Origin of the sequence: Pseudomonas sp. REST10 (assembly GCF_029542605.1) — a bacterium.
In the GTDB taxonomy this organism is placed as follows: domain Bacteria; phylum Pseudomonadota; class Gammaproteobacteria; order Pseudomonadales; family Pseudomonadaceae; genus Aquipseudomonas; species Aquipseudomonas khazarica.
In genome coordinates this window covers 3,005,397-3,060,401 of the sequence record NZ_CP035677.1, presented here as the reverse complement: position 1 = coordinate 3,060,401, position 55,005 = coordinate 3,005,397, and the positions used below count along the sequence as shown (strand labels likewise).

General features: G+C 64.2%; 56 protein-coding genes and 4 pseudogenes (2 of these 60 running past the window's edge). 33 read left to right on the top strand and 27 right to left on the bottom strand.

Annotated features, from left to right (window positions below; all coding sequences use genetic code 11):
• The 3 genes in view from EWH21_RS14510 to EWH21_RS14500 are tightly spaced (each overlapping or abutting the next) and all read right to left on the bottom strand, a layout consistent with a single transcriptional unit that may run on beyond the window.
• Positions 1-1,907, bottom strand: partial view of an efflux RND transporter permease subunit gene (locus tag EWH21_RS14510; RefSeq protein WP_277698659.1) — the 5' portion only. 1,195 nt of this gene lie to the left of the window's left edge; only the first 1,907 of its 3,102 coding nucleotides appear in the window; its start codon is at positions 1,905-1,907; the stop codon falls past the left edge of the window.
• The gene (locus EWH21_RS14505) at positions 1,904-3,028 is read right to left on the bottom strand and encodes an efflux RND transporter periplasmic adaptor subunit (protein ID WP_277698658.1); all 1,125 of its coding nucleotides are present in this window, start codon (positions 3,026-3,028) and stop codon (positions 1,904-1,906) included. The genes EWH21_RS14510 and EWH21_RS14505 overlap by 4 nt, the downstream gene beginning before the upstream one ends.
• Positions 3,018-3,866: an ABC transporter six-transmembrane domain-containing protein gene (locus tag EWH21_RS14500; protein WP_175252953.1), complete on the bottom strand. Its 849-nt coding sequence runs from the start codon at positions 3,864-3,866 to the stop codon at positions 3,018-3,020. Before EWH21_RS14500 ends, EWH21_RS14505 begins: the two co-directional genes overlap by 11 nt.
• A gap of 587 nt (positions 3,867-4,453) precedes the next feature.
• On the opposite strand from EWH21_RS14500, the gene EWH21_RS14495 reads away from it, so the two are divergent.
• Both EWH21_RS14495 and EWH21_RS14490 read left to right on the top strand, forming a co-directional pair.
• Positions 4,454-5,011: a GAF domain-containing protein gene (locus tag EWH21_RS14495; protein ID WP_134676852.1), complete on the top strand. Its 558-nt coding sequence runs from the start codon at positions 4,454-4,456 to the stop codon at positions 5,009-5,011.
• A gap of 23 nt (positions 5,012-5,034) precedes the next feature.
• A complete protein-coding gene (locus tag EWH21_RS14490) occupies positions 5,035-7,326 on the top strand; it encodes an EAL domain-containing protein (protein ID WP_277698657.1) in 2,292 nt (763 codons plus the stop codon).
• A 186-nt stretch (positions 7,327-7,512) separates the two neighbouring features.
• On the opposite strand, the gene EWH21_RS14485 is transcribed toward EWH21_RS14490, so the two are convergent.
• Positions 7,513-8,379, bottom strand: a complete 867-nt coding sequence (locus EWH21_RS14485) for a LysR family transcriptional regulator (RefSeq protein ID WP_277698656.1) — start codon at positions 8,377-8,379, stop codon at positions 7,513-7,515.
• Between the two features lie 14 nt (positions 8,380-8,393).
• Here EWH21_RS14485 and EWH21_RS14480 point away from each other — a divergent pair, with 14 nt between their 5' ends.
• Positions 8,394-9,344, top strand: coding sequence for a DMT family transporter (locus EWH21_RS14480; RefSeq protein WP_277698655.1), 951 nt, complete (start codon positions 8,394-8,396; stop codon positions 9,342-9,344).
• 61 nt (positions 9,345-9,405) lie between these two features.
• Here the strand turns inward: EWH21_RS14480 and EWH21_RS14475 are convergent, their stop codons facing one another.
• The gene (locus EWH21_RS14475) at positions 9,406-9,840 is read right to left on the bottom strand and encodes a GNAT family N-acetyltransferase (RefSeq protein WP_152488909.1); all 435 of its coding nucleotides are present in this window, start codon (positions 9,838-9,840) and stop codon (positions 9,406-9,408) included.
• Positions 9,841-9,877: 37 nt separating this feature from the next.
• A complete protein-coding gene (locus tag EWH21_RS14470; RefSeq protein WP_277698654.1) occupies positions 9,878-10,417 on the bottom strand; it encodes a cysteine hydrolase family protein in 540 nt (179 codons plus the stop codon).
• A 267-nt stretch (positions 10,418-10,684) separates the two neighbouring features.
• Here EWH21_RS14470 and EWH21_RS14465 point away from each other — a divergent pair, with 267 nt between their 5' ends.
• The 4 genes from EWH21_RS14465 (at position 10,685) to EWH21_RS14450 (ending at position 16,047) form a co-directional block, all read left to right on the top strand.
• Positions 10,685-11,209: an RNA polymerase sigma factor gene (locus tag EWH21_RS14465; RefSeq protein WP_047593023.1), complete on the top strand. Its 525-nt coding sequence runs from the start codon at positions 10,685-10,687 to the stop codon at positions 11,207-11,209.
• Complete coding sequence (locus tag EWH21_RS14460) at positions 11,206-12,027, top strand: FecR domain-containing protein (protein ID WP_277698653.1); 822 nt, start codon at positions 11,206-11,208, stop codon at positions 12,025-12,027. Before EWH21_RS14465 ends, EWH21_RS14460 begins: the two co-directional genes overlap by 4 nt.
• 79 nt (positions 12,028-12,106) lie before the next feature.
• Positions 12,107-14,533 (top strand): TonB-dependent receptor, encoded by a 2,427-nt coding sequence (locus EWH21_RS14455; RefSeq protein WP_277698652.1) that lies wholly within the window; start codon positions 12,107-12,109, stop codon positions 14,531-14,533.
• A gap of 182 nt (positions 14,534-14,715) precedes the next feature.
• A complete protein-coding gene (locus EWH21_RS14450; protein WP_277698651.1) occupies positions 14,716-16,047 on the top strand; it encodes a mechanosensitive ion channel domain-containing protein in 1,332 nt (443 codons plus the stop codon).
• Positions 16,048-16,268: 221 nt separating this feature from the next.
• On the opposite strand, the pseudogene EWH21_RS14445 reads toward EWH21_RS14450, so the two are convergent.
• Positions 16,269-16,643: pseudogene (locus EWH21_RS14445) on the bottom strand (efflux RND transporter permease subunit); the annotation flags it as partial.
• Positions 16,644-16,684: 41 nt separating this feature from the next.
• Here EWH21_RS14445 and EWH21_RS14440 point away from each other — a divergent pair.
• Positions 16,685-16,929: pseudogene (locus tag EWH21_RS14440) on the top strand (zinc-binding dehydrogenase); the annotation flags it as partial.
• 132 nt (positions 16,930-17,061) lie between these two features.
• On the opposite strand, the gene EWH21_RS14435 reads toward EWH21_RS14440, so the two are convergent.
• Positions 17,062-17,910 (bottom strand): LysR family transcriptional regulator, encoded by an 849-nt coding sequence (locus tag EWH21_RS14435; protein ID WP_037048219.1) that lies wholly within the window; start codon positions 17,908-17,910, stop codon positions 17,062-17,064.
• Positions 17,911-18,015: 105 nt separating this feature from the next.
• Here EWH21_RS14435 and EWH21_RS14430 point away from each other — a divergent pair, with 105 nt between their 5' ends.
• Together EWH21_RS14430 and EWH21_RS14425 are read left to right on the top strand one after the other, a co-directional pair.
• Entirely contained in the window at positions 18,016-18,720 is a 705-nt protein-coding gene (locus EWH21_RS14430) for a haloacid dehalogenase type II (protein ID WP_277698650.1), read from the top strand.
• Between the two features lie 17 nt (positions 18,721-18,737).
• Positions 18,738-19,529: an aldolase gene (locus tag EWH21_RS14425; protein ID WP_277698649.1), complete on the top strand. Its 792-nt coding sequence runs from the start codon at positions 18,738-18,740 to the stop codon at positions 19,527-19,529.
• 218 nt (positions 19,530-19,747) lie between these two features.
• On the opposite strand, the gene EWH21_RS14420 is transcribed toward EWH21_RS14425, so the two are convergent.
• Entirely contained in the window at positions 19,748-20,221 is a 474-nt protein-coding gene (locus EWH21_RS14420; protein WP_179554322.1) for a hypothetical protein, read from the bottom strand.
• 169 nt (positions 20,222-20,390) lie between these two features.
• Between EWH21_RS14420 and EWH21_RS14415 the strand changes: the two genes are divergently transcribed.
• Positions 20,391-21,269 carry an AraC family transcriptional regulator gene (locus EWH21_RS14415; protein WP_277698648.1) on the top strand — a complete coding sequence of 293 codons (879 nt, stop codon included), beginning with the start codon at positions 20,391-20,393 and terminating at the stop codon, positions 21,267-21,269.
• A gap of 85 nt (positions 21,270-21,354) precedes the next feature.
• Here EWH21_RS14415 and EWH21_RS14410 read toward each other — a convergent pair whose 3' ends face one another.
• A complete protein-coding gene (locus EWH21_RS14410) occupies positions 21,355-21,954 on the bottom strand; it encodes a helix-turn-helix domain-containing protein (RefSeq protein WP_037048203.1) in 600 nt (199 codons plus the stop codon).
• A 244-nt stretch (positions 21,955-22,198) separates the two neighbouring features.
• Between EWH21_RS14410 and glnT the strand changes: the two genes are divergently transcribed.
• The 4 genes from glnT to EWH21_RS14390 all read left to right on the top strand — a co-directional run bounded on the left by glnT (position 22,199) and on the right by EWH21_RS14390 (position 26,762).
• Positions 22,199-23,533 carry a type III glutamate--ammonia ligase gene (gene glnT, locus EWH21_RS14405; RefSeq protein ID WP_037048201.1) on the top strand — a complete coding sequence of 445 codons (1,335 nt, stop codon included), beginning with the start codon at positions 22,199-22,201 and terminating at the stop codon, positions 23,531-23,533.
• Between the two features lie 125 nt (positions 23,534-23,658).
• Entirely contained in the window at positions 23,659-24,561 is a 903-nt protein-coding gene (locus tag EWH21_RS14400) for a glutamine amidotransferase family protein (RefSeq protein WP_152488898.1), read from the top strand.
• Positions 24,562-24,722: 161 nt separating this feature from the next.
• On the top strand, positions 24,723-25,406 hold the full coding sequence (locus EWH21_RS14395) for a protein glxC (protein ID WP_277698647.1): 684 nt from the start codon (positions 24,723-24,725) through the stop codon (positions 25,404-25,406).
• Between the two features lie 30 nt (positions 25,407-25,436).
• Positions 25,437-26,762: an FMN-binding glutamate synthase family protein gene (locus EWH21_RS14390; RefSeq protein ID WP_037048194.1), complete on the top strand. Its 1,326-nt coding sequence runs from the start codon at positions 25,437-25,439 to the stop codon at positions 26,760-26,762.
• 70 nt (positions 26,763-26,832) lie between these two features.
• Here EWH21_RS14390 and EWH21_RS14385 read toward each other — a convergent pair whose 3' ends face one another.
• Positions 26,833-27,294, bottom strand: coding sequence for an isoprenylcysteine carboxylmethyltransferase family protein (locus EWH21_RS14385; protein WP_277698646.1), 462 nt, complete (start codon positions 27,292-27,294; stop codon positions 26,833-26,835).
• A gap of 363 nt (positions 27,295-27,657) precedes the next feature.
• Between EWH21_RS14385 and EWH21_RS14380 the strand changes: the two genes are divergently transcribed.
• From EWH21_RS14380 to EWH21_RS14355, 6 genes are all read left to right on the top strand, one after another.
• On the top strand, positions 27,658-28,215 hold the full coding sequence (locus EWH21_RS14380; RefSeq protein WP_152488896.1) for a dimethylamine monooxygenase subunit DmmA family protein: 558 nt from the start codon (positions 27,658-27,660) through the stop codon (positions 28,213-28,215).
• A complete protein-coding gene (locus tag EWH21_RS14375; protein WP_277698645.1) occupies positions 28,212-29,156 on the top strand; it encodes a PDR/VanB family oxidoreductase in 945 nt (314 codons plus the stop codon). The genes EWH21_RS14380 and EWH21_RS14375 overlap by 4 nt, the downstream gene beginning before the upstream one ends.
• A 10-nt stretch (positions 29,157-29,166) precedes the next feature.
• Positions 29,167-30,195 (top strand): DUF3445 domain-containing protein, encoded by a 1,029-nt coding sequence (locus tag EWH21_RS14370; RefSeq protein ID WP_277698644.1) that lies wholly within the window; start codon positions 29,167-29,169, stop codon positions 30,193-30,195.
• A gap of 51 nt (positions 30,196-30,246) precedes the next feature.
• Positions 30,247-31,377 (top strand): aminomethyltransferase family protein, encoded by a 1,131-nt coding sequence (locus tag EWH21_RS14365; RefSeq protein WP_277698643.1) that lies wholly within the window; start codon positions 30,247-30,249, stop codon positions 31,375-31,377.
• Between the two features lie 102 nt (positions 31,378-31,479).
• On the top strand, positions 31,480-31,821 hold the full coding sequence (locus EWH21_RS14360; RefSeq protein WP_037048187.1) for a multidrug efflux SMR transporter: 342 nt from the start codon (positions 31,480-31,482) through the stop codon (positions 31,819-31,821).
• A gap of 11 nt (positions 31,822-31,832) precedes the next feature.
• Entirely contained in the window at positions 31,833-32,525 is a 693-nt protein-coding gene (locus tag EWH21_RS14355; protein ID WP_277698642.1) for a type 1 glutamine amidotransferase, read from the top strand.
• On the opposite strand, the gene EWH21_RS14350 is transcribed toward EWH21_RS14355, so the two are convergent.
• From EWH21_RS14350 to EWH21_RS14320, 7 genes and pseudogenes are all read right to left on the bottom strand, one after another.
• Positions 32,522-34,009, bottom strand: a complete 1,488-nt coding sequence (locus EWH21_RS14350) for an aldehyde dehydrogenase family protein (RefSeq protein WP_277698641.1) — start codon at positions 34,007-34,009, stop codon at positions 32,522-32,524. The genes EWH21_RS14355 and EWH21_RS14350 overlap by 4 nt on opposite strands.
• A gap of 111 nt (positions 34,010-34,120) precedes the next feature.
• Positions 34,121-34,300, bottom strand: coding sequence for a hypothetical protein (locus tag EWH21_RS14345; protein ID WP_037048173.1), 180 nt, complete (start codon positions 34,298-34,300; stop codon positions 34,121-34,123).
• A 54-nt stretch (positions 34,301-34,354) separates the two neighbouring features.
• Complete coding sequence (locus EWH21_RS14340) at positions 34,355-35,725, bottom strand: ammonium transporter (protein WP_037048171.1); 1,371 nt, start codon at positions 35,723-35,725, stop codon at positions 34,355-34,357.
• Positions 35,726-35,981: 256 nt separating this feature from the next.
• Positions 35,982-36,164, bottom strand: a pseudogene (locus EWH21_RS14335) (methyl-accepting chemotaxis protein); the annotation flags it as partial.
• A gap of 60 nt (positions 36,165-36,224) precedes the next feature.
• Positions 36,225-36,557 (bottom strand): annotated as a pseudogene (locus EWH21_RS14330) (PAS domain-containing protein); the annotation flags it as partial.
• A gap of 503 nt (positions 36,558-37,060) precedes the next feature.
• Positions 37,061-39,406 carry an aminomethyltransferase family protein gene (locus EWH21_RS14325; protein WP_277698640.1) on the bottom strand — a complete coding sequence of 782 codons (2,346 nt, stop codon included), beginning with the start codon at positions 39,404-39,406 and terminating at the stop codon, positions 37,061-37,063.
• Positions 39,407-39,457: 51 nt separating this feature from the next.
• Positions 39,458-40,828, bottom strand: coding sequence for an NAD(P)/FAD-dependent oxidoreductase (locus EWH21_RS14320; RefSeq protein WP_277698639.1), 1,371 nt, complete (start codon positions 40,826-40,828; stop codon positions 39,458-39,460).
• Between the two features lie 298 nt (positions 40,829-41,126).
• On the opposite strand from EWH21_RS14320, the gene EWH21_RS14315 reads away from it, so the two are divergent.
• The 5 genes from EWH21_RS14315 (at position 41,127) to EWH21_RS14295 (ending at position 44,808) form a co-directional block, all read left to right on the top strand.
• A complete protein-coding gene (locus EWH21_RS14315; protein ID WP_277698638.1) occupies positions 41,127-42,236 on the top strand; it encodes an ATP-binding protein in 1,110 nt (369 codons plus the stop codon).
• Positions 42,233-42,892 carry a response regulator gene (locus EWH21_RS14310; protein ID WP_037048164.1) on the top strand — a complete coding sequence of 220 codons (660 nt, stop codon included), beginning with the start codon at positions 42,233-42,235 and terminating at the stop codon, positions 42,890-42,892. Before EWH21_RS14315 ends, EWH21_RS14310 begins: the two co-directional genes overlap by 4 nt.
• Positions 42,892-43,704: a PAS domain-containing protein gene (locus EWH21_RS14305; RefSeq protein ID WP_277698637.1), complete on the top strand. Its 813-nt coding sequence runs from the start codon at positions 42,892-42,894 to the stop codon at positions 43,702-43,704. Before EWH21_RS14310 ends, EWH21_RS14305 begins: the two co-directional genes overlap by 1 nt.
• A 64-nt stretch (positions 43,705-43,768) precedes the next feature.
• On the top strand, positions 43,769-44,479 hold the full coding sequence (locus EWH21_RS14300; RefSeq protein WP_037048161.1) for an AzlC family ABC transporter permease: 711 nt from the start codon (positions 43,769-43,771) through the stop codon (positions 44,477-44,479).
• Complete coding sequence (locus tag EWH21_RS14295) at positions 44,479-44,808, top strand: AzlD domain-containing protein (protein WP_047591165.1); 330 nt, start codon at positions 44,479-44,481, stop codon at positions 44,806-44,808. The genes EWH21_RS14300 and EWH21_RS14295 overlap by 1 nt, the downstream gene beginning before the upstream one ends.
• Positions 44,809-44,843: 35 nt before the next feature.
• Here EWH21_RS14295 and EWH21_RS14290 read toward each other — a convergent pair whose 3' ends face one another.
• The 7 genes from EWH21_RS14290 to EWH21_RS14260 all read right to left on the bottom strand — a co-directional run bounded on the left by EWH21_RS14290 (position 44,844) and on the right by EWH21_RS14260 (position 48,845).
• On the bottom strand, positions 44,844-45,431 hold the full coding sequence (locus tag EWH21_RS14290) for a putative glycolipid-binding domain-containing protein (RefSeq protein WP_037048154.1): 588 nt from the start codon (positions 45,429-45,431) through the stop codon (positions 44,844-44,846).
• A gap of 162 nt (positions 45,432-45,593) precedes the next feature.
• Positions 45,594-45,935, bottom strand: a complete 342-nt coding sequence (locus tag EWH21_RS14285; protein ID WP_134676780.1) for a HopJ type III effector protein — start codon at positions 45,933-45,935, stop codon at positions 45,594-45,596.
• Complete coding sequence (locus EWH21_RS14280) at positions 45,935-46,225, bottom strand: DUF1244 domain-containing protein (protein WP_277698636.1); 291 nt, start codon at positions 46,223-46,225, stop codon at positions 45,935-45,937. The genes EWH21_RS14285 and EWH21_RS14280 overlap by 1 nt, the downstream gene beginning before the upstream one ends.
• A gap of 65 nt (positions 46,226-46,290) precedes the next feature.
• Positions 46,291-46,662, bottom strand: a complete 372-nt coding sequence (gene folX / locus EWH21_RS14275) for a dihydroneopterin triphosphate 2'-epimerase (RefSeq protein ID WP_277698635.1) — start codon at positions 46,660-46,662, stop codon at positions 46,291-46,293.
• Positions 46,662-47,222, bottom strand: a complete 561-nt coding sequence (gene folE, locus EWH21_RS14270; protein WP_037048146.1) for a GTP cyclohydrolase I FolE — start codon at positions 47,220-47,222, stop codon at positions 46,662-46,664. The genes folX and folE overlap by 1 nt, the downstream gene beginning before the upstream one ends.
• 25 nt (positions 47,223-47,247) lie before the next feature.
• Positions 47,248-47,958: a dihydromonapterin reductase gene (folM, locus tag EWH21_RS14265; protein WP_037048144.1), complete on the bottom strand. Its 711-nt coding sequence runs from the start codon at positions 47,956-47,958 to the stop codon at positions 47,248-47,250.
• A gap of 320 nt (positions 47,959-48,278) precedes the next feature.
• Positions 48,279-48,845, bottom strand: coding sequence for an antibiotic biosynthesis monooxygenase (locus tag EWH21_RS14260; RefSeq protein WP_277698634.1), 567 nt, complete (start codon positions 48,843-48,845; stop codon positions 48,279-48,281).
• A 301-nt stretch (positions 48,846-49,146) separates the two neighbouring features.
• Between EWH21_RS14260 and EWH21_RS14255 the strand changes: the two genes are divergently transcribed.
• Positions 49,147-50,100 (top strand): MerR family transcriptional regulator, encoded by a 954-nt coding sequence (locus tag EWH21_RS14255; RefSeq protein WP_047591177.1) that lies wholly within the window; start codon positions 49,147-49,149, stop codon positions 50,098-50,100.
• A 20-nt stretch (positions 50,101-50,120) separates the two neighbouring features.
• Here EWH21_RS14255 and EWH21_RS14250 read toward each other — a convergent pair whose 3' ends face one another.
• Both EWH21_RS14250 and EWH21_RS14245 read right to left on the bottom strand, forming a co-directional pair.
• Positions 50,121-50,729: a PilZ domain-containing protein gene (locus EWH21_RS14250; RefSeq protein ID WP_047591154.1), complete on the bottom strand. Its 609-nt coding sequence runs from the start codon at positions 50,727-50,729 to the stop codon at positions 50,121-50,123.
• 66 nt (positions 50,730-50,795) lie between these two features.
• On the bottom strand, positions 50,796-51,242 hold the full coding sequence (locus EWH21_RS14245; protein WP_037048127.1) for a PAS sensor domain-containing protein: 447 nt from the start codon (positions 51,240-51,242) through the stop codon (positions 50,796-50,798).
• Between the two features lie 102 nt (positions 51,243-51,344).
• Here EWH21_RS14245 and EWH21_RS14240 point away from each other — a divergent pair, with 102 nt between their 5' ends.
• From EWH21_RS14240 to EWH21_RS14215, 6 genes are all read left to right on the top strand, one after another.
• Complete coding sequence (locus EWH21_RS14240; protein ID WP_037048125.1) at positions 51,345-51,794, top strand: flavodoxin; 450 nt, start codon at positions 51,345-51,347, stop codon at positions 51,792-51,794.
• Between the two features lies 1 nt (position 51,795).
• Positions 51,796-52,263, top strand: a complete 468-nt coding sequence (locus EWH21_RS14235; RefSeq protein WP_277698633.1) for a cupin domain-containing protein — start codon at positions 51,796-51,798, stop codon at positions 52,261-52,263.
• A gap of 151 nt (positions 52,264-52,414) precedes the next feature.
• Positions 52,415-53,200, top strand: coding sequence for a class II aldolase/adducin family protein (locus EWH21_RS14230; RefSeq protein WP_134676777.1), 786 nt, complete (start codon positions 52,415-52,417; stop codon positions 53,198-53,200).
• A complete protein-coding gene (locus EWH21_RS14225; RefSeq protein ID WP_277698632.1) occupies positions 53,197-54,108 on the top strand; it encodes an alpha/beta hydrolase in 912 nt (303 codons plus the stop codon). Before EWH21_RS14230 ends, EWH21_RS14225 begins: the two co-directional genes overlap by 4 nt.
• Positions 54,087-54,617: a DUF1569 domain-containing protein gene (locus EWH21_RS14220; RefSeq protein ID WP_134676775.1), complete on the top strand. Its 531-nt coding sequence runs from the start codon at positions 54,087-54,089 to the stop codon at positions 54,615-54,617. The genes EWH21_RS14225 and EWH21_RS14220 overlap by 22 nt, the downstream gene beginning before the upstream one ends.
• 101 nt (positions 54,618-54,718) lie before the next feature.
• On the top strand, positions 54,719-55,005 hold the beginning of the coding sequence (locus tag EWH21_RS14215; RefSeq protein ID WP_037048115.1) for an SDR family oxidoreductase. It continues 625 nt past the right edge of the window; only the first 287 of its 912 coding nucleotides appear in the window; it begins with the start codon at positions 54,719-54,721; its stop codon lies beyond the right edge, outside the window.

Below are 55,005 nucleotides of genomic sequence, written 5' to 3'. Positions count from 1 at the left end.
TTAAGCAGGGTATTGCTGGGGAGTTGACGCAGGGCTTCTTGGCTGAGTTCGGCGGTTACCTCGATCTCGCCATAGCCATCAGAGTGGCTCAGCAGGTTGATCAGCAGTGGCTGTTTCAGCGCATATTCTCGCATCAACGTGCTGGAAGTCTGTTCGGCACTCTGGGTTAGCTGTTCCAGTACTCTGGCTTGCAACGCCAAAGGGGCTCCGTCCTGTAGGTCGACTTTTGCGGTGATGTAGCGCCCGGGGATTTCGGGGAAAATCGCGCTGCGGATTGCGCCGCTGCTCCAGAGTCCGTACGCAAGCAGGATAAAAGCGGCGAAACCGAGCAGGGTGGCGGCGCTGTGCTCGAGCGCCGCACTCAGAAGTGGTCGATACACTTTGTTGATGAACCACTGCAGGCCGCTTTGGGCACCATGCTGCAGGCGACTCAGACCCAGGGGCATTCGTATCTCGTTGCCGCACAAATGTGCCGGCAGGATCAGTTTGCTTTCCAGCAGGGAGAACATCAGTGCGAAGATCACAACGGTGGAGAAACCTGCCAGCACTTTGGCCAGCTCATTGTTGATCCACAGCATGGGTGAGAATGCGGCAATGCTGGTCAGCACCCCAAAGACGGTTGCGACGGAAACCCTATTTACGCCTTGCAAGGCAGCTTCGGCCGGAGGGCGCCCAGCGCGCCGCTGAGCATAGATGCTCTCGCCGACGACGACGGCGTCATCGACCAGAATGCCCAGCACGAGTATGAAACCGAACAAGGTAATATCGTTCACGCTGTACTCGAAAACCTGCATCGCGGCGAGGGTGCCGGCCAGGGCCAGGGGGATACCCGCGGCGACCCAGAATGCCAGTTTCAGCTCGAGGAACAGCCCCAGCAGCACGATAACAATCAACAGCCCCTGCCATGCGCTGTTACCCAACAGTCCAAGCTGTTCGCGGATATACGGCGCCATGTCCGCCATAGTTGTCAGGGTGATATCCGCTGGTAGCAAACGTTGCTGGCGGGCCAGAGTTTCTGCGATGGCTTCGCTGACCAGCAGCAGGTTGTCTTCCCTGGCGGTGCTGACTAATAGGGCGATGGCAGTCTGGCCGTTGTTTCGGACGATCGCTCCGTCGTCTTGGAACTCGCGTTTGATGCTAGCGACATCGCCCAGAGTCACTGTGCCTTGAGCGTTATTGAGCAGGGCAATGCTGCTGAGCGGCTGCAGACCATCGGCGTAGCCGTCGCCACGCAGTAGCAGGCGCCCAGCGGCGTTTTTCATCTCGCCGCTGCGGGTTTCCAGAGAGTTGCGTGCCACCGCGTCGGCAACCTGCTCCAGGTTCATGCCGGTGCTTTGCAGCTTGTCGAGGTCAGGTTCGATGACCAGTAGCGCTCGACGACTGCCCAGGTTGGCTACCTTGGCGATACGTGGGTGCTGTTTGAGGGCCAGCTCGACCTGCCTGGCAATGGGTTGCAGCATGCTGTTGTCATGCGGGCCAGATACGATGACAAAGGCGGCCAGGTTGGTGAACTCCTCGCGGGTTATCTGCGGTTTCTCCGCTTGTTGTGGCATTCCCTCTATCGCGTTGACCTGATTGCGTACCTCTTCGACCAGCTTGTCCAAGTCGGCCGCTGCTGTCTTGCGTACTCTTACGCTGGACATGCCGGCACTGGACTGACTGAGGATCTGCTTGATCCCACCGATACCGCTGATCGCCGATTCGACGCGTTGGGTTACGCTCTGATCGATCTGCGCCGCAGTGCCGCCTGGGTAGGCAATGTTGACCACCAGGCTGCTAGGGGCAATCTGCGGGAACGACTCAATCCGCAGTTGCGTCAGCGACAACAAGCCAGCAGCCAGGATCGTTATCATCAGCAGATTGGCCGCGACGGGGTTAGCAATGAACCAGCGGTTCAGGTAGTTCATAACTCTGCCTCAATCGGCGTCACTACTTGCCCAGGCAGCATGGAGTGCAGTGGATAAAGCACCACTTGGCGCGGCTCGCTTGGTGATTCGTTGAAGATTACCCAGACGCTGGCTTCTGTATGCTGCAGCCGCCGAACATGCTCTTTGACCAGTCGAGCCTCTTGCACCGTCCAGACTTCGTCGTCGCGGGTGAGCGCGCTCAGGGGCAGTTGCATGGCATCTTGCTGTTCGGTCAGACGCAGATGCACCTTAACGTGCTGGTTGGGCAGCAGGCGCGGTATGCGCTGGTAGGGGGTATCGACCCGCAGCACGATTTCTCTTTGGCGGGTAACCTCATTGGCCAGTGGCGCGAGGTAGCGCAAGCTGGCTGGCCAGCGTTGCTGCTGACGGTCCTCCAAGCTGATTTTGGCCTTGCCCAACTCGCCAGATAAGCGTTGCCATTGGTTGTCGCTGATCGGCAGTTTGACGTCCAGGCTATCGCTGGCGGCAATCTCGAACAGTACCTGGCCCTGTTCAACATGTTGCGCAGGGCTGACCTGCCGCTGAAAAATCACTGCGTCGTACGGCGCTCGGATCTGTGTATCCGTCAGCATTTTTTCGACACTTGTGACAGTGGCGCGGGCCTTGCTAAGCGCGAGTCGCGCCGCAGCAACTTGCGGCTCGCGGCGACCGAAGGCAGTGTTTTGCTCGCCGCGTAGCATTTTCAGCGCAACGGCTTGTTCAAGCTGGGTGCGTGTCAGTTGCAGTTTGGCTTCAGCCACATCACTTTTGGCTTGCGCCAGTTGGGCCTCCAGCACGGTGGTGTCGAGGCTGGCCAGCAACTGATCCTTGTGCACAATGGTGCCCGGCTCCAGGCTGTCGTCGAGCCAGTGCAGCTGCGCGCCGCTGCGAGCCTTGAGTTCAGCCTGCCAGCGTGCTGATGTTGTGCCCAGCACGGTAAGTGTCGGAGCGAAAGCTTGCGCGTATACCGTCACTACTGTCACCGGCGCAGGATCAGCAGCGAGCGGTTTGGTCTTAACCGGCGCAGGTTCGGTAATGATCACCAGAGTAATGGCCACAAGCAGCAGGCCAATGCCGCCAACTATGGGCAGGGTGCGTCGCATCCTTGAATTACGCTGCATTGAGTCGCCCGTGGATATCGCGCAGACGCGAGAGGGTTTGCAATGTGATCGGTAAGAGCAATGCCGCTTCTACGAACTCCAGTGAATAGGTCACCACTGCAAACAGTTGGCCTGCACTCGGTGTGTTTAGCTGAGTGGTCAACAGCAGGTTGGTCAGCACAAAGGCGAACAGCACCATGAACACGATGCCGTAGAGCGCGGCCTCGGTATCGGAGAGCTTAACTTCACGCGCCTTTAGCTTTCTCAGATGCGTATACAGGCCGCTAGGAGGGAGGGAACTGAGTACGTTGACCTGACGCTCAACCTGACTGTTCAGGCGTGCATTCAGCCTTACGAAGGACTGGTGAAACAGGGCATAGATCGTGAGCATCAGTAGCCCAGCACCTCCAGCGCTCATCGCAAGCCAAGGGCTGAAACTGGCAAGCACGATCAATGTAACCAGCAACTGAATGATGGCGGTGAGCAGTGGCGGCAGGTCGTGCTCGAGGAAGTCGACGAGCTCGCGGGACATACTCAAACGAGCACTGCGCGTACTCACCGGGCGGCTGCGCAGGCGACTATCGGTATCCAAACCCACTTTTACGCGAATGTCGCCATAGATACGGGTGTCGTAAATGCGCCGTGCCACTGCCACGATGACCAAGGCAGTCAACACGCCGGCCAGTATCAGTACATCCTGATACTGATTGTTCATCAGACTGTCGATCGAATAGCCGATAAAGAGCGGCAGCAAAGCCATAAGGAGATTTTCAGCTATTACCAATAGCCAGGTAACACTGATCTTGTGCTTGTGCCCGACAACAATCTTCGCCAGGGAAATCGTTTGCAAAGCGCTCACGCTATGGCCTCTGAATTGGATCAGAGGCGATTGTCGCGCTGCTCGTACTTGAAAAAGTGTCTCAGCTTGCTGTCTCTGCACTGGGGGGGCTGAGTCGGTCTCCCTGTCGCACGCCTGTCAGGCCGGAGTTGCAGGCATGATGGCGAGCAGGATTAGTGGCTGGTGAGCTGGCAGCAGGCACTGAAGCGCGCAGGATGAAAGCCTTCGCCAGAGAGCCGAAGCTATGGCAGGGCCTTCAGTTCACCCAGCGCCCGCTTTTGGCCGATAGCGTGACAGGCCACTTCCGGCCAATAGACGGCACTCATCGTCTGCGCACCAGGCTCATCGTGTCTGGCTCCCCTGGCCACCGTCACACAAGAACCGGAAACCTACCCGGTCCGGCGTCGTCTTTCCGGCCCTTCGCCGGGCGTTTCGGGCGCTAGCCCGTTGAGCCGCTTGGCTACTGACGTGCTCATGTCCGCACGGAGGGGAGGGGTATTGAACGACGCATAAATCAGACAGATTCGGGGTATTTACTTGTTGGCGGGCAGCTACACTGAAAAAGCAGCTTGAGCTTCATATCGAACTCTTTCACGAAGGGCTTCCCCATGGTCATGACCGTCTCGTCAGTACTGCTGGATGAATGGCAGGAGCTTGCCAACCAGGCTGCAGAAGCTGCGCAAGTACCTGCTGCCTTGGTGATGCGTGTCTGGCCTGAGCAGATTGAGGTGCTGATCGCGAGCCTCGGGGATGAAAACCCCTATGAGGAACATGAGAAGGCCGATCTTGGGACGGGCCTCTATTGCGAGACCGTCATGGCTACCCATCAGCCTTTGCTGGTGCCTGATGCATTGAGCGATCCGGAATGGGCCAACAATCCTGATATCAAGCTGAACATGATCAGCTACCTGGGAGTGCCATTGGTCTGCCCTGATGACAGCATTTTCGGCACCGTCTGTGTGCTGGACCGACAGCCCAGGCATTACGACACGAAGACGCTGCGCATGCTGGAGTCGTTGAAAGCGATCATCGAGTCAGACTTCCATTCGGTGGTCGCTGGTGATCCCGTTCATGAGGGCAGCCGCAGTGGTTCGGAACGGCGGGCCTTTCAAAACTGCATTGCGGATCTTCGAGCCAGCAATGGCTCGCCATCGCCATCTGCCTGAACCGGGCGACGGTGTCCCTGAAGATGATCGCGGGCAATACCCTTGTTCCGCGTCCCTATCTCAAGAAGTGGGCCCGGTGGCTGGCCCAGCTTCAGGAGATCACGCAGGCCGATGCCATTTGGCTGATGAGTCTGCAGGGCGACCGGCTACAGACCGTACTGGATAGCGGTCAACCCTCGCTTGACCAGCGCACTGTCGCCAGTGATCTGGCCAATCGCCTGGCTGAGCAGGCCATCACTGCGCGCGCCGTCGTCGAAGAGTATTGCGCTGAGGTGGGCTGCTGCTGCGTGAGTGTCCCGCTTTGTTGGCCGGATGCATCCGTTTATGGCGCACTGGTTCTGATGGCCGGGAAGGACGGCCGCAGCCTTTTGGAATGGCTCCGGCACATGCTCGAGTCGGATTTCCGCACCCTGCATTTCGTGCGCGCCATCGATCAGCATAAAAATCTGCTGGAGACACGAATTGCCGAGCGGACGGACGATCTGCGCATGGCCAATGAGCGGCTTGCGCAGGAGTTGAGTCTGACCCGGCGCACCGCACAGCTGTTGCGTCAGATGGTCATTCATGTGCCTGGTGGTGATGAGCATGGCTATTTCCACAAGCTCGTACAGCAACTGGTTCAGATGCTGCGCGCCGAACATGCGTTTGTCGCCTTGATCGATGATCAAGACCCCAGTCGCGCAAGCACCATCTCCTGCTACAGCGGTAATGACTGGCACACGAACTTCAACTTCGAAATTGCCAGAACCCCTTGTAGCCATGTGCACAAACGCCGCGGCGTGTTCACCTCATGCGATCTGGACAGCGAATTTCCAGAAACACAGGCCCAGTTCGGATTACAGGCTGAGACCTACCTGGGAGTTCCCCTGCTCGATGAAGCGGGGTGCACGTTGGGGGTCATGGCCGCGATGGGGGGAGGGGACATGCTGGATGCCCACCTGGCCAATGAGGTCATTGAGCTGCTGGCTGCCCGAACCGGGTCTGAAATCCTCCGCATGCATACCGAGGATGAGCTGCGTCACCTGGCTCTTCACGACTCCTTGACTGGGCTGCCCAACCGTATCCATTTCAGAGGTCGGCTGGAGCAGGCCATTGCTCAGGCGGAACGTGCTCATACCCATCTGGCCGTTCTGTTTATCGATCTGGATGAGTTCAAGACCATCAACGACAGCCTGGGTCACGATGTCGGTGACAGGGTACTGGTGCAGGCGAGCAAGCTACTCGAGGCCTCCATGCGCGACATGGATAGCGTGGCCCGGTTGGGGGGGGACGAGTTCGCAGCATTGTTGCCTGGTGCCGACTCTCTTGAGGCAGATGCAGTTTTTCAGCGCATTGCCAAAGCGATGTCCACGCCTCTTCTCAGCGAGGGCATCGAGCTGTTTCTCTCCGCCAGTGTCGGTTGCAGCCTGTACCCTGACGACGGCACGGACTCTGGTAGCTTGTTGCGCTCGGCTGATACCGCGATGTACCGCGCGAAAGCACTCGGCAAGAACCAACTGCAGTTCTACGCGCAACACAGCAAGCAAACGATCCAGCGTGACCTTGTCGTCGGCAATCGTCTACGCAAGGCGATAAATGCTGGTGAGCTCTACGTGGTCTACCAGCCCAAGATCAACCTGAGGGATGGGGCGCTGGTCGGCGCTGAGGCCCTGTGCCGCTGGCATGACCAGGAGTTGGGTGAGGTTTCACCGGGTGAGTTCATACCGATCGCGGAGCGAGCCGGGATAATTTCAGACCTTGGTGCGCTGGTGATCAAGCAGGTGATCGCCGACTTGCAGGAGTGGCAGTGCCAGCAGATAGAGGTGCCCAAGGTCGCTGTAAACGTGTCTGCCAAACAGTTGCAAACCACGGAATTTACCCAGTGGCTGGCAGAGAGTGTGCGCAGTGCAGGCCTGAAGCCCCATCACCTCGTCATCGAGTTGACCGAAAGCGTTCTGATGGAGCGAAACGACATCAATCTACCGGTCCTGGCTGAGTTGGTGGCGTGTGGATTCCGGATCAGTGTGGATGACTTTGGCACGGGCTACTCATCGCTTGCCTATCTCAAGCGGATGCCGATCAGCGAGATCAAGATCGATCGCAGCTTTGTCGAGCACCTGGCCGATGACCAGGGTGATCAGGCCATCGCTGCGGCCATTCTGACGCTCGGTCACACCTTGGGGCATGTTGTTGTCGCTGAAGGGATAGAGAACGAGCAGCAATTACGCGTTCTGCGTGCTTTGCACTGCGATGTGGGCCAGGGTTTTCTTTTCCACCGCCCGCTGTCGCGTACGGCCTTTCATGAGCTGTTAATGCATGAAAGTGGTAGCAAATAGCTCCTGCTTTCATCCTTACACCCCAGTCGCAACGGTGCTTCGCAATACAAATCCGAGACTGTCTGCTCTTGGCCGATAGTTGCACCTCGTCACCGGTTTAGATAGCGCTGCCGTGCACATGGCTGCACGGGTACAACGTCGCGTCCGGTCATCGAGGCTAACCGGGTAGACCCCCTGCGCTCGGGCTCAGGGATGCATCTTCTTAGCCATATGAACAAACGCCTTCGCCGCAGGTGAAAGCCTCTCAAAGTTCAGTGCGGCGAGTGCAATTTCTCGTGATCTACGCGGCTTCAAACTTCGATACACCACGCCATCAGGCGGTTCTGGCAATGCTAATCGTGCCGCAATCGTCACTGCTGCACCTTGAGCGACAAACCCCAGCATCGAGGAAAGCTGCTCGAAGCGAAACTGTGTCTTGGGTATCGACCCTGCTGCCGCAAGGAACTGGTCGATATAGGGCCCGGAACCGGCCGCGGTACGAATAAACGGCTGATCATGAAAGTCCTTTGCCGCCACACTGGATTGACCTGCCAGTTCATGACTGGCAGGCAATACCGCTATCAGTTCGTCAGAAGCAATCGTCATCGTATCGAAGCGATCATCGGGCAAGACCACGAACCCTAGTTCAACACGTCGCTCCAGCAACCACTGAACTACCACATTGTCCACTCCCTCATCGATTTGTACCTCCACGAATGGATGCTCACGTCGATAATGGGCGATCAACTGCGGCAGCAAGTGCAGTGAAGATGTGGCTCCAAATGACGCGATTCGCAACGTACCGCGTGCGATGCCGCGCTCATGGCCGGCTTCCTGCCGCAAAGCCTCTCTTTGCTGCAGGATGTCATTGGCACGCACCAACAATCTAACTCCTACGTCAGTAGGAATAGCTGATGCAGCTTCACGGGTGAACAGGCTTACACCCAGTTCGGTTTCCAGTTGCTTAATCGCGTGGCTGACGGCGCTTTGTGTGGTGCCTAGTGCTGCCGCGGCTCGAGAAAAACTACCGATCTTTGCCAGTGCGGAGAATACTTCAAGCTGTGTGAATGTCATGAGTATTTGCTCATTTGCCTATCATTTTTAATAAGCAAATACTAAACGCCATGAAACTTTATAGATACTCCGTGCATTTGGGACTGGTGGGCATGACGGTGCTGTGGGGGGCCTCATGGCCATGGGGCCGATTGGTCGCACAATCCATGCCTCCATTAACAGCTGCCTGTTTACGCTTTCTTCTGGCGAGCCTCGTGCTGGTAATTTGGTTGCACCAAAGTGGTCGGCTGGGGGCTGTGCGTGCTCTAACTACTAAGCAGTGGCTGGGACTGGGTTGCGCGTCTGCAGTTGGAGTACTGGGCTATTCGATCTTCTTTCTGCTGGCACTTAAGGTGGTGCCAGCAGGGAAAGCAGCTATGGTCGTGGCCCTCAACCCTGTACTGACATTGTTCTTCGCCGCCCTGCTGTTTCGAGAGCCTGTGAACCTAAAGACAGGGGGCGGCGTCATCATGGCGGTTTCAGGATCTCTGTATGCGCTAAGCGGCGGCTCCCTGGCGACCTTGTTACCTGGCCAGGCAGGGATGGGGGAGTTACTACTACTGGGCTGTGCAGGTTGCTGGGTGGGCTACACGCTGATAGGTCGAATGCTGCTGACCTCGGTAGATTCGCTGGCAACGACGACTATTACTGCCGTGCTGGGAGCCGTTTTTCTGCTCGCAGCCAGTATGGCGATTGAAGGTACAAGTGCATGGGTAGGACTTGCTCATGCTCCCCAGCAAGCTTGGTTTAGCTTGGCCGCGCTGGCTTTAGGAGCAACTGCAATTGCCTACGCGTGGTACCTCAATGGCGTGAAAATCCTTGGGGCAGGGACTGCAGCGGCCTATATGGCGCTCGTCCCTTTGTTCGGAATATTGTCTTCGAGTCTATGGCTGGATGAACCTTTGACCCTGCCTCTTGCGGGAGGAGGCGCCTTGGCGATCAGCGGTATGGCGGTCATGAACTGGGGACGTAAGAGTCTTAGCTAGCGGGAAAACGCTCTCTACTCCAGGCGTCCGTTCCTGACCAATAACCGCCATTCGCCAAGCCTCACGCATCTTCCGGCGCCACGCCCTGTGGTCGCTTGTAGGCCATCCCGACAGAGCGCGGGGCGGTATGGACGAAGCCGAACTGCGCGTACAGGTCTTGCGCCTGGCCATCGGCGATCAGGCTGACATAGCCGCTTTCGGGTACCTCGGCTTCGATGTATTGCAGTATCTCCCCCATGATGCGCTTGCCCAGGCCCTTGCCCTGGTGTTCCTTGAGGACGGCGATGTCCACCACCTGAAAGAAGCAGCCGCCGTCGCCGATGACGCGGCCCATGCCCACCGGCTGCGCGTCATGCAGGATCTGTACGGCGAAGAGTGTATTGGGCAGTCCCTTCAGCGCGGCCTCGATGGTTTTCGGGCTGAGCCCCGAGGCAAGGCGCAGCGCCCGGTAGGTCTCGACGGAGGGCGTTTCCAGCACGCAGGAGTAGGTCGTCATATGTTTCGCTCGATAGGTGCAAACGGACGGCCAGGCGCTATGCCTGGATGCGGATATCGGCAGCTGGGATAACGGTGGCGCGCTTGCCGAAGCTGGTCATGTTGGCCAGCGTGACGTTGTGGTGGGCGGTGATCTGCGCAGCCGTCAGGACGCCGTTGTCCACCGTCGAGTGGGCGTCCTCGACCAGGGTCACCTCGTAGCCCAGCGCCAGGGCGCGGCGGGTCGTGGTATCGACGCAGAAGTCGCTCTGCAGACCACAGATTACCAGGTGGGAGATATCCCGTGCCTGCAGCAGCTGGGTGAGCTCGGTGCGATGGAAGGCGTCCGGCGTGGTCTTGCGAACCCGCAGATCGCTCGGTGAGGTCGTCAGTCCGTCGGCGAGCTGCCAGGGGGCGGTGTCGAAACGCAGGGGGCCGTCATTTTCTTCGTGCTGGATCAGCACAACCGGTGCGTGAGCGGCCCGTGCCTGCGCCGAGAGCGTGTTGATTCTTTCGATCACCCGGTCGCTGTCGAACGCAGCGTATTCTCCGGTACACAGTGCATGTTGAACATCGATGATCAGCAGTGCAGTCGACATGGCTTCCCTCCACGAAGTTGATGCATGGAACAGGGCTTGCCCGGCAAGGGGGCAGGGGCCCGGTTCGATGCATGGAGGGCAGATGGTAGCGCCTGCTCGGCCACTCGACCATCGCTTTGCAACTCAGGGCAGGGTGGTCGTGCCGTGCGCAATCCGATCAGTCGGGTCTCGGTTCGTTCGTGGCACTTTGCCTGGTTGGGCAGCTTCAAATGTTAGTCGTTATCATTTATATTCGCGCACTTTCCGACACCCAGTGCGCACGAACCCTTGCCTCACGCTCCGGCCAAACCGTCCCTGATTTCGACCCTAGCCCGGCACTATGACGAGCTGGTCGACTCTGTCCGCCGCCGTTTCGGCGACCGTCAGGCCGCGCATGAGGTGGTGCACGATGTCTGCGTGCAACTGCTGGAGTCGCCCGAGAAAGAGGCGGTGCGCGTACCCTTGGCGCTGCTGCGCAAGATCACCCATGATCGCGCCATCAGCCACTACCGCAGCGAGCGCCGCCGCCAGGCCTGGGTCGACGACCAGGCGGACCTGGCCGAGGTGCTCTGCAGTGCCCCGGGCGTGGAGCGTCAGCATGCCGCCGCTGACGAGCTGGAGCGCTTGAGCGCGGCCATAGCCGAGCTGCCGCCGCGCTGCCAGCAGGTATTCGTCATGCACAAGATTCACGAGCTACCGCAGCAGGAGGTCGCCGAGCGACTGGGAATTTCGCTGAAGGCGGTGGAGAAGCACATCAAGGTCGGCGTGGCCAAGTGTCTGGCCCGCCTGGGCTACCAGAAGGTGCGCGCATGAACCCGCAGACCGACGAGCAGGATGCTACCGACGATGCGCTGGCGCGCCACCGCGAGGCGCTGAAGAAGCGTTTCCCGCTGCCGCCACCCGCCAGGAAGCCGCGCCAGCGTGTCGCCACGCTGGGCGTGCTGATCGGCGCGCTGGCGCTGGGGCTGCTCTGGCTCGATCCGGCCTATCGCAGCGAGCGCTACAGCAGCGCATCGGGCCAAGTCCGCAGCATCGCACTGGCCGACGGCAGTCGCCTCATGCTCGATGGCGCCAGCCAGGTCGACGTCAGTTGGCACCTGCGCAGCCGCCGTGTCGAGTTGCTGGCAGGGCAGGCATTGTTCGATGTTGCTCAGGCCACCTACCGGCCGTTCCGCACGCTGGCCGGTTCGGCTGAAATCACGGTGGTCGGTACCCGCTACAGCGTCAGCCGTGTTGCGGAGCAGGTGCGCGTGGTCGTCGAGGAGGGCAGAGTCGGTGTGCGTGGCCTGCACGATGAGCTGCTGCTCACGCCCGGCCAGCAGGTGCTGGTGCGCAACGGCCAGCTGGGCAGCCCGGAGCGGGTGGATGCCAAGGCGCTGAACGGCTGGGTCGACGGCCGCGTGGTGTTCGATCGCACGCCGCTGGTCGAGGTGCTGGATACGCTCAGGCGTCAGCGCGCCACACGGGTGCAGCTCGACGATCCGGACCTGGCGCAGCTGCCGGTGTCCGGTACCTTCGCCAGCGCCAACCTGGACGCTCTGCTGGTCTTGTTGCCGAAGATATTGCCAGTGCAGTTGCAGCGCGCTGCGGATGGCTCGCTGAGCCTGAGCCGGCGTGCAGCGGAAAAATAATTTCATCGCGAGGTAGGGGTTGCTCGCCGCTGCGGCGGCTATCTCCAGGAACGTCCTCTATTTTCCCGGAGCCCTACCAGTGAAAACCCCGACCCGGCGCCTTACCCTGTTGGCCAGCAGCTTGCTGCTGGGCCTGTCGTCGATGGCCCAGGCCGCCAGCGAAATCGATTTCGACCTGCCCGCCGCGCCCCTCGAACAGTCCCTCAACAGCCTGGCAGCCCAGTCCGACAGCCAGATCCTGTTCTCCAGCGATGTGACCCTCGGCAAGCGTTCGCCGGCCTTGCGCGGCCGCCTGAGCACCGGCGAGGCCCTGCGGCGCCTGCTCGATGACAGTGACCTGGATGTGCAGCAGCAGGATGATCACACCTTCATCGTGGTGCCGCGCGCCGTGGCCGCCGAGCAGGCGAACGCCTCTGGCGCTGCCGTCGAGCTGGCCTCCATGGAGGTGACCGCATCCCGCACCGCCAGCGCGCTGGTGCCGCAGGTGCGTCAGGTCAACGTCATCGAGCGGGAGCAACTGGAAACGCAGCGCATGGCCTCCGCCAGCCTGGCGACGATACTGGCCAAGAGCATCCCCGGCATGTCCGATTCCAGTCGCACCGTCACCGACTACGGGCAGACGCTGCGTGGCCGTACCATGCTGGTGCTGGTCGATGGCGTGCCGCTGAACACCAACCGCGACTCCTCGCGGAACCTGGCCAACATCGACCCGGCGCTGATCGAGCGCGTCGAGGTCATCCATGGCAGCAGCGCGATCTATGGCGCCGGCGCCACGGGCGGCATCATCAACATCACCACCCGTCCGGCAGGCGGTGACATGCGCGCCGAAACCACGCTGACCGGCACGTCGTCGCTGACCCAGCTCGACCACGACGGCCTCGGTGGCCAACTGCAGCATCACCTGTCCGGCTCCCAGGGCCCGTTCGACTACGCCCTCGACGTCGGCGCCCGGCATATCGGCAGCTCGTTCGATGCAGACGGTCGGCGCATTGCCCCGGAGCCCAGCCAGGGTGACCTGTTCGACTCCAACGCCTTCAACCTCGGCGGCAAGCTCGGCCTGCGCATTGACGAGAACCAGCGCATCCAGCTCGCCCTCAGCCACTACGATGCCCAGCAGGACAGCGACTACACCTCCGACCCGTCCGTGGCCCGCTTGCCCGCCGGCACGGTGCCGGCGCAGGCGCTCAACGGCCTCAGCCTGGACGAGCAGAACCAGATCAGGAACAGCATGGCCAACCTGCAGTACAGCCATGACGACCTGCTGGGCAGCCGCATGGCGGCGCAGCTCTACTACCGCGACTACTTCACCCGCTTCACCCCGTTCGATGCCCGTGGCGTGGCGACCCGTGGTCGTTTCGTCGACCAGGTGATGCAGAACAGCGAGGTCATCGGCAGCCGCCTGACCCTGCGCACTGCACTGGGTGACAGCACTGAGCTGGTCTGGGGCGGCGATCTCAACCACGAGCGCAGCGACATGCCGCTCGACATCTTCGACCCGGCCATCTACGACGCCAGCGGTGGCACCGATTTCGACAAGATCGGCAAGATGACCTACATGCCGGAGCTGACCACCTTCAGCACCGGCGCCTTTGCCCAGTTGCAGCACCGCTTCAACGAGCAGTGGTCGATCGACGGCGGCCTGCGCTACGAATACGCCACCGCCAGGTTCGACGACTTCACGCCGCTCTCCGAGATTCACAACGCCAGCCCGGCGCGCGTGGAAGGGGGCACGGTGCGTTACGACGACCTGCTCTACAACGTCGGCGTGGTCTTCTCGCCGGTTCTGGGCCAGGAAATCTACGCGGCCTTCAGTCAGGGCTTCCAGCTGCCGGACATCGGTGTGCAGGTGCGTAACGCCCGGCGCGGTTTCGACATCGACTCCTCCGATCTGGAACCGGTGAAGACCGACAACTACGAACTGGGCTGGCGCGGTGACCTCGGCGAGCAGACGCTGGCCTCGCTGGCGCTGTTCTACACCACCTCGGACCTGGGTGACGTGCAGAGCTTCAACAACGGCCTGATCCTCAAGCGAACCCAGGAGCGCATCTACGGTATCGAGGGCAGTGCCGACTGGCTGAGCCTGGACGACGTCTGGGGCGTGGGCGCCACCTTCACCTGGATGAAGGGCCGCGAGAAGCCGGACAACGGCGACTGGCAGGACATGACGGGCTTCCGCATCCCGCCGCTGAAAGTCACGGCCTACCTGCAATACCAGCCTGACCAGGCCTGGAGCAACCGCCTGCAGGCCACCTATGTCGGCAGCGAGGACTATCGCCTGGACGGTGTCGCCAGCTTCGGTCGCCGCGAAGTGGACAGCTACTTCACCGTGGACCTGATCAGCGACTACCGCCTGAGCGAGAAGGACAAGGTCAGCCTGGGCATCGAGAACCTGTTCAACCGCGATTACTACCCGCTGTACAGCCAACTGATGCGCAGCAGCAGCAATACCAGCCACCTGCCGGCATCCGGCACCACGCTGACCCTGGCCTACAGTCACCAGTGGTAGGCCCCGGGCGCACAGGGACGTGCGCCAGGCGCTCCGGTTCTCTGCGAGGTGCAGCGAGCTGCGTCGGGTAGCTGCAGCCTTGGGGTCATGTCGGTTACCTATACTGGAACTTGCCCGCTGTCAGCCGGGGCTCGTTCCGGCAGCGAGGCAGCCAATCGGGAGTGATACAAGGATTGCCGGAAATGATTCCTGAAAGTCTCAACACGCAGTTCGAACAATCCGCCAATACCCTGCAAACGCTACTGCTCCAACCGGAGACCTATACGCAGATCGGCATCGTCCTGGCGATCTACGTCGGCGCGTGGCTGATTGCCAAACGGATCCAGAAACATACTGCGTCACTGGGGGCGGGCGCCGAACGGGCGAGCAGCCAACGGCTGCACGTCTTCATCAAGAAGCTGAGCGATCTGATCTTCCCGGTGACGGCCATCCTGATGCTGCGGGTATCGCTCGAGATCAGCGAGAACCTGCTCAGCCAGGGCTGGCTGGTGCAGGCCGCGCTGATCATTTCGGTGATCCTCATATTCCGCTCGGTCATCCGCAATTTCGTCACCCACAAGCTGCTTGCGACGATGCTCAGGTGGCTGGGCATTCCGCTGTTGTTCCTGCACATGGTCGGCCTGCTGGGCGGCCTGATCCAGATTCTCGAATCCATTTCGGTCAATCTCGGCAACATCGAGATATCGCTCTACGGCATCGCCCGTGTGGCCATCTTCGGCTCCATCCTGTTCTGGCTCGGACGCGTCAGCAGCCGGACGGGGCGCGACTTCATCGCCCACCAGGAAAACCTCGACGAACGCACCCGGGAAGTGGCGGCCAAGCTGTTCGAAGTGTCGATCTTCTTCCTGATCTTTCTCCTGCTGCTGCAGATCATGGGGATCAACCTCACCACGCTCGCGGTGTTCGGCGGGGCGCTGGGGGTCGGCCTGGGCTTCGGCCTGCAGGCGATTGCCTCCAACTTCATCTCCGGCATCATCATCCTGCTCGACCGCTCGGTATCGATCGGCGACTACGTCGAACTCGAGGATGGCCGCACGGGCATCGTGCGCGAACTGAACATGCGCTCGACCACGCTGGAAACCTACGACGGCAAGGACATCGTGGTACCGAACGAGAAGTTCATCGCCGAGATCTTCACCAACTGGACGCACAAGGACAAAAGCCAGCGCTACCGCGTCGACTTCTCGGTCGCCTACGACTCCGACATCCGCAAGCTGATCGCCATCATCAAGGACGTGGTCGCCAGCCATCCGCAGGTGTTCAGCGGCGACGACATACCCATCGAGGAACGCCCGGACTGCGAGATAGACAGCTTCGGCGACTCGGGCATCAACATGTTCGTCGAGTTCTGGATGGAGGGCGTCGACGACGGCCGCAATCGCGTCGGCGGGGACCTGCTGCTGATGATTCTGGAAGCACTGCAAGAGCACGGCTTCGAGATTCCCTTCCCGCAGCGAGAAGTGCGCATCCTGGACAGGAAGGCGTCCGCGCGAAAGGCCGCGGACAGTCCGTGAGCTTCGGCAGCGATCGAGATGCCGAGCAGGGCGAGCGGGTGGGCATCGCTCATCGGCGAGGCGTGATCGGCGCGTCGGGCTGGGCACGATGAGCGACACTGGCGCGCTGATGCTTTGCCGTACCTGCTGACCAGCCTTGGGGCAGTCATCAGAGGCACCCAGACCTGTCTGGCCTGGGTGCCTTGTGACGGCGCCACGTTGGAGGCGCTATGTGCTGGCGCTTATCCCGTTTCGACTGCTGTCGTGGCGGCGTGGCGGTCGTCGACCTTGGGCGCATGGCGTCTGCGCATCAGGGCATAGGCGGCGGGCAGGACGAACAGTGACAGCAGTGGCGCGGTGACCATGCCGCCGACCATGGGCGCCGCGATGCGACTCATGATCTCGCTGCCGGTGCCGCTGCCCCAGAGGATCGGCAACAGGCCGGCAATGATCACGGCCACGGTCATCGCTTTCGGGCGTACGCGCTGCACCGCGCCGAAGCGGATGGCATCGAGCAGCGCCGATTCGCCGAAGTGCCCAGCCGTCTGCTTTTCCTGCCAGGCGTTCTTCAGATAGAGCAGCATGATCACGCCGAACTCCGCGGCTACCCCGGCCAGAAGCGGGCGGTGGCTAGTAAATAAATATGTCCCCTTTCCCCGCACCGCTGTCCTTCAAGAGCACCACCTACTCGGCGTGTTCACGTTCACACTGTTGCTCAGTGGTCAGAGTCGCGAATATCACGGGGCGATCCTGCGCGAGGCCGCGATGCTGGCCGGCGCTGGGCAACTGACGATCCGGGTGGACAAGCAGTACTTTGCACTGGATGAGGTCAACGAGGCATTTCGCCTGGTTGCGGACGGTAGTGGCAAAGGGAAGACGGTAATTTGGTTTGTGAGTGACTAGTCTCCCAAGCGTCAGATCAGCCTGGGCTACTTGCGGTATTGGGGCTGGGCTAGTTCCGGGAGGGGCACACGCCAATACCTGGTAGAGCCGCTGAGTTGGCTCTGTCCAGGCATTTACCAACGCAGGAGTTGATTAATTGGATGACTCGCCCAGTTCTTGTCGTAGAAACTCTACCAGTCCTCGCTGCAATCCAGTCAGAGCTCCTTCGCGACTGATCAGCGCCAACTCGGTCGGCGCCAACTCAGGAAGATCCGTACACACGGTATGTTCTGGCAACACCGCCGAAGCGGGTAGCACCGAGACCCCCAGACCGGATGCCACCGCTGCTTGTATGCTGGTCAGACTATGGCTGCCAAACGCAACCCTCCATGGCCGCTGTGCCACATCTAACAAGCGGATCGCCCGTTGCCGATAGATGCAGCCCTGTGGGAATAACGCCAATGGCAGTACACCGTTGTGGAAGTTGCTCTCTACCCCCCTAACCCACACCAGCGGCTCCGGCCATGTCGCCCAACTAGGTCCGCTGTTTGGCTCACGTTTGACCAATGCGATGTCAATGACACCAGTCGCAAGGTTCTGCTTCAGATCTGTACTCATGCCACTAATGGTTTCCAGCCGCGCTTTGGGGCGGACCCGCTTGAAGCCGGCGAGGATACTCGTCATGCGTCGTGAGTCGAAGTCTTCCGGCACGCCAATGCGCAGAGTTTCCGGGTCGACATCGTTGGCAAGGGCCTCTAGCGCCTCCGAGGACATGGCCAGCATGCGCCGGGCGTACTGAATCAGCATTTCTCCGTGTTCGTTGACGCTGATGTTCTGCCCCGTCCGGTCGCGAAGCAACAATGTGTGACCGACCATTTTTTCCAGTTTTCGTACCTGCTGACTCACAGTCGATTGGGTGCGGTGCACGCGTTCGGCGGCTCGCGTGAAGCTGCCCTCATCAACCACGCACACGAAGGTCTTGAGCAATTCGAGGTCGAGCATGGCGAGTCCTTGATATTTGTTTTTCAACTGATATGCAAATAGTAATTTAATTTCCAGCTAACGGCATTCACTCGTAAGCTGAATTTCCCCATAGAGGAGAACAGCATGAAACTTGAAAACACCTGGCGTCCCGAATGGCTGACATTCGATTGCTACGGAACCTTGATTCAGTGGGACGAGGGCTTGCAGGCGGTCGCCGCGAAAATCCTCGGCACCAAGGGGCAGCACAGTGTCGATGCCAATCGCCTGATCGACGTGTACGACCGCCACGAACATCGCCTGGAACAGACGCCGCCGCACCGTTCGTTCCGTCAGTTGAGCACGCTGGGGTTGCAGCTTGCGTTGGAGGAATTGGGGTTGCCCAGTTCGGCCGAGGACAGCCAGCAGCTGGCTGGGGCGATTCCACAGATGCCGCCGTTTCCTGAGGTGGTCGACACGCTCGCGCGCCTCAAGGCCATGGGATTCAAGCTGTGCATCGTGTCCAACACCGACGATGACATCATTGCCGGCAACGTCGCGCAGCTCGGTGGGCACATTGACCGGGTCATCACTGCCCAGCAGGCCGGTGCCTACAAGCCCGATCCGCGCCTGTTCGACTACGCTCACCAGCAGTTGGGCGTGCGCCGTGATGAAGTGGTGCACATCTGTGCCAGCCCGCACCTTGACCACGCCGCCGCGCGCGACATGCAGTTCCGCTGTGTGTGGATCGACCGAGGCACCGGTCGACAGTTGCTGCCTGACTATCGACCTGATGCGACGGTGAGCACCCTCGATCGAGTCGTGCCGCTGTTCAAATCCCTTGGCTGGTAACCCCTGGAGTCATCGTCATGGCGCACACCCTTGAAGGCGGTCTGCGTACCGCCCGCTACACCGACCTGGACCTTGAAGCGCCCGCCGTCGTCACCGCGCGCTCGGAATTGGCCGCGTGCTTTCAACTCGCAGCGCTGCACGGCTTGGAGGAAGGTATCTGCAATCACTTCTCCGCCATGGTGCCGGGACGCGATGATTTATTTTTCGTGAACCCGTACGGGTATGCGTTCGAGGAAGTTACCGTCGACAATCTGCTGGTCTGCGACTTCAATGGCAATGTTGTGGCCGGCGAAGGTCAGCCTGAAGCAACTGCGTTCTATATCCACGCGCGCCTTCACAAACAACTTCCAAGGGTGAAAGTGGCGTTTCATACGCACATGCCCCACGCCACTGCACTGTGCTTGCTGCAAGGGGCGCCATTGTTGTGGTTTGGGCAGACTGCGTTGAAATTCTACGGACGGACGGCGGTAGACGAGAACTACAACGGCCTGGCACTCGATGCGTCAGAGGGGGATCGGATTGCCAGCGTTATGGGGGATGCCGATGTGCTGTTCTTGAAGAACCATGGTGTGATTGTTGCGGGCCCGACTATTGCCGAAGCCTGGGACGATCTGTATTACCTGGAGCGCGCTGCCCAGGTGCAACTGCTGGCAATGTCGACCCATCGCGAGCTCAAACCAGTACCTCATGAAATTGCACAACGCACTTACGAGCAGATGCGTCAGGGAGATGCCGAAAGTGCCAGAGCGCATTTGACTAGTGCAATGCGGCGACTGCCACATGGGCAATCGGCTCATATCAATAGATAGGCGTTCACCGGTCTCTAAGTGTTAGGGGTATTGCACTGAAACTTATATGTGAATCGCTCCTGGTTCGTCGCGGGGTATTTCAATACGGGGGGCTGATCCACCGCAGTTCAGTCCGCTTCTGGCCGCGAGTTGGCAGTCGTCTGAGTCAGCTTGCGGCCGCAGTTGGCCTCCCGGCCAGACCTGGCAGCCGACTGTCTGCAAGCCCCAGCGCCCAGCCGCTAGGCGCGGCGGCGCAGGTGCAGCACCTGCGCCGTTACGCCGATGACCAGCGCCAGCAGCAGGCCGAGCTGCGTGCCGATCAGCAGCGGTGAATGCAGGTCGGTCACCAGAGGGTGGCCGTCCGGCACGCGGCGCAGCACTTCGGATAGCGTCGGCAGCATCAGCAGGAAGGCGGTCACGCTGAGCAGGATGGTTTCCAGGTACACGGCGACTCGTCCTGGCAGGCCGATGTGGCCGACCCCGTAGCCTGCCACCAGCAGGACAAGGGTGAGCGCCGCGATGATGTTGCTCACCGGCTGCCTGGCGATCAGAAAGACCGAGCCGGCGCCCAGCAGCATGAACACCAGGTACGCCATGCCGGGCACGGAGCGGGGCAGGATGCGGCCGTGACGGGCGAACATGTATGCCGCCAGTGGAATGGCCGGCAGGCTGCTAAGCGTATGTACCCAGCCAAGGGTGGAGATTCCGAACATTGGGTGCTTCCTCCGGTTGGATGATCGGCAAAGCCTTTAGCTGCCTGGTCGATGTCTGATCGCTTCAGGTCATGCGCCGTACTGGGCTATGCTGGTGCGTCTACAGTAGTCAACGCAGCGCCATCCCGACATGACCGATTCACCGGAACACTTGACCATTCTTCCGGAAATGCAGCTGGAAGGCTTCACCAACGGAGACCTGCTGTCCCAGGTGCTCGCGCAGATACGCCTGACCGGCGACCGCGTGTATTCCGCCACGCTCGAGCCGGGCGAACGCCTGGCGCTGGAGTGCGGCAGCGCCCACGTATGCCTGCTGCAGACGGGGCAGGTGCAGATCCGGCGTGACGCGGAGGCGGCCATGCAGCTGGCGCCTGGCGATGTGTTCCTGCTGCCCCACGCGCTGGACGACCTGACGCTCACGGCCGCTGAGGGTCCCGTCACGCTCGCCATCTGCCGCTTCTGGTTCGATGCCGGCAGTTTCCGCGCCATGTTGTTCGCTCTGCCATGGCTGATTCATATCCGGCAGGCCGAGGCCGCCGCGTGGTCCGAGGGACTGTTGCATTTCATGCTGCTGGAAGCCCGCGACGTGCAGCCCGGCGGGGCGCTGATGGTCTCGCGGCTGATCGACCTCACGGTCATCCGCGTGCTGCGCACCTGGGTCCAGCAGGGCGCCGCGTCGGGGTGGCTGGGCGGTCTGTCCGACGCCCGCATCGCACGTGCGCTCAAGGCCATTCATGAACAGCCCAGGCAGCAGTGGCGGATCGAGGCGCTGGCGAAGCTGGCCGGCATGTCGCGCTCCAGTTTCTGTGAGCGTTTCAGCACACTGGTGGGGCGGGCGCCCTTGCGTTACCAGAACGAATGGCGGCTGACGCTGGCCAGGACCCTCCTGGCCACCCAGGACAGCCGTATCGGCGACGTGGGTTTTGCGGTCGGTTACGAGTCCGAGGCAGCCTTCAGTCGTGCCTACAAGGCCTTCTTTGGCCGCTCGCCACGGCAGGATCATGGCGCCCGGGCGGCGGCGAACGGAGCAGACCAGCCAGGTGGCTGAGGCATCGTGTGGAGGGCGGGCATGACCAACTGCACCTGCACCAGGCGCACTGAGGCCCGCCAGTCTTGGTGCCGGGCCTGCGCGTTCAGTCCGAGCCGTAGTTCATGATCGACAGCAGGCGGATCGGCACCTTCACCAGCTTCTCCGGGCCGTGCGGCACTTCGCCGTCGAAGGTCAGGCTGTCACCGGCCTGCATGGGGTAGAGCTGGTTGCCATGGCGGTAGACCAGTTCGCCTTCCAGCAGGTGGAGGAACTCGGTGCCGGGGTGGGCGAAGGTCGGGAACTCCTCGCTGGCGTCGTCCATGCTCACCATGTAGGCCTCGAAGCTCTTCTTCGGCCCACGGGTGTGGTTGAGCAGGCGGTAGGTATGGCCCTTGTCGGTCCCTCTGCGTACCACTTCGAGGCCTTCGCCGGCCTTGACCAGCAGGGCGCTGCCACCTTGCTGGTCGTACTGGCTGAACAGCTTGGACATGGGCATGCCCAGTACGTCGCAGAGGCGGCTGAGGGTGTCGAGGCTGGTGGAGACTTGGGCATTCTCGATCTTGCTCAGCATGCCCTGGCTGATTCCGGCGATGCGCGCCACGTCGGCGATCTTCAGTTCCTGCGCCTGGCGCTGGCGGCGGATCTGCATGCCCAGGTATTGCTCGAGCTTGAGGCGGGGCGGTTTTTCCGGAGTGGTCGTCATACAGGCTTATTTCTTCTATGAATAAAAAGTTCGCACCAGGAATGAGCGGGCTGCCTTGCTTCGGTGCGTTTTTCGTTCGTGACTTTCCTCCTATGAAAGCATTTTTCCTCGGCAGATAGAAGAAAGACGCGGGTTGCCGGGGCGCCTCGCGTGGGCATGACCAGTTGGCAAGCTGCTTGCATTTCTTTTGGGGAAATTAAAATTCCCCAGCGGAATAATGGCGACGCTACCGGAGGCCTTACCCATGTTGCCCAGCGAAACCCAGAAAATCATCGACCAGCATGGCATCAAGTATGTGCTGGCCCAGTTCGTCGATATTCACGGTGCGGCCAAGACCAAGTCGGTGCCGGTCTCGGGCCTCAAGGCGGTGGCCGAGGAGGGCGCCGGTTTCGCCGGCTTCGCCATCTGGGGCATGGGCATGGAGCCGCATGGCCCGGATTTCATGGCCCGCGGCGACCTCTCCACGCTGATGCCGGTGCCCTGGCAGCCGGGTTACGGCCGCGTGGTGTGCATCGGTCATGTCAACGGCCAGCCCTGGCCCTACGACACCCGCTACGTGCTGCAGCAGCAGGTGGCACGCCTGAGCGAGCGTGGCTGGACGCTGAATACCGGCCTGGAGCCGGAGTTCAGCCTGTTCCGCCGCGATGCCGACGGCAAGCTCTGCTCCGTCGACGCCAGCGACAAGCTGGAGAAGCCCTGCTACGACTACAAGGGGTTGTCGCGTTCGCGCGCCTTTCTCGAGAAGCTCACCGAGTCGCTGCAACCGGTCGGCTTCGACATCTATCAGATCGACCACGAGGATGCCTGCGGCCAGTTCGAGATCAACTACACCTACAGCGATGCCATGGAGTCGGCGGACCGCTTCACCTTCTTCCGCATGGCCGCCGGTGAGATCGCCAACGACCTGGGCATGATCTGCTCGTTCATGCCCAAGCCGGACCCGCGCCGTGCCGGCAACGGCATGCACTTCCACCTGTCGATCGCCAGTGCCGGCAACAGCAACCTGTTCCACGACGCCAGCGACCCCAGCGGCATGGGCCTGTCGAAGATCGCCTATCACTTCCTGGCCGGCCTGCTCGCGCATGGCCCGGCGCTGTGCGCCTTCGCGGCGCCGACGGTGAATTCCTACAAGCGCCTGGTGGTGGGGCGTTCGCTCTCGGGGGCGACCTGGGCGCCGGCGTTCATCGCCTATGGCGACAACAACCGTTCGGCCATGCTGCGTATCCCCCATGGGCGCATCGAGTTCCGCCTGCCGGATGCGGGCTGCAATCCGTACCTGGTCACCGCCGCGATCATCGCCGCCGGCCTCGATGGCATCGACCGTCAACTGGAGCCGGGCACGGCCTGCAACGAGAACCTCTACAACCTGAGCCTGGAAGCGATTGCCGCACGGGGCATCAAGACCCTGCCGCAATCGCTCAAGGAGGCCTGCGATGCGCTGGAGGCCGACCCTTTGTTCCGCGAGGTGCTGGGCCCGCAGGTCGTCGACGAGTTCCTCAAGCTCAAGCGCATGGAATGGGTCGAGTACAGCCGCCACGTCTCCGACTGGGAGATCGAGCGCTACACCGAATTTTTCTGAAGCTGCAAGCCACGCGCTTCGAGCCGCACGCAAGAGCGGTTCGAGGTGTTGCACGACATCTGTATCAACTCGGTCAGTTAGCAGCTCGCAGCTTGCAACTCCCGAACGAAGTGAGGACTGCCTTTATGTGTGGAATCGTAGGTCTGTACCTGAAGAACCCGGCGCTGGAGCACCAGCTCGGCGCACTCTTCGAACCCATGCTGCTGGCCATGACCGACCGTGGGCCGGACAGCGCCGGCTTCGCCATCTACGGCGACGAGGTGAAGGCAGGCTGGATCAAGCTGACCCTGCAGAGCACCGAGGCGGGGTATGACTTCAAGGGGCTGATGGGCGAACTGGAAGGGCGCCTGGGCTGCTCGCTGGAGTGGTTCCAGAACGCCAGCGCCGCCGTGCTCAAGACCGATGCCGACGAAGCGGCGGTGCGTGCGGTGCTGGCCGAACTGGCGCCTGCCGTGCGGGTGATGAGCGTCGGCCAGAGCATCGAGATTCTCAAGGGCATGGGCTTGCCGAAGGACATCACCGAGCGCTTCTCGCTGGCGAAGATGAAAGGCAGCCACATCATCGGCCATACCCGCATGGCCACCGAGAGTGCGGTGACCATGGAGGGCAGCCATCCGTTCTCCACCGGCCAGGACCTGTGCCTGGTGCACAACGGCTCGCTGTCCAACCACTTCCGCTTGCGCCAGGAACTGCGCCGCCACGGCATCGAGTTCGAGACCGAGAACGACACCGAGGTGGCCGCCGGCTACCTGACCTGGCGCCTGCGCCAGGGCGACTCGCTGAAGGAGGCGCTCGACCATTCGCTGGTCGACCTCGACGGCTTCTTCACCTTCGCCATCGGCACGCGCGACGGCTTCGCGGTGATCCGCGACCCGATCGCCTGCAAGCCGGCGATCCTCGCCGAGACCGACGACTACGTGGCCATGGCTTCGGAATACCAGGCGCTGTCCAGCCTTCCGGGTATCGACAAGGCCAGGGTCTGGGAACCGGAGCCGGCCACCATGTACATCTGGGAACGCAGCGCCTGAGTCGTTCCACGCCCGCTGCGCCCGCCGCCTGCTGCGGCAGAACCTCGCGATCCGCTTGCCGTGCCCCTGGTACCGGCTCGTAACTCGCTGCGGTTCTCCCGCGCACCCGGCGCGCTGGCGACGGCCTGAACCCGACTCGCTACTTTTTGGGAGACAGCATCATGAAGACCATCGACCTTTCCAGCGCCTCGGTGCGCGACCTGAACCAGGCGCTGCACGAGCAGGCCAAGACCCTCACCGAGCGTGAATGGGTCGTCAGCAATCCCGGCGGCAAGCACAACCTGGCCGTGGGCCTGAACGAGTCGCTGAGCGTGGATATCGACGGCCACGCCGGCTACTACTGCGCCGGCATGAACCAGAAGGCCAGCGTCACCATCCATGGCAACGTCGGCGTCGGCGTGGCCGAGAACATGATGAGCGGCATGGTCCGCATCAAGGGCAGCGCCTCGCAGTCGGCGGGGGCCACCGCTCATGGCGGCCTGCTGGTGATCGAGGGCAATGCCGGCGCACGTTGCGGCATCTCGATGAAGGGCGTCGACATCGTGGTCGGCGGCAACATCGGCCACATGAGCTGCTTCATGGGCCAGGCCGGGCGGCTGGTGGTATGCGGCGATGCCGGTGACGCGCTGGGCGATTCGCTCTACGAGACGCGCATCTACGTCAAGGGCACGGTGAAGTCGCTGGGGTCGGACTGCATCGAGAAGGACATGCGCGCCGAGCACCTCGAGGAGCTCGCCGAGCTGCTCAACCGCGCCGGCTTCGATGAGGACCCGGCCAGCTTCAAGCGCTACGGCTCCGCCCGCCAGCTGTACAACTTCAAGGTCGACAACGCTTCGGCGTACTGATCGCGCACCCTGCCCGACGAGGAACTGCATATGAGCGAGAAAATCACCCCGGTGCTGCGTGAATCCGCCACCTTCGACCGCCTGTCCATCCAGGAAATCCAGCGTGCCGCGGAAACCGGCATCTACGACATCCGCGGCGGTGGCACCAAGCGCAAGCTGCCGCATTTCGACGACCTGCTGCTGCTCGGCGCGTCGATGTCGCGCTATCCGCTGGAGGGCTATCGCGAGAAGTGCGGCACCGACGTGGTACTCGGCAATCGCTTCGCCAAGAAGCCGATCCACCTGAAGATCCCGGTGACCATCGCCGGCATGAGCTTCGGTGCGCTGTCCGCTCAGGCCAAGGAGGCGCTGGGCCGTGGTGCCAGCATCGCCGGCACCAGCACCACCACCGGCGACGGCGGCATGACCCCGGAGGAGCGCGGCCAGTCGCAGCACCTGGTCTATCAGTACCTGCCGTCGCGCTACGGCATGAACCCCGATGACCTGCGCAAGGCCGACGCCATCGAGATCGTCCTCGGCCAGGGCGCCAAGCCGGGCGGCGGCGGCATGCTGCTGGGCATGAAGGTCACCGAGCGCGTCGCCGGCATGCGCACCCTGCCGATCGGTGTCGACCAGCGCAGTGCCTGCCGGCATCCGGACTGGACCGGCCCGGACGACCTGGCGATCAAGATCGCCGAGATCCGCGAGATCACCGACTGGGAGAAGCCCATCTACGTGAAGATCGGTGCCAGCCGCCCGTACTACGACGTCAAGCTGGCGGTGAAGGCCGGCGCCGATGTGATCGTCCTCGATGGCATGCAGGGCGGCACCGCCGCGACCCAGGAGGTGTTCATCGAGCATGTCGGCATCCCGATCCTGTCGGCCATTCCGCAAGCTGTGCAGGCGCTGCAGGAGATGGACATGCACCGCAAGGTGCAACTGATCGTCTCCGGCGGCATCCGTACCGGTGCCGACGTCGCCAAGGCCATGGCCATGGGCGCCGATGCGGTCGCCATCGGCACCGCTGCGCTGATCGCCCTGGGGGACAACCATCCGCGCCTTGACGAGGAGCTCAAGGCCATCGATTCGGCGGCGGGCTTCTATGACGACTGGCAGAACGGCAAGGACCCGGCCGGCATCACCACCCAGGACCCGGAGCTGGCCAAGCGCCTAGACCCGGTCGCCGCCGGCCGGCGCCTGGCCAACTACCTGCGCGTGCTGGTACTGGAGGCGCAGACCATGGCCCGTGCCTGCGGCAAGTCGCACCTGCACAACCTCGACCCCGAGGACCTGGTGGCCCTGACCGTGGAGGCCGCGGCCATGGCCCGCGTGCCGTTGGCCGGTACCAACTGGGTGCCAGGGCAACTGCAGTACTGAGCCCCGGAGCGTCCATCCGAAGGGCCGCAACGCCTGGCGTTGCGGCCCTTTTTTGCCTGGCGCCGGCGCACTAGAGCCAGCGCCGCACCTGCTGGCGGTAGGCGGCGTAGTCGTCGCCGAACAGGCTGGCCAGCGCCCGTTCTTCCGGGCCGATCTGGAAGCGGTTCATGTACAGCACGAAGCCCGCCACGCCAAACAGGAGCAGTGGGGACGCCAGCAGTACGGCCCAGGCCAGCAGCGCGATGGCGAACCCCAGGTACATCGGGTTGCGGCTGTACTGGTAGATGCCGCCGACGACCAGCGCCGAGGCCTGCCCCGGCCGCAGCGGGTTGACGGTGGTGCGGGCGTTGCCGAAGGAGCGTATGCCAAGCAGGCAGGTGAGCGCGCCAAGCAGCAGCACTGGCAGGGCGCCCGCCACCCGCCAGGAGGTAGCCAGGTCGATGCCGGGCAGGAGCGGGGCGGCCAGCCACATGAGCAGGGCGAACAGCAGGGCGATCAGCGGCGGTGGGATGCGTGCGTCCAGTAGGTGCATGGCGAGTCCTTGGCGGGGATGAGCTGGCGACTCTATGGCCTGTAGTCGCTACAGGGTCAAGCGCCAGCCGGGCAGGGCGGCCGAAGCCATCGAGGTGCACGGCGGCAGCCGGCCCGGGCGTTCTTCACCGATGAAGGCGATGCTTCAGAAAGTCTGCGGATGCGCCGTGCCGGCGCGCGCTGCTCCCCGCTTGTGCAGCGTTGCCAGGTGCTGCGGGGGCTTGTTCTGCCTGGGCCCCGATGCGCCGCAGGTTGCGTGGACATGGCATGGTCCATGCTTTCCTGTTGAGAACAAAAAGTTCCCATTGGGAATTTAACCGAGACGCTTCGACCCCCGTCTTGCTGTCACCCAGGAGGACTTTCGATGACCAGTTCCAGCGCTGAACCGCTGTTCAGTACCCCGCGCTACGCCGCGACCGCCACGCCGACGCCGGCCAGTCAGCGTCTGCTGGTGGCTCAGGATGCCAGCCGCGCCGGCGGCCTGCTCGATCAACCAGGGCCGATGCGGCTGCTCACCCTGCATGGCGAACTCGCCGCTGCCGAGCAGCAGGAGTGCCTGCCGAGCACCGAGGCCCTGTTCCTGCGCCTGCAGATGCTGCTGGAGCAGGCTCCGGCAGGAACGCGCCTGCAGGTGCTCGGTGACGAGGCCTTTCTCTGGCATGTCTGTCGCCTGGCCCGCCATGCCGGCCTGCTGGCCGATGAGATCGAACTGTTCAAGCTGGGCGAGCGGCGGCGCCTGTACTGCGTGCACTGCAGCGAGATGCAGGATATCGGCAGCGAAACCGAGTGCAGCTGCAGGCACTGCGGGGTGAAGCTGTTCGTGCGCGAGCATTTCTCCCAGCGCCTGGGAGCCTACATGGGGGTGTGCCTCGATCCGGATCGGCCCTACGAGCAGGCGCAAGCCGGGGAGCGGCAGGCATGAGCGCGATGCTGGAGGTACAGGTCACCGCGGTGCGCCAGCTGACGCCGGTGGTGCGCGAATTCACCTTCGCCGCGCTCGACGGCAGCCTGCCGGGCTTTTCCTGCGGCAGCCACGTGCAGGTCGTGTTGCCGATCGAGGGGCGCACGCTGCGCAACGCCTATTCGCTGCTGAGCGACCCGCGCGACCGGGGCACCTACCGCATCGCGGTGCGCCTGCAGGATGACTCGCGCGGCGGATCTCGCTACCTGCATGAGCGGGTCCGGGTCGGTGACCGGCTGCAGATCGGCGTGCCGAGCAACCTGTTCGCGCTGCATTCGCAGGCACGTCACCACATTCTGGTGGCCGGTGGCATCGGCATCACTCCGTTCATGGCCTACCTCAGCGAGCTCCAGGCCCAGGGCGCCTCTTTCGAGCTGCACTACGCCTATCGCAGCGGCCTGACCGATGCCTATGCCAGTGAGCTGCGCGAGCGCCTGGGCCAGCGCTTCCGCGGTTACGACGCGGCCGCCGGCCAGCGCCTGCACTGCGCCGAGCTGTTCAGCGGCAAGCCGCTCGGCAGCCATCTCTACGTCTGCGGCCCGCAGCGCCTGCTCGATGAGCTCAAGGCGCTGGCCGAATATCACGGCTGGTCCGCCGGACGCCTGCACTGGGAAGCCTTCGCTGCGCCCGAGCCGGGCGAGCCGTTCACCGTCGAGCTGGCGCGCAGCGGCCAGCGCCTGCAGGTAGCGGGTGACCACAGCCTGCTTGAGGCGCTGGAGGCCGCCGGTGTCGAGGTGCCCAACCTCTGCCGTGGCGGCGTTTGCGGGCAGTGCACCACGCGCTACCTGAGCGGGGCGGTGGAGCACCGCGATCACTACCTGGATGAGCAGCAGCGCAGCGCAGCGCTGATGCCCTGTGTTTCCCGTGGTGGCTGCTCCGGCACGCTGCTGCTCGACCTCTGAGGAATCCGCCATGCCCGTCGTGCTCAAACCCCTGGAAACCTACCGGGACGATTTCACCTTCAGCAACAGCCCCGAGGCCATTGCCCGCTTTCCCTTTCCGTTCCCCGAGGACAGCTACATGTACTCGGTGAACATCGAGCCAGCCACGCCGCGTGAGCCGGGCTCGGTGTTCGAGCACTGGTTCGACATCGACGAGCACTACGTCTCGGAGATGGCCGAGCGCGCCTGCGTCCTGGAGAAGGACCCGGAGCGCTGCCTGGTGATGCCGCACATGGCGCAGGCCGCCTGGGACAGCCTGGAGATGCTGATGGAGCATCTGGCTGCCGATTATCCGGAGCACTTCGCCCTGCAGCGCGATGGCGACCAGTGGCTGTGGATCAACCGCCCGCTGGGCATCGAACAGCGCTTCACCTTCGGCGATGCCAGCACGCTGCCGTTCGAGCCGCTGGAGTACATCACCCGCCAGGCGCAGGGCGATTTCGCCGTGCTCGACCAGCGTGATGGCGACCTGTTCATGGACGCCGGCATGGTCACCTGCCCGGCGGACTGGTCGATCAAGTTCGACGCCGGCATGAGCTTCAAGCAGTGGCACGCGCCGGTGCCCGGTGTGGCGCATCAGCTCGGAGTGTTCGAGCGGGCGCTGAAGTACCTGCTGAACATCCAGGTCGGCCAGCCGGTGCGCCGGCTGAACTGGACCATGACCATCAACCCGCGCATGGACACCTCCTCGGAGACCTTCCACGAGTGGGGGTACGAGCGCGGCCTGGTGACGGCGGAGAATGTCGCGCGCCTGGTGCACCTGCGCGTGGAGCTGCAGTTCATGCCGCGTTTGCCGCGCAGCAATGCGCTGCTGTTCGGCATTCGCACCTACCTGATCAGCCTGGAACAACTGGCCAGCAACCCGGCCTGGGCCTGCCGCCTGCACCGCGTGCTGCGCGACCTGCCGGACGAGATCGCCGACTACAAGGGCCTGACCCGCTATCGGCAGACGGTGGTCGACTGGTTGCGCCAGTTCGACCCGCAGGCCCAGGCCGCCTGATTCCATCCCCTGCGTGCGCAGGCCCAACGACGAACAACAGGAGAAACAGATATGGCCAATTCCTGGCGCATTTCCGCCCTTGCCGAGCGTCACCGCGCACTGGGCTCGCAACTCGAAGACTGGAGCGGCATGGGCACGGCCTGGACCTACGCCAGTGACCTGGCCGACGAGCACGAGGCGATCCGCACCCGTGCCGGGCTGATGGACGTGTCCGGGCTGAAGAAGGTGCACTACGTTGGCCCGCATGCCGAAAGCCTGCTGGAGTACGCCACCAGCCGCGATATCTCAAAGGTCTATCCGGGCAAGAGCGTCTACGCCACGATGCTCAACGAGGCTGGCAAGTTCGTCGACGACTGCGTGATCTACCGCACCGGCCCCAACGCCTTCATGGTGGTGCACGGCTCCGGCAACGGCCACGAGATGCTGCTGCGCTCGGCCCAGGGCCGGCAGGTGGCGGTGCTGTTCGACGACGACCTGCACGACCTCTCGCTGCAGGGGCCGCTGGCCGTGGACTTCCTCGCCGAGCAGGTGCCGGGCATTCGCGAGCTGCCTTACTTCCATCACCTGCAGACCCGGCTGTTCGACCGCCCGGTGATGATCTCGCGCACCGGCTACACCGGCGAGCGCGGCTACGAGATCTTCTGCAAGGCTGCCGACGCGCCGCTGATCTGGGACAGCATCCTGGACAAGGGCAGGGACCTGGGCATCATCCCCTGTGCCTTCACCGCGCTGGACTGGCTGCGGGTGGAGAGCTACCTGCTGTTCTTCCCCTACGACAACTCGGAGATGTATCCCTTCGCCGACCAGCCGGCCGGCGACACCCTGTGGGAGCTGGGGCTGGACTTCACCGTGTCGCCGACCAAAGGGGATTTCCGTGGCGCCAGCGAGCATCGGCGCCTGCAGGGCAAGGAGCGCTTCCGGATCTTCGGTGTGCTGCTCGACGGCGACAAGGCGGCCGAGGCCGGCGACACGCTGTGGGCTGAGGGCAAGCAGGTCGGGGTGATCACCTGCGCCATGTATTCGCGGTTGTCCGGCAAGTCCATGGCCATCGCCCGCATGGAGGTGCCATATGCCGAGCAGGGCGCGGCGCTGGAGGTCAAGGGCAGCCTGGCGGTGAAGGCCATCGCCCACAGCCTGCCGTTCGACGACCCGGAAAAGAAGAAACGCACGGCCAAGGGGTGAGGCCGCTCCCGCGACGGGGAGCCGTCGCGGGCACTGCAGTCCAGGGGCAAGGGAGCAGGGCCGCAGGGACGTGGCCCGACCTGCTCGCACAAGGAGCGCATCATGGCCTGGTTGAATGGCTGGGGATTTCTGCTGCTGGCGGGGCTGTGCGAGGTGTTCTACGCCTCGATCATCCCGCGCACCGATGGTTTCACACGGTTATGGCCGAGCCTGTATTGCGGCTTCTTCCTGCTGCTCAGCATCTACCTGCTGAGCCTGTCCGTGCGCGTGCTGCCACTCGGTCTGGCGTATGCGGTGTGGGTCGGTATCGGCACCCTGGGCACGGTGGCCTATGGTGCGATGTTCCTCGGTGAAAGCCTCAACCTGTTGCGCAGCCTGTGCCTGCTGATGATCATCGCCGGTATCGTCGGGCTGAAGCTGTTCAGCCCCGCACCACTGGCCTGAGGCGTTCAGCCATGCGCGTTCAGGTATTGCAACACGTGCCATTCGAGGATGTCGGCAGCATGGCCGACTGGTTTCGTAGCCGTGGCGCCGAGCTGCACTACAGTCGTTTCTACGAGGCGGATGTGCAGTTGCCCGATCCGGGCAGCTGCGACCTGATCGTCGCCATGGGCGGGCCGATGAGCGTCAACGACGAAGTCGAGCGGCCCTGGCTGGTCGCGGAGAAGGCGTTCCTGCGCCATGCCATCGAGGCTGGCACGGCGGTGCTCGGGGTATGCCTGGGCGCGCAACTGATCGCCAGTGCACTGGGGGCTCGGGTTCAGGCCAATGCACTGCCGGAGATCGGCTGGTTCCCGGTATCGCGGGCCGAGTCGGCCGGTGAGGACTGCTTCGCCTTTCCCGAGCGTGTCGAGCTGCTGCACTGGCATGGCGAAACCTTCGAGCTGCCGGCCGGTGCCAGGCTGCTGGCCTCCAGCGAGGCCTGCCGCCATCAGGCGTTCCAGCTCGGTCGACGGGTGATCGGCCTGCAGTGCCACCCGGAAATGACCCCGGCCATCATCAGCGAACTGCTGCGCGAATGCGCCACCGAGTTGCAGCCGGGACCCTGGGTGCAGAGTGCAGCGCAACTGGCCGCTGAGCCCGGCCGCTATGCAGCGGGCAACGCGCTGATGGCGCGGCTGCTAGACTACCTGATGGCCGCGCGCTAGCACCCCGGCTTCAGGTACCAGGCCCAGGGTTCACGGCTTTCGTAGCGGGTGATCTGCTTGGTTTCCAGGTAGTTGTCCAGGCCCCATTCGCCCAGTTCACGGCCGATGCCGCTGCACTTCACGCCGCCCCAGGGCAGTTCGCTGAAGGTCGGTTGCGAACAGTTGATCCAGACGATACCGGCCTGCAGCCTGCGGGCGAGTCGTTCGCAGCGTTCGAGGTCGGCGGACATGACGGCGGCGGCCAGGCCGAACTCACTGTCGTTGGCCAGGCGCAGGGCGTCGGCCTCGCTGTCGAAGGGGTTGACGCAGACCACCGGGCCGAAGATTTCCTCGCGCCACAGGGCACAGTCCAGCGCTACGTCGGCGAACACCGTCGGCTGCATGAACCAGCCCTGCTCGAGGCCCGCCGGCGGCTTGCCGCCGCAGACCAGGCGCGCGCCATCGGCGATGCCCTGGGCGATCGCGGCGCTGACCTTGGCGTGCTGGCCGGCGCTGACCAGCGGGCCCAGCAGCACGCCGTCCTCCAGACCGTTGCCGATGCGGATCTTCTGCGCTTCCTCGCTCAGGCGCTGCAGCAGATCGGGGTACAGCGCGCGTTCCACCAGCACGCGTGACGTGGCGGAGCAGACCTGGCCCTGGTTCCAGAAGATGCCGAACATGATCCATTCCACCGCCGCTTCGATGTCGCTGTCGGCGAAGACGATGAAGGGCGACTTGCCACCCAGCTCCAGGCTGATGTTCTTCACCTCGCGGGCGGCGGCCTGCATGATCCGGCTGCCGGTGGGCAGGCTGCCGGTGAAGGCGATCTTGTCGACGCCCGGGTGTTCCACCAGCGCCGCGCCGGCTTCGCTGCCCAGGCCGGGCAACACGTTGAGCACGCCGGGCGGCAGGCCGGCATCGTTGGCGATGCCCGCCAGTTCCAGGGCGCTCAGTGGCGTCAGTTCAGAAGGCTTGAGGACCATGGCGCAGCCGGCGGCCAGGGCCGGGGCGACTTTCCAGGCCGCCATCAGCAGGGGGTAGTTCCAGGGGATGACGGCTGCAGCCACGCCCACGGGTTCGCGCACCACGCTGGCGCGAAAACGGGCATCGCCCAGAGGAACGGTGCGCTCGTCGTCGTCCAGGCCGGCGGCGAGGTCGGCGTAGAAGTCGAAGCAGCCGGCGGCGTCGGCGATGTCCCATTGCGCCTCGGGTAGTGGCTTGCCGTTGTCACGCACCTCGAGCAGCGCCAGTTCGTCCTGGCGGGCACGGATGCCGTCGGCGATGCGCCTGAGTACGGCGGCGCGCTGGCGACCGCCGAGGCGCGGCCAGTCGCCTGCGTCGAAGGCGCGCCGGGCCGCACGTACGGCCAGCTCGACATCGGCGCGGCCGGCGGCGGCAACCCTGGCCAGCAGGCTGGCGTCGCTGGGATCGAATACGTCGAAATGCTCGCCGCTCTGCGCGGCGAGCCACTGGCCATCGATGAACAGGTAGGGGCGCTCGAGCATGTGGGCTCCTTGCCGAAAAAGAGGGAAGGTCGATGTCGCGGGGGAGGGTAGCGCATACCGCCGGGGGCGGCAGGCGCAGGTGGCCGGCGGCGGGCGCCGCCGGCCGGGGGCTTACTTGAGCTTGGGCAGCTTTTCGTCCGGCAGGGCGTAGCTGTGCTTCTCGTGGATCATGGTGGCGATCAGCGCGTAGAGGCTGACGCCGGCCACCAGCAGGCTGATGAAGACCAGGATCGCGGGCTTGTCGGCGAAGGTGAATACGGCGCTGGCGCCTTCGTAGGTCGTGATGCTCATGCTGTGTTCCTCGCAATGGGCCTGGCCGCGTGTGCGGCCAGGCTAGGGAAAGAGTCAGGCGGATTTCGGCTCGGCGGTGGCCAGCGGAGCCGGCTCGCTGCCGCCGACGCTGGTGCTCGGGCCATACATCGAGGTCCATTCCGGGTAGGCCTGGGCCGGTACTTCGGTCAGGTCCAGGCCACGTTCCTCGGCATGTGCCGGTACGCGCAGCAGGTCGGCCTTCTTCAGCGCGTAGGACAGCAGGTAGCCGGGGATGAAGCCCAGGGCTGCCATGACCACGGCGCCGCCGAGTTGGCCGAGGAAGCTGATCGGCGGCATGCCGTTCACGTTCGGGTAGCCGGCGAGGAAGATGCCGCTGATGACGATGCCGGCGAAACCGCCGAAACCGTGCACGGCGAAGGCGCCCACGGCGTCGTCGAGGCGGAACTTGAGCAGCAGGTTGTTGACCAGCGGCGCGGTGGCCGACACGGCCATGCCGATCAGGTAGGCCAGGCCGGGGTGGTAGAGATCCAGACCCGGTGCCACGGAGATGATGCCGACCAGGCCGCCGGACATCATCCAGAACGGCTCGCGGGTGGTCAGGTAGGCGCCGATCAGGCCGCCGGCGAAGCCCATCAGGGTGTTGAAGGCGAAGGCCGAGAGGTTGGTCGGCTGGCCGTAGATGTTGATCCACTGCGCGCCCGAGTTGTAGATGATGCAGCCGCCGAGGAAGCCGAAGAAGCCGACGATGATCAGCATCAGGCCGACCACGCTCATCGGCATGCTGTGGCCGACGATGGCATTGGCGCTGCCGTCGGCGTTGAAGCGGCCGATGCGGGCACCGAGGTTCATGACCACCGCCAGGGTGAAGAAGCCGGCGATCATGTGCACGCAGCCTGCCGCGCCGACGTCATGGAAGCCCCATTTGACGGTCAGCCAGCCTTCCGGGTGCCAGCCCCACGCCGCCGCCAGCAGCCAGAGGAAGCCGCCGAGGAAGATGGTCATGATGATGAAGGCGCTCATGCGCGTCCGTTCGATCAGCGCACCGGAGAGAATCGAGCCGGTGGTGGCGGCGAACATGGCGAAGGCGGCCCAGAAGATGCCGGTGGCGTTGTCGCTGATGTTCGGCCCCATGGACTGGCTCCAGGGCATGCCGGCGAGGATGGCGTCCATGCGCGGCACGATGCCGTCCGGGAAGCCGTTATAGACCGCCCAGCCGAGCAGGAACACGCTGGGGACGATGAAGCCGAAGGCGAGGATGTTCTTGACGCCGGCGGCCAGCGCATTCTTCAGGCGCGACGCACCGATCTCATACGACAGGAAGCCCACGTGAATGCAGATCATCAGGGCTATGCACCACCAGTAGAATATTTCCATATTCAGGGTGTTGGTCATCTCTATGAGGGCCTGTAGCTCCTCCAGAGTGGGTGTCTTCTGCTCTTCCATCTATCAATCCTCGATGCTGTTCTTGGAATAGGTGTCGGTCATGGCAGTGCGTTGAAGGGCGCTCGGACGCTTTTATTTATCTGTAGCTATAAAAAATTCCCAAAAAGAATAGGCAATCCTTGTGCCAGAAGTGCCGTCTGGCGCCAGCGCCGGGGACGCTGGCCACGGCTGGAAAGGCTGGTCAAAAAATGCCCCGTTAGTGTTCAGTTAGGGGGCATCACGCCTGAAAATGGGTCGTTCTTCAGCGGTTCTGCTGCAACATGCCCTGGATCTGCTGCACCGATTCCTGGGTGCGCCGGGCCAGGTTGCGGACCTCGTCGGCGACCACCGCGAAGCCGCGTCCCTGTTCGCCCGCGCGCGCGGCTTCGATGGCGGCGTTGAGGGCCAGCAGGTTGGTCTGTTCGGCGATGCTCTTGATCACCCCGGCGACCTGGGCGATCTGCCCGTAGGTGGCCTGGATGCTGGCCTGTTCACGCTCGTGCATGTGCGCGGCGGCTTTCTCGTCGCTGATCTCGCGCACCGCGCCGGTGACGTAGAGCAGCTTGCCCTGGGCATCGCGCAGGCAGCGGCCGCGCTCGCGAAACCAGACTTCACCCCGCGTCTTGTGCTGCATGCGGTACTCCACGGCGTAGAAACCGTCGCCGCTCTTGTCCACCATCGAGGCGTTGAAGGCCTGCATCACGGCTTTCAGGTCGTCCTGATTGACCACCTTGAAGTAGCTGTCCCAACCGTCGGGAAACTCGGCGCGGTTGTAGCCGATCAGCTCGCGGAACTGCTCGGACCAGCGGATGAGGTTCTGCGGGTGGTCCGGGTCGCCATCGACCACGTTCATCGCCCAGCAGCCCTCGGTCAGGGTGCGCTTGGTCAGCTCCCAGACCTGACGTTCTTCCTCCCAGTGTGCGCGCTCTTCCAGGAAGCCCTGGTTCTGCGCCAGGCTGGCGTGCAGCTCGTCCTGCAGCCGTGCACTCTGCTGCTCGGCCTGGAGCAGGCGGCGTTGCAACGCCGCATAGTCCTCGGCGCTGCACGGTGCGGCAGGCTGCTGCTCGCTGTGCTGGCGAATGCGCTGCAGTTCGTCCCAGTCGCGTTGCAGGCGCTCCAGGCTGCCGAGCAACTGCGGCTGCTGCTGCAGGTGCGGGCGGGCACCTGCCGGTTGGCGGTGGCTGAGCAGGTGCTCGAGCCACTGGTTGAGTTCACTGGCCAGGTTTCGGGTCGTATTGCTGAACCACATCGGCCGATCCTCCTTGGACGTTGACGAGGGTGCTGGGGAGTTGCCAAGCAATTCCCTGTCCAAGTCGCGAGGTCGTCGTTCGCGATGTCGCCGCGAACGGCCGACTCTCAGCCGCGCACACGGCTCTTGTCCGGGTCGAAGGCCACCGTGCCGTGGGCGACGCTGGCGCCGATGCGCTTCTGCTGGCCGTCGAGCTTGCCGATTTCCACACGGGTGCCCGGTTCGCAGTAGTCGACCGCCAGGCGGCACAGGGCGATGTTCTTGCCCAGGCTGGGCGAGCGCGTAGCGCTGGTCACCACCCCGACCTGGGCACGGCCGACGTGCACGCAGTCGCCATGCGCAGCCGGCTCGTTGCCGTCCAGCTCGAGGCCGACCAGGCGCTGTTGCGGGTGCTCCTTGCGCCGCAGCAGAGCCGCGCGGCCGATGAAGTCGTCCTGCTTGCTCTTGAGGGGCACGCAGAAACCGATGCCGGCCTCGAACGGATCGGTCTGGTCGCTGAATTCGTAGCCGGCGAAGATCAGCCCGGCCTCGATGCGCAGCATGTCCAGCGCGTGCAGCCCCAGTGGCGCCAGGCCCAGCGGCTCGCCGAGCTGCCAGAGGCGCTGCCAGACCTGCATGGCGTGGTCCGGGTGGCACCAGACTTCATAGCCCAGCTCGCCGGTGTAGCCGGTGCGCGACACCATCACGGGCGGGCCGTCATAGTCGTCCAGGCGGCCGATCAGGAAGCGGAACCAGCCCAGCTCCTCCAGCGTCGGCTGGGTCGCGGGCGTCCAGATCATCTGGCTGAGCAGGGCGCGGCTCAGCGGGCCCTGCACGGCGATGTTGTGGATCTGCTCGGAAGCGGACTTGATCCAGACCTTCATGCCCAGTTTCGCCGCCTGCTGGCGCAGCCACTCGCCACCGAAGTCCTCGCCGCCGATCCAGCGGAACGCATCCGCGCCGAGGCGCAGCAGCGTGCCGTCGTCGAGCATGCCGCCGTGCTCGTAGCACATGGCGCTGTACACCACCTGGCCGACCGCCAGCTTGCGCACGTCGCGGGTCAGGCAGTGGTTGAGCAGCGCTTCGGCGTCGGGGCCGAGCACCTCGAACTTGCGCAGCGCGGAGAGATCCATCACCGCCACGCGTTCGCGGCAGGCCTGGTATTCCTCCAGGGTGCCGTAGCCGTCGAAGTGGGTCGGCGTCCACCAGCCGCGGTAGTCGATGAACTGGCGGGTGAGGGCGCTGGTGCCAGGGTGAAAGCCACTTTCCCGGGTCAGCACCGGGTCGGCATCGGGGGTCATGCGGTTGGCCATGGCGATACTGAAGCGCTCCTTGTCGGAATACACACGAATGTGAATGTCGGTCGGCTGCCAGCCGTTGGCCGGGTCGATGTCGTCCGGGCACGCGCTGCTGGCGCAGACCAGCTCGCGCATGGCCTTGAGCAGCACGTAGTCGCCAGGGCGCGACCAGGGCTCGTCGAGGGTCAGCTGCTGGTGCGCGTCGACCCCGGTGTTGAAGAAGAAGTTGATCGCCGGCCAGCCGCGCCGGCCCTGCACGCCATGGGCGGCGAGGGCACGGCTGATGTTGTCGCTGCAGTTGGCGTGGCCGAAGTAGCCCTGCGTTTCGTAGTAGCGCGCGGTGCAGGCCAGGGCAAAGGTGTCGTGCCGGCCAACGGTGTCGCGCACCACTTCCAGCATCGGCTGCAGGTCGCGGTCGAAGAACTTGCTGAACAGGCCGGGGCCCGGGTAGGCGTTGCCGTTGAGGGTGCGGGTGACCGTGGGGTCGAGGTCGATCTCCCGCCCGGCGTCCAGGCCGCGGCGGTCGAAGGCGACGAAGTCCGAGCATTGCCGCCCGGCGACGTCGAGCACCTGGATGTACTGGCCGGGGGCGACGACGTAGTCGCGCGCCGTGCCGGGGGCGAGGGTGAACTCGTCGATCACCTCGCCGAGCGGAGCGGGCAGGGCCGGCAGCAACAGGCTCGCCGGATTGGCGCGCTGGATGATCAGGCGCAGTTCGCTGGCGCGTTGCTGCGCGTCCACGGCCACCGGAGCGCCAGGCGCCGCGACCACCACCAGCACTGCCGCGCTGCTGGTGAAGGCGCGGCTGAAGCCGGCAGGCGTGCCCGCTGGCCACAGGCGCGCGGCGGGCGGCAGGTGGCGGCAGTCGACCCGGCGTTTGCCCAGACCGCTGGCGACGTGCAGCGACTCACGGCTGCCGTCGCTGAGCAGGTGGCCGATGAAGTCGGCGCCGGCGCTGCCCTGCAGGCCGAGAGCGGCGAGCGCTTCGCGGCCGTTGTCGTCGAAGGCCAGCAACTCGCCGCACTGATCGCCTTCGCGGTCGATCACCTCCAGGCGGTCGCCGGGTTCCAGGGCGATCACCGTCAGGCCGCCGGGGGCGACGCGATGGCGTTCCAGCCCCGGCGCGCGGGCGAACAGCGCCGGCTCGTGCGGCCGGCTGATCACAGGTTGCAACATGAGAGGCTCCGCAAGGATGGAGGATGAGGCGGCTTTTCGCAGGAGCCGGCGTCAGCTGACGGCCTTGATGGCCGCCTGGGGCGCGTCCGCCAGGTAGGCCGCGAGCGAGTCGTCCAGCGCTTCCAGCCAGGAGGTGTGGTGCGGCGTGGCCAGGGTGCCGGTCATCAGTGAGCGGTGGCACTTGTTGCGGTAGCCCATGATGTCTTCGTACTTGTCGTGCTTCCACTCGAGGAAGGTCTGGTTCACCGCGGCGATGTCGAAGCTCGGGTAGTCGGTGGCATCGATCAGCGTCTGGATGTACTTGCCCTGGAATTCGAACATTTCCTGGGCGTTCTTCAGGGTCAGTTCTTCCTCGCGCCAGGCCAGGTCCTCGGCGTGCATGGCCGCCTGCTCGGGCAGGGCGATGCGCCCGAGGATCACGTCGCGGGCGTACCAGGCCTGGGCATCGAACATGTTGAAGCTGTACCACTGGTCCTGCATGCCGAGGTAGATCAGTTTCGTGTTGTCTTCCCACAGCACGCCCTTGTACAGGTTCAGGGGCCACAGGCGGTTGTCGGTCTTCAGCCGCAGCGCCTCCGCGAGGAAGGGGAAGTGGTGCTTGTAGCCGGTGCACAGGACGATGGCGTCGATGTGCTTGCTGGTGCCGTCGGCGAAGAACGCGCTGCTGCCCTGGACGTGCGTCAGCAGGGGTTTCTCCTCCCAGTTCTCCGGCCACCGGTAGCCCATCGGCGCGGTGCGGTAGCAACTGGTGATCGAGCGTGCGCCGTACTTGTAGCACTGCGAGCCGATGTCCTCGGCCGAATAGCTGGAGCCGACGATGAGCACGTCCTTGCCCTTGAATTCCAGGGCATCGCGGAAGTCATGGGCGTGCAGCACGCGCCCGGCGAAGCTCTCGAAACCCTCGAAGTAAGGCACGTTGGGCGTGGAGAAATGGCCGCTGGCGACCACCACGTAGTCGAAGCGCTCGGTGCGGGTGAGGTCCTGGTCATAGCTGTGCACGGTGACGTCGAACTGGCCGCTGGCCTCGTCGAAGCTCACCCCGCGCACGGCAGTGTTGAACTGGATGTAGCGGCGCACGCCGGCCTTCTCGACGCGCCCCTTGATGTAGTCCCACAGCACTTCGCGCGGCGGGTAGGAGCCCATGGCGCGGCCGAAGTGCTCGTCGAAGGTGTAGTCGGCGAACTCCAGGCATTCCTTCGGTCCGTTCGACCACAGGTAGCGGTACATGCTGCCGTGCACGGGCTCGCCATGCTCGTCGAGGCCGGTGCGCCAGGTGTAGTTCCACATGCCACCCCAGTCGCTCTGCTTTTCAAAGCAGACCAGCTCCGGGATGTCCGCGCCTTTGGCCGCGGCGGACTGGAAGGCACGCAACTGGGCCAGGCCGCAGGGGCCGGCGCCGATGATGGCGATGCGAGTGGTCATGGTGGGTCTCCCGTGTCGAGGGTTTTAATGATTTTCAGGAAATAAAAGTTCCTTGTGGGAAATACGATACGGCCCTGACACCGGCCTGCAATTCGCTCGGAAGGAATACCTCCTTGGGGGTAGGCGGACGTCCGGCGCTGCCCCGCAGCGGGGCACAATGGCGTCGTGCTGGTGCGCTGCGGCGGCGTCAGTGATTTCTCTCAAGGAAATAATCTTTCTTGTCAGTGCTTTGCAGGGCAGCGTGGGGGCATGGAATTTGCTGGTCCCATCCACCATCACGGGCCATGGCGGAGAGCGCATGCTCCAGTTGCTACTGCGTACCTTCCTGGTCGAGCGTCGACCGCGAGACGTGCCGGAACTGCCGGCCTATCGCCAGGCACTCGCCGCATTGCCCCTGCGTCTGTTGCAGCAGGCCGGTGCCGATGCGCCGTTGCTGGAGCTGCTGCCGCATCTGCAGAGGGCATTGCAGGCGGCGGCCGTGCAGCTGTCGTTGCCGCAGCTCGGCGCACCCGGCTGGCGTCACCTGGGGGCAGCGGAAGACTGGGTGGCGGGCGACTGTCCCGCGCACTGCCTCGAACCGCCCTTGCCGGGCCGGGTGCGCCTCTGCCCGGGCTGTCTGGCCCAGGGTCGCTACCGTGCCCTGGCCGGCCTTTACCAGGAGGACCGGCAGGGCGCGCTGTTGCGGGTGGATTTCCCGCAGCGCCCGCAGCTGTGGCAGCGCGAGCGCCTGCGTGAGATGAGCCGCCCCCTGGGCGAGGCGTTGCAGGCCTTCGCCGAGGAGCGACGTCTGCGCCGACGCGAGCTGAGCGCCGAGCGCGGCGTGCTGGCGCGGGAGCTGCACGACTCGGTGGCGCAGCAACTCAGTTACCTGCAGATCCGCGCCAGCCGCCTGCAGACCGTGCTGGACGAGCGCCAGCACGATGCCGCGCAGCTCATGCTCGATGACTTGCGCGACGGCCTGCGGGTCATGCACCGGCAGGTGCGCGAACTGATCAGCAGCGCGCGGCTGACCATGGATGGCCGCTCGCTGCGCCAGGCACTGGAAAGCTCGGTGGAGGAGTTCTCGCGCAGCAGCGGCTGCGTCTTCAGCCTGGACAACCGCCTGCCGGCCCATGCGCTGCCGAGCGAGGCGCAATTGCAGGTGCTGCAGATCGTGCGCGAGGCGCTGGCCAACGTCGTGCGCCATTCGCATGCGCGGCAGGTGTGGATTCGCCTGTGGCCACAGGGCAGCGGCGCAGTGGTCGAGGTGCATGACGACGGTGTCGGCTTGCCGGCGCAGCCGCCCGAGGGTGGGCATTTCGGTGTGACAATCATGCGTGAGCGGGCGGCGGCCATCGGCGCGCAGCTGTCGATCGAGTCGGCGCCGGGGCGCGGCACCTGCGTGCGCCTGCACTGGGGGCGGACATGAGCGCGCCCTTCAGCCTGCTGTTGATCGACGATCATCCGCTGCTGCGTCGCGGGCTGGCCGAGCTGTTCGAGTCGTCCGGGGAATTCCGCGTGGTCGGCAGCGTTTCCGGCGGCGCCGCAGGCATCGAGCTGGCGCGGCGCGTGGAGCCGCAGATGATCCTGCTCGACCTGCACATGCCCGGTCTGGATGGCCTGGACACCCTGCACATGCTCAAGCTCGACCTGCCGGCCAGCCGGGTCATGGTGCTGACCGCCTCGGCCGCCCGCGACGATCTGCTGGCCGCGTTGCGGGCAGGTGCCGATGGCTATCTGCTCAAGGACCGCGAGCCGGAGGAACTGCTGGATGCGGTGCGGGCCTGTGCCAGTGGGCAGGCGCGGCTCGATCCGGCGCTGTCGGCGCTGCTGGCCGGCGGCATGCGCGATGACGTGTCGCACGAGCCCGCGCGTGTCGAGCTGACCGAGCGTGAGCGACAGACGCTGGCGCTGATCAGCGAAGGCTTCAGCAACAAGCTGATTGCCCGGCAACTGGGTATCAGCGAGGGCACGGTGAAGGTCTACGTGAAGCATCTGCTGAGCAAGCTCAACCTGCGTTCGCGCCTGGAACTGGCGGCCTGGGCGCATCGCAGCCAACTGATCGATGGCGCGGGAGGGCAGTGATGAAGCGGCTGATCCATTATCTGGGCCGCCTGGGTGGCCGCGTGGCCAGGGCCGAGGCCGGCGCGCTGGGTTTCGATGAACTGCCGGTGGCGCTGATACAGCTGGACGCGGCCGGGACGATGCTGCGCGGCAATCGTGGCTGGGAGCTGCTCAGCGGGCGGCGCGTGGGCGACTGCCTGGGCCTCGACCACCGCCAGTTTCTGCACATCGAGGATCGCAACCTGTGGCAGCAGGCGATGCAGGGCCTGGAGACAGGTGCGGCACCCTGGGTCGGCAGCCTGCGTTACCTCGGCCCGGCTGGCGAGCTGCACTGGGTCGAGGTGCGCCTGGCCCGGCGGCCGGGTGGCTTTGTCGCCAGCCTGGCCGACATCAGCGCCCAGGTCCCCGTGCACCAGCAGTTGCAGGCGCGCCATCGCAGCCTCAACAACCTGCTCGATGGCCTGCCGCTGATGGTCTACCGCTGCCGCAACAACCGCCACTGGAGCATGGAGTACGTCAGCGCCGGCTGCCTGGAGCTGACCGGCCATGCACCGCAGGCGCTGGTCGACAGCCAGAGCCTGACGTTCAACAGCCTGATTCATCCGCAGGATCGCGAGCGGGTCTGGCGTTGCGTCCAGGAGGGCGTGCGCGCCGCACGACCGTTCGCCTTCGACTATCGCCTGCTGTGCGCCGACGGCAGCGAGAAGGCGGTCAGCGAACGTGGCCGTGGCATCTACTCGGACCTCGGCGATCTGCTCGGGCTCGAGGGGGTGGTGATGCAGCGCGACCTCGACCCCGCCTGCGTGCAGGAGATCGTCGCCGGTTTCTACTGACAGCAAGAACGTTCAAGACCCGACCTGGACCACCTGGCTAAGCTCGTCTGCCCAAGGAGGTTCCATGTCCCGTCAACACGAGTTCACCCAGGGTGCCCGCGATATGCTGCCCATGCTGCTCGGCGCCATTCCCTTCGGCATCATCTTCGGCAGCCTGGCCGGTTCCGCCGGGCTCGATCCCTGGCAGACGCAGGGGATGTCCCTGCTGGTCTTCGCCGGCTCGGCGCAGTTCATCGCCATCAGCCTGCTGGCGGGCGGTGCCGGCATCGCCGTGGTGCTGCTGACCACGTTCGTGGTCAACCTGCGCCATGCCCTGTACAGCGCCAGCATGCAGCCCCATGTGCGCCACCTGCCCAAGCGCTGGCGCATGCCGCTGGCCTTCTGGCTCACCGACGAAGCCTACGCGGTGGTGGTGCAGCGTTATGCGCGGGGTGACCAGGGTGCCCATCGCCACTGGTATTTCCTCGGCGCGGCGCTGGCCATGTACTGCAACTGGCAGCTGTGCACGCTGGTCGGCGTGCTGTTCGGCCAGGCCGTGCCGAACATCGGTGCCTGGGGCCTGGACTTCGCCATGCTGGCGACCTTCATCGGCATCGTCGTGCCGATGCTGCGCAACCAGCCGCAGGTCGCCGCCGCCCTGGTCGCGGCAGGCGTCGCGCTGGCCTGCCATGCGCTGCCCTACAAACTCGGGCTGATGGCCGCCGCAGCCAGCGGCATCGTCGTCGGGGTATGGCTGGAGCGGCGTCGGCCGCTGCTGCAGGAGGAGCTGGTCTGATGGATATCTGGTTGCTGATCCTCGGCATGCTGGCGATTACCTTCGTCACCCGCTACAGCCTGTTCGCTTTCCCCGACCTGCGATTCCCGCCCCTGGTCCGGCAAGGGCTGCATTACGTGCCGACCGCCGTGCTGAGCGCCATCGTGGTGCCGGGCATGCTGTTGCCGGACGGGCAGCACTGGGCGCTGAGCTGGAACAACGCCTACCTGCTGGCCGGCCTGGCGGCCATCGCCATTGCCGCCTGTACCCGGCATCTGCTGGCGACCATCGGCGGCGGCTTGTTGGTGTTCTTTCTGCTGCGCTGGGCCTTCGGGCAGCTGCCCATCTGACGACGGGCGGCGCCAGCGTCGCGCCTCACGGCCCTCTACACCAGCGCGCTGACCTTCAGTTCGCGCTGGCTCAGGCGCAGGTAGTGTTCGCTGGCCTTGAGCAGCAGGGCCTGGTCATCGACGCTCAGCTCCTGATGTTCACGGCCTTCGGCCTGGCTGCGGTACAGGCTCTCGCCAGGGCGGCGCTGCAGGCACTGGTAGCGTTGCTGGCGCGCCTCCACCTTGAGGCTCAGCAGGTCGACGTAGGCGACACGCATCTCGTCGCTCTGCCCGGTTTCCAGGGCGCTGCGTTGCAGCGGCGGCGTGTGGGTGAAGGGCGAGGCCGACAACATGACGTGCTGGCACTCCTGCAGGTCCGGGCGATGCTCGCCGTCGAGCAGCCAGCGGCCACGCAGATCGCGCTGCAGGCAGATGCGGCGCTGGCCGTGGTTGTCGACCTTGAGCCAGAGGCGGCGGAAGCGCCAGCGTGCGTCACAGTCGATCAGGTAGTTGGCAACGATGCTGTTGCCCTTGATCACTTGCATGAGGTGGCTGGTCGCGTGGATGCCGTGGGCATCCTGACTCAGGCGCAGGGTTTCCACGCCGGGGGTGTGCCAGGGTTTCCATACCAGGGTTTGCTGCATCGGTCGACTCCATGCCGAGCGCGAAACAGGAGGGAAGGGCGACTGCGCGCAGAACACGTTCCCTCGTGTTCCATGAGTTGTTATGGCGCGCAGGATAAAGCGATGGCAATGTGATGTCTGTCAGCATTTGCTGACAATTGCGCAATTTTTTGCGCTGCAGCTTCAGGCTTTTCGGGTGAGCGGTTGCTGCTCGAAGGTGACGCCTTCCAGGCCGTGGGCCTGCAGTGCGCGAATGTTGCCGTGGTCGCTGCCCTGCGGCGTGGCCAGCACGCTGCGGTAGTGCTCGCCGAAGGCGCGCAGCGCTTCTTCCTGGCTGAAGCCTTCCAGCAGTGCCAGGCCCAGGGTCTTGCACGAGCCTTCGTTCTGTCCGGCGGCGTTTTCCACGGCGCCATTACGGAAGGCGCTGGGCTGGTAGTCGTAGTGCTCGGCGACGAAGGCCAGGGTTTCGCTGAAGGCGAAATCGTCCTGCTGCAGGCGGCTGCGCAGGGCGCTGAGAGCGGTCATCAGTGTTTTCCTTGTTCGAATGCGGCCTTCTGTTCGGCCGATGCTTCTGTCTGGTACTTGGCTTTCCAGTCGGCGTAGGGCATGCCGTACACCGTCTCGCGAGCCTGATCGACGCTGACCTCGAGGCCCTGTTCGTCAGCCGCGGCCTTGTACCACTTCGACAGGCAGTTGCGGCAGAAACCGGCCAGGTTCATCAGGTCGATGTTCTGCACGTCAGAGCGCGTGCGCAGGTGCTGCAGCAGGGCGCGAAAGGTTGCGGCTTCCAGTTCCAGACGTTGTTGTTCGGTCATGGCGGGCTCTCCGGGATTAGATGGCGGCGATGATAAGAGCCTCGTCGGGAGGCAGCAAGCCGCCGTCAGCGATGGCCGGCGAGGGTGATGGACACCGATTCGGCGAAGCGCAGGGCATGGGGTTTGTCCACTTCCACCTCGGCGTAGCGCACGGCCTGGTGGGCCATGACCAGGTCGAGAATCTCCTGCGTCAGGCGTTCCAGCAGGGCGAAGCGGTTGCCTTCGACATGGGCGATGATCGCCTTGGTGATGGTGCGGTAGTTGAGGGCGTGGTCGATGTCGTTGACTTCCACGGCATCGACTGCCGGATAGAGGATGATCAGGTTGATCAACACGTCCTGCTTGTTGTTGATCTCCTCTTCCTTGATGCCGATGTAGGTGCGCAGGCGCAGGTCCTTGACGCGGATGCGCGCCATTCCGGGTTCCAGTCGCGGCATTAGCTGTTCCGTCCGATCAATTGCAGGAATTCGTGACGAGTGTTGCAGGACTCGCGGAAAGCACCAAGCATTACCGAGCTGCTCATCACCGAGTTCTGCTTCTCCACGCCGCGCATCATCATGCACATGTGCTTGGCTTCGATCACCACGGCGACGCCGGCGGCGTTGGTCACGCGGGCAATGGCATCGGCGATCTGCTTGGTCAGGTTTTCCTGGATCTGCAGACGCCGCGCGTACATGTCGACGATGCGCGCCACCTTGGACAGGCCCAGCACCTTGCCGGTGGGGATGTAGGCCACGTGCGCCTTGCCGATGAAGGGCAGCAGGTGGTGCTCGCACAGCGAGTACAGCTCGATGTCCTTGACGATCACCATCTCGTCGTTGTCGGACTCGAACAGCGCGCCGTTGACGATCTCTTCCAGCGACTGCTGATAGCCATGGCAGAGGTACTGCATGGCCTTGGCCGCGCGTTTGGGCGTGTCGAGCAGGCCTTCGCGCTCGGGGTTTTCACCGAGGCCCTTGAGAATTTCGCGGTAGTGCTGGGAAAGGGGTTCGCTCATGGCAGTGTCCTGATGAGTGGGCGCCTCACTTGAGGTGGCGACCACCATTGAGGGTAAGGGTGGTTCCGGTCAGGTAGGGGTTGTCGAGCAGGTAGCGCAGGCTCTGATAGAAGGCCTGTGGGCCGGGCTCGATACCCAGCGCCGATTTCTCCAGGGCCTTGGCGCGATAGGCCTCGTCGTCACCTGCGTTGAACATCAGCAGTGCCGGGGCGATGCCATTGACCTTGATACGGGGGGCCAGGCGTGCGGCGAACGACAGGGTCAGACTCTCCAGGCCGGCCTTGCTGGCGCAATAGGCCGAACGATTGGCGCTGCCCTTGCGCACCACGTCGTCGCTGACGTGGACGATGTCCGCCTGCTCGGACTGCAGCAGCAATTCGCTGCAGTGCAGGTTGATCAGGTAGGGCGCGAGCATGTGCACGGTGAACAGCTGGCGGAAGACTTCGGCTTCCGCACCTGGCGTTTCCGCCAGCCACTGCGAGGCGTTGTGCACGATGGCACGCAGGCCTCGGCACTGGCTCCTGAGCTGTTCGATGAAACGCATGATGCCGGCTTCGTCGCTGAAGTCCGCCTGCAGGGCAATGGCGCCACGCTCACGCAAGCGCGCGATGCTGTCGCGTTCCTGGCGATAGCTGATGATCACCGGTTGACCCTCGTCGAGCAGGCGCTCGGCGCAGTACAGGCCGACTCGCTGGCCGGCACCGGTGATCAGAATGGGTAAAGAGGCAGCGCTCATGTGCGACTCACGCAGAAAGGGCGAAGGCCTGGCTGTACCGCCCTTGGGTACCTGACCAGTGGCAGGCGGCACGCACCAAGCCATGGACAACGCTATACCAGAGCTGCCTCTTGTACAACCATGTGAAGCGTGCGGGTTTAGCGTCCGGATCAGCTGGCTTGCCCATTTTGCTGACTTTAAAGGCTTTTTTGCTCAGTTCTGCTTGGCAGCTTGTTGTACTTTATTTGTACATTGATTGGTTTGTGTATAAGTTTCGGCGGCCAGCGGACAGAACGCAACCGGCCAGCACAGGGCTGGCCGGTCGTCGAAACGGTCAAAGATCAGGGTTTGCCGATGCTGGCGGCACGCCTGCTCAGACGCGTCTGATAGTTACCTTGCAGCCAGGGTTCGAGCAGCCGGGTCGAAAGCGGTATGAACAGGTAAGTCATCAGTGGCGTCAGGGCCAGTGTCGACAGCAGTATGCGGGTCACCAGCGACAGGTCCGCCAGCCAGGGGCCGAACAGCAGGTTGAAGGCCAGCGAGACGGGAAAGAACGCCAGCCAGATGGCCACGCTCTGCTTCCAGCGTGGAGGTTGGCGAAGGCTGCTGCCGAACCAGGCATCGAGGCCGACGGCACGTTTCTCCTGAGGCTGGGCGAACAGGCCGGCGCCCCGTGCGAGCCAGGCCTGGCGCGAGGCCGAGTGTTCCCAGGAGGCCATGGTCTGCTCGTCGCTGAAGCGGAACACGATCTGGAATTCGTCGTCACCTGGCGGTGGCGCTAGTACGCCGGAGCCGAGATAGCCGGGGAAGTCGGTGGCGAGGTGTTCGCCTTCACGCAGCCAGGCGATGAAGTCGTGATAACTACCGTTGGCGACGCGGCGCGCCACCATGAGGGTAACAGGGGACATTGTGTATCTCCTCGAATGTTGCCTTGGCCGGGTGGGGCATCAGGCGCTGTCGGGCACGGGGTGCTGTGCTCGACGAAAAATGCAGCAAGGATTATTCCGGTTTTGTGCAAATTAGCCAGCCCCCTCATATGGCGCGGGCTCACAGCCGCCAGGCGCGCAGGCAGGCGCTGTCGAGTTGCACCCAGGCAGGGCGCATGGCGCCGTTGGAGCTGCATTGTTGTGCAGCGCACGGCGTTGTATAGGGTGTGTGCACAGGCTGGGTTACAATGCCGGCCTGTCACTTGCCGCGATGCCCGAAGCCATGTCCGAACTCGCTGGTGTCACTTCACTTGCGTCCAATGCCTTGAAGCAGGAAGAGCTGTTCCCGATCCGCGAGGTGTCGCGTCTGACCGGGGTCAACCCCGTCACCCTGCGTGCCTGGGAGCGGCGCTACGGGCTGATCCAGCCGACGCGTACCGACAGTGGCCATCGCCTCTACTCCCAGGCCGACATCGACGCGGTGCGCAGCATCCTGGCCTGGATCGAGCGCGGTGTTGCGGTCAGCAAGGTCGGTTCCATCCTGGCCAAGAGCGCCAGCAGCCGCACGGCTCCGGCGCCGGCCTACAGCGAGGTCAGCGGTGACGACTGGAGCCAGTGGCAGGAGCAGCTGCGCAGTGCCCTGCAGCATTTCGACGAGGCCAGCGTGGCGCGCCTGTATGGGCAGATCTTCTCCTGCTACCCCTTGCCGGTGGTGTTCCAGGACATCCTCATGCCGGTCTGGCAGGAGCTGCTGCTGCGCCAGGACGATCCGGGCCAGCGCAGTGAATGGCTGATGCTCGATGCCTTCCTGCGCGGACGTTGCTGGCAGCGCCTGCAGCTGGGGCGCGACGAGTCGCGGCAGCGCGTGCTGCTGGTGGCATTGCCGAATCACTGCCGGGAGCTCGAACTGCTGGTCGCCGCGCTGCTGCTCGGCAGTCATGACATCGACGTGACGGTGATGGGGCCGGGCACGCCGCTGACCGACCTGGCGCTGGTCTGCGAGCGCATGCAGCCGCACGCGCTGGTCATCTTCAGCCAGCAACCGCCTGGCGACGAGCTGCCACGACAACTGACGCGTCTCGCGCTGGGGCTGCAGTGCCCATTGTTGCTCGCCGGGGAAGGGGCCGATCTGGCCGAGGAGAGCCTGGCCGGCTCGCCAATCGCCTGCCTGGGGAGCGAGGCGCGGCTGATGCAGCGGCGCCTCCAGCAGTTCCTGGCCGGGCATCTCGATACCTGAACGGCCCGGCCGGTGCTGCGTCAGGCGATGGCTTCTGGCTGTTGCCGATGCTCGCTGTGCTGCTCGAAGAGGTACTGACGCAATGTCTGCTCGTCTTCGGCGTGCAGGGTTTCCACGCTGTAGGCGTAATGCCGGCGGTCGACGCGCCGGACCAGGCAGGCGCGCAGCTGCACGCGGCGCTCCATCGGCAGCATCAGTTGCAGCAACTGGTCCTTGGCCGGAGTACCGGCCTTGGCGTACTGCACCAGCATGCCGTTGTTCGACAGCTCCAGCGCCGTCAGTCCAGATGGCTGCTCGTTGTCGTCGAGCAGGGGCAGCGGGCCGGGCAGTTGCAGGCGCCAGGGGCGTTCGTGCAAACCCTGCTCGAAGATCAGCGGGGCGCCAAGCTCCAGGCGTGACTGCGTCTCGCTGTCCTGGACCAGGTACAGCGGAAAGCTCAGGTGCTCGTGGTCGCTATGGGTGTTCAGGCTCAACTGCCGGGCGTCGCTCACGTGGCTCAGCAGTGCGCTCAGCTGCTCGCCGATGGCCAGCTGCGCGACAGCCGCCGAGCGGGGCGCGCGCAGGGGCTGGGAGATGAGTTCCTGGATGAAATCCAGCTCGGCCTGGGTCAGCAGCGGGTCGCGTTGCATGGAATGAGACTACAAGGGGGGTAAACCCTTCGGACTGCGTTACCGGCGGATAGTTTTGTCCGTTCGTCAGCTTTTCAGGCGTGCCAGCTCGGCCTTCAGCTCGGCCACTTCGCTTTCCAGCTCCTTGACGCGCTGCTGGGCCTGCACCTGCTCGGTGACGTCCTTCTGGATGCCGATGTAGTAGGTCAGCTGGTCGCCTTCGTTGAGCACCGGGGTGATCGACAGCTCGTTCCAGAAGGCGCTGCCGTCCTTGCGGTAGTTGCGGATGATCTGGCGGCAGGGCCGTTGTGCCTTGACCGCATCGCGAATCGCCTGCAGGCCGGCCTGTGCGCGGTCGCTGCCCTGCAGGAAACGGCAGTCCTGGTAGAGGATGTCGTCGCTGGCGTAGCCGGTCAGACGCTCGAACGCCGCGTTGGCATAGATGAGGATGTTGTCTTCACCTTCCTGCTCGGCCACCACGATTCCGTCGTTGGAGGCGTCGACTACCAGTTGCAGTAGCTTGGCATTGATCATCGGTTCGATTCCGCAAAGGATATGCAGAGCATTCTAAAACATCGGGTCATGCTGTCTACTTGCGGCATAATGCGCGGCGTTTTTCCTGTTTCTGGAGTTGTCATGAAAGTCGCCATCGTCTCGGGATCGGTCTACGGCACGGCCGAGGAAGTCGCCCGCCACGCCGAGCGTCAGCTCAAGGCCGCCGGGCTGGATGCCTGGCACAAAGCGAACATGAGCCTCGATGAACTGCTGGCGTTCGCCCCCGATGCCTTGCTCACCGTCACCTCCACCACCGGCATGGGCGAGCTGCCGGACAACCTGCTGCCGCTGTACAGCGAGCTGCGTGACCGTCTGCCGGCCATGGCCGGGCGACCCGCCGCAGTGCTGGCGCTGGGCGACTCCAGCTATGACACCTTCTGTGGCGGCGGCGAGCTGATGCGCGAGCTGTATGCCGAGCTGGGCCTGCGCGAGGCGGTCGAGATGCTGCGCCTGGACTCCAGCGAGACGGTCACCCCGGAAAGCGACGCCGAGCCCTGGCTGCAGGCGCTGGCTACTGCGCTGAAGGGCTGACATGCACCCGCGTGCGCGGCAGTTGATCGAGCGCCTCGGCCTCGACGCGCATCCGGAGGGCGGTTTCTACCGGCGGCTGTTCGTTGCCTCGCAGCGCGATGCGCGGGGGCGGGCGGCCTCCAGCGCCATTCTGTTCCTGCTGCCGGGTGGAGTGGTGAGTCGCTGGCACCAGGTCGATGCCGATGAGCTGTGGCATTTCCACGAGGGCGATCCGTTGCAACTGCTGATCGCCGATGCGCCTGGCAGCCCGCGTTGCGAGCTGCTCGGTCCCGTCGAGGGCGAGCAGTTGCCGCAGCAAGCCGTGCCTGCCCATGCCTGGCAGGCCGCTCGTTCGACAGGGGCCTACACCCTGGTCGGCTGCAGCGTGGCGCCGGAGTTTCAGTTCGCCGGCTTCCGCTTGCTGGCCGATGATCAGCACGCTCAGGCGCAGTGGCCGCAGCTGGTGGCCGAGTATCCCGAGCTGCTCTGACACGCCGATCACCACGGCGAATACCCGCTTATCGCACCTCGGCGCGCCAGCCTCGTGACCCGCAAAGCCATCAAGATGGCTGCCAGGGAGACTACCGCCTGACAGGCGCAGGACTAGACTGCGGACACCACCGACCAACAAGAATATCGAGGTGACCGCCGTGAATGCTCCGCTGAAACTCCCTGCCGTGAAGAATCAGGTCTCCGAGGCCGAATGGCGCACCCGCGTCGACCTCGCGGCGTGCTATCGCCTGATCGCGCTGTACGGTTGGGATGACCTGATCTTCACCCATATCTCGGCCAAGGTGCCGGGCACCGAGGACTTCCTCATCAACCCCTACGGGCTGATGTTCCACGAAATCACCGCGTCGAGCCTGGTCAAGGTCGACCTGGCCGGCAGCAAGCTGATGGACAGCCCGTTCGACATCAATCCGGCCGGCTACACCATCCACAGCGCGGTGCACGAGGTGCGCCACGATGTCGGCTGCGTGCTGCATATCCATACGCCGGCGGGCATCGCCGTGTCGGCGCAGAAGCAGGGCCTGTTGCCGCTGTCCCAGCAGTCGCTGTTCGTCCTCGCCAGCCTGGCTTACCACGGGTACGAGGGCGTGGCGCTGAACCATGACGAGAAGGCGCGCCTGCAGGCCGATCTGGGCGACAAGAACTTCATGATCCTGCCCAACCACGGTCTTCTCACTGCCTTCGGCAGCATCGCCGATGCCTTCCTCGGTATGTTCACCCTGCAACGCGCCTGCGAGATCCAGGTCATGGCGCAGGGCGCGGGCACCGAGCTGATCCACATCCCGCAGCAGATTCTCGATGGCGCCAGGGCGATGATCGCCGGGGTGATGAAGACGCAGCAGGGCATGGGCGGTGCACTGCCCTGGCCGGCGCTGCTGCGCAAGCTGGATCAGCAGATGCCGGGCTACGACCAGTGAGCGAACTGCCAGGCATCGACCTGCAGCACTGGCAGGCGCAGGGCCGGACCATGACCTTCGCCGGCCAGCCGATATGCTACTGGCTGGCAGGCGCGGCGGATGCCGAGCCCCTGCTGCTGATCCATGGTTTCCCCACCGCGAGCTGGGACTGGCATCGCCTGTGGGCACCGCTGGCCGGGCGCTACCGGCTGATCGCCTGCGACATGCTCGGTTTCGGCTATTCGGCCAAGCCGCGTGGCCATGCCTACAGCCTGCTGGAGCAGGCCGACCTGCAGCAGGCGCTGCTGGCGCAGGTCGGCGAGCGACGCCCCGTGCACGTGCTGGCGCACGACTATGGCGACAGCGTGGCGCAGGAGCTGATCGCCCGCCATCAGGAGGGGCGCCTGCAACTGGCCAGTTGCGTGTTCCTCAATGGCGGTCTGTTCCCCGAGACCCACCATCCGGTACGCGTGCAGAAGCTGCTGCTGGGCCCCCTGGGGCCGCTGATCGGGCGGCTGTTCTCACGGCGCAAGCTGGCGCAGAGCTTTGCCCGCATCCTCGGTCCGCATACCCAGGCCAGTGAGGCCGAGCTGGATGCGCTGTGGCGGCTGATCGAGCACGACAACGGCCCGGCGGTGATGCACCGTCTGATCCGCTACATGCCCGAGCGGCGTCAGCAACGCGAGCGCTGGGTCGCGGCGATGCAGGCGACGCAGGTGCCGATGCGCGTCATCGATGGCGCCGTCGACCCCATCTCCGGTGCGCACATGGTGGCGCGCTACCGTGAGCTGATCACGGCGGCCGATACCGTGCTACTGGAGGGTATCGGCCATTACCCGCAGCTCGAGGCGCCTGACCAGGTGCTCGCGCATTATCTGCAGTTCCGTGATCTGCCGGAGGCCGTGGCATGCAGCGCCGAACACTGCTGAAAGGTACCGCCGTCGCTGGCGTGGCCGCGCTTGGCGCCGGGTTCTGGGCCTTGCCCGGTGGCCCGCGCCCGGCTGCGCTGAGCCTCGCTGCCGCGCAGCAGGTGCTGGCCGATCTGCAGGGCAGGGCGCTGCAGAGCCTGCGCGGCTGGAGCCCGAGCGAGGTGTTCAATCACTGCGCGCAGAGCATCGACTACTCCATCGACGGCTACCCCCGGCTCAAGCCGGCCTGGTTTCGCCACAGCCTCGGGCCTGCGGCGTTCGCCGTGTTCAGCGCACGCGGCGGCATGCGGCACCCGCTCGACGAGCCGATTCCCGGCGCGGCTGCGCTGCTCGAGCCGGACAGCCAGGAAGCCGCGCTGCAGCGGCTGCGCAGCGCCTTCGTGCGTTTCGCCTCATACCAGGGCGAGTTGCAGCCGCATTTCGCCTACGGTGCGTTGAGTCACGGCGAATACGCCGCCGCGCACGTGATGCACCTGTACGACCACCTGAGTCTGCTGCGCCTCGCATAAGGTCGCATTATCGGCCGTCATTCAGGCGCCGCGCGCGCCTTGTGAAGCGTGCGGGGCTGCCTGACACTCGGGGCATTCACATTCTGCCGAGGGAGCTTTCGATGAGCGATGCCATCCGTTTCGAAGATCAAGTGGTCATAGTCACCGGTGCCGGTGGTGGCCTGGGCCGCGCCCATGCCCTGTTGTTCGCCCGTCACGGGGCCAGGGTGGTGGTCAATGATCTGGGCGGCAGCACCCATGGCGAAGGGGCCAACGCGTCGGCTGCGGACAAGGTGGTGGAAGAGATTCGCGCCTTCGGCGGTACGGCGGTGGCCAACCATGACTCGGTCACCGACGGGGACAAGATCGTGCAGACCGCGCTGGATACCTTCGGCCGCATCGACGTGCT

Coding starts and splice junctions, on each gene's coding strand:
- folM (WP_037048144.1), bottom strand. CDS start 47,958: ATGAGCGCTGCCTCTTTACCCATTCTGATCACCGGTGCCGGCCAGCGA.
- EWH21_RS14360 (WP_037048187.1), top strand. CDS start 31,480: ATGGCCTGGTTGAATGGCTGGGGATTTCTGCTGCTGGCGGGGCTGTGC.
- EWH21_RS14400 (WP_152488898.1), top strand. CDS start 23,659: ATGTGTGGAATCGTAGGTCTGTACCTGAAGAACCCGGCGCTGGAGCAC.
- EWH21_RS14395 (WP_277698647.1), top strand. CDS start 24,723: ATGAAGACCATCGACCTTTCCAGCGCCTCGGTGCGCGACCTGAACCAG.
- EWH21_RS14295 (WP_047591165.1), top strand. CDS start 44,479: ATGGATATCTGGTTGCTGATCCTCGGCATGCTGGCGATTACCTTCGTC.
- EWH21_RS14235 (WP_277698633.1), top strand. CDS start 51,796: ATGCACCCGCGTGCGCGGCAGTTGATCGAGCGCCTCGGCCTCGACGCG.
- EWH21_RS14430 (WP_277698650.1), top strand. CDS start 18,016: ATGAAACTTGAAAACACCTGGCGTCCCGAATGGCTGACATTCGATTGC.
- EWH21_RS14370 (WP_277698644.1), top strand. CDS start 29,167: ATGCCCGTCGTGCTCAAACCCCTGGAAACCTACCGGGACGATTTCACC.
- EWH21_RS14220 (WP_134676775.1), top strand. CDS start 54,087: ATGCAGCGCCGAACACTGCTGAAAGGTACCGCCGTCGCTGGCGTGGCC.
- EWH21_RS14285 (WP_134676780.1), bottom strand. CDS start 45,935: ATGACCGCTCTCAGCGCCCTGCGCAGCCGCCTGCAGCAGGACGATTTC.
- folX (WP_277698635.1), bottom strand. CDS start 46,662: ATGCCGCGACTGGAACCCGGAATGGCGCGCATCCGCGTCAAGGACCTG.
- glnT (WP_037048201.1), top strand. CDS start 22,199: ATGTTGCCCAGCGAAACCCAGAAAATCATCGACCAGCATGGCATCAAG.
- EWH21_RS14490 (WP_277698657.1), top strand. CDS start 5,035: ATGATCGCGGGCAATACCCTTGTTCCGCGTCCCTATCTCAAGAAGTGG.
- EWH21_RS14300 (WP_037048161.1), top strand. CDS start 43,769: ATGTCCCGTCAACACGAGTTCACCCAGGGTGCCCGCGATATGCTGCCC.
- EWH21_RS14325 (WP_277698640.1), bottom strand. CDS start 39,406: ATGTTGCAACCTGTGATCAGCCGGCCGCACGAGCCGGCGCTGTTCGCC.
- EWH21_RS14345 (WP_037048173.1), bottom strand. CDS start 34,300: ATGAGCATCACGACCTACGAAGGCGCCAGCGCCGTATTCACCTTCGCC.
- EWH21_RS14240 (WP_037048125.1), top strand. CDS start 51,345: ATGAAAGTCGCCATCGTCTCGGGATCGGTCTACGGCACGGCCGAGGAA.
- EWH21_RS14420 (WP_179554322.1), bottom strand. CDS start 20,221: ATGTTCGGAATCTCCACCCTTGGCTGGGTACATACGCTTAGCAGCCTG.
- EWH21_RS14280 (WP_277698636.1), bottom strand. CDS start 46,225: ATGACCGAACAACAACGTCTGGAACTGGAAGCCGCAACCTTTCGCGCC.
- EWH21_RS14320 (WP_277698639.1), bottom strand. CDS start 40,828: ATGACCACTCGCATCGCCATCATCGGCGCCGGCCCCTGCGGCCTGGCC.
- EWH21_RS14305 (WP_277698637.1), top strand. CDS start 42,892: ATGAAGCGGCTGATCCATTATCTGGGCCGCCTGGGTGGCCGCGTGGCC.
- EWH21_RS14435 (WP_037048219.1), bottom strand. CDS start 17,910: ATGCTCGACCTCGAATTGCTCAAGACCTTCGTGTGCGTGGTTGATGAG.
- EWH21_RS14385 (WP_277698646.1), bottom strand. CDS start 27,294: ATGCACCTACTGGACGCACGCATCCCACCGCCGCTGATCGCCCTGCTG.
- EWH21_RS14450 (WP_277698651.1), top strand. CDS start 14,716: ATGATTCCTGAAAGTCTCAACACGCAGTTCGAACAATCCGCCAATACC.
- EWH21_RS14365 (WP_277698643.1), top strand. CDS start 30,247: ATGGCCAATTCCTGGCGCATTTCCGCCCTTGCCGAGCGTCACCGCGCA.
- EWH21_RS14255 (WP_047591177.1), top strand. CDS start 49,147: ATGTCCGAACTCGCTGGTGTCACTTCACTTGCGTCCAATGCCTTGAAG.
- EWH21_RS14485 (WP_277698656.1), bottom strand. CDS start 8,379: ATGACATTCACACAGCTTGAAGTATTCTCCGCACTGGCAAAGATCGGT.
- EWH21_RS14415 (WP_277698648.1), top strand. CDS start 20,391: ATGCAGCTGGAAGGCTTCACCAACGGAGACCTGCTGTCCCAGGTGCTC.
- EWH21_RS14315 (WP_277698638.1), top strand. CDS start 41,127: ATGCTCCAGTTGCTACTGCGTACCTTCCTGGTCGAGCGTCGACCGCGA.
- EWH21_RS14470 (WP_277698654.1), bottom strand. CDS start 10,417: ATGTCGACTGCACTGCTGATCATCGATGTTCAACATGCACTGTGTACC.
- EWH21_RS14390 (WP_037048194.1), top strand. CDS start 25,437: ATGAGCGAGAAAATCACCCCGGTGCTGCGTGAATCCGCCACCTTCGAC.
- EWH21_RS14350 (WP_277698641.1), bottom strand. CDS start 34,009: ATGCTCGAGCGCCCCTACCTGTTCATCGATGGCCAGTGGCTCGCCGCG.
- EWH21_RS14425 (WP_277698649.1), top strand. CDS start 18,738: ATGGCGCACACCCTTGAAGGCGGTCTGCGTACCGCCCGCTACACCGAC.
- EWH21_RS14310 (WP_037048164.1), top strand. CDS start 42,233: ATGAGCGCGCCCTTCAGCCTGCTGTTGATCGACGATCATCCGCTGCTG.
- EWH21_RS14250 (WP_047591154.1), bottom strand. CDS start 50,729: ATGCAACGCGACCCGCTGCTGACCCAGGCCGAGCTGGATTTCATCCAG.
- EWH21_RS14340 (WP_037048171.1), bottom strand. CDS start 35,725: ATGGAAGAGCAGAAGACACCCACTCTGGAGGAGCTACAGGCCCTCATA.
- EWH21_RS14410 (WP_037048203.1), bottom strand. CDS start 21,954: ATGACGACCACTCCGGAAAAACCGCCCCGCCTCAAGCTCGAGCAATAC.
- EWH21_RS14290 (WP_037048154.1), bottom strand. CDS start 45,431: ATGCAGCAAACCCTGGTATGGAAACCCTGGCACACCCCCGGCGTGGAA.
- EWH21_RS14505 (WP_277698658.1), bottom strand. CDS start 3,028: ATGCAGCGTAATTCAAGGATGCGACGCACCCTGCCCATAGTTGGCGGC.
- EWH21_RS14355 (WP_277698642.1), top strand. CDS start 31,833: ATGCGCGTTCAGGTATTGCAACACGTGCCATTCGAGGATGTCGGCAGC.
- EWH21_RS14460 (WP_277698653.1), top strand. CDS start 11,206: ATGAACCCGCAGACCGACGAGCAGGATGCTACCGACGATGCGCTGGCG.
- EWH21_RS14495 (WP_134676852.1), top strand. CDS start 4,454: ATGGTCATGACCGTCTCGTCAGTACTGCTGGATGAATGGCAGGAGCTT.
- EWH21_RS14260 (WP_277698634.1), bottom strand. CDS start 48,845: ATGTCCCCTGTTACCCTCATGGTGGCGCGCCGCGTCGCCAACGGTAGT.
- EWH21_RS14475 (WP_152488909.1), bottom strand. CDS start 9,840: ATGACGACCTACTCCTGCGTGCTGGAAACGCCCTCCGTCGAGACCTAC.
- EWH21_RS14245 (WP_037048127.1), bottom strand. CDS start 51,242: ATGATCAATGCCAAGCTACTGCAACTGGTAGTCGACGCCTCCAACGAC.
- EWH21_RS14375 (WP_277698645.1), top strand. CDS start 28,212: ATGAGCGCGATGCTGGAGGTACAGGTCACCGCGGTGCGCCAGCTGACG.
- folE (WP_037048146.1), bottom strand. CDS start 47,222: ATGAGCGAACCCCTTTCCCAGCACTACCGCGAAATTCTCAAGGGCCTC.
- EWH21_RS14380 (WP_152488896.1), top strand. CDS start 27,658: ATGACCAGTTCCAGCGCTGAACCGCTGTTCAGTACCCCGCGCTACGCC.